Annotated in this window: 56 protein-coding genes and 1 other RNA gene (2 of these 57 cut by a window edge); 46 read left to right on the forward strand and 11 right to left on the reverse strand. The window is 62.0% G+C overall.

The window, feature by feature from the left end:
- A protein-coding gene (ettA, locus tag ASD83_RS00825; RefSeq protein ID WP_056307038.1) for an energy-dependent translational throttle protein EttA crosses the window boundary here: on the forward strand, positions 1-482 show its 3' portion. Its footprint begins 1,174 nt before the window's first position; only the last 482 of its 1,656 coding nucleotides appear in the window; its start codon lies off the left edge, out of view; it ends in the stop codon at positions 480-482.
- Here ettA and ASD83_RS00830 read toward each other — a convergent pair whose 3' ends face one another.
- On the reverse strand, positions 483-1,205 hold the full coding sequence (locus ASD83_RS00830) for a hypothetical protein (RefSeq protein ID WP_056307040.1): 723 nt from the start codon (positions 1,203-1,205) through the stop codon (positions 483-485). It lies immediately after the preceding gene.
- 268 nt (positions 1,206-1,473) lie between these two features.
- Between ASD83_RS00830 and ASD83_RS00835 the strand changes: the two genes are divergently transcribed.
- From ASD83_RS00835 to ASD83_RS00870, 8 genes are all read left to right on the forward strand, one after another.
- Positions 1,474-2,379, forward strand: coding sequence for a sulfurtransferase (locus tag ASD83_RS00835; RefSeq protein ID WP_056307042.1), 906 nt, complete (start codon positions 1,474-1,476; stop codon positions 2,377-2,379).
- A gap of 93 nt (positions 2,380-2,472) precedes the next feature.
- A complete protein-coding gene (locus ASD83_RS00840; protein WP_056307044.1) occupies positions 2,473-3,687 on the forward strand; it encodes a YeeE/YedE family protein in 1,215 nt (404 codons plus the stop codon).
- Positions 3,684-4,061 carry a hypothetical protein gene (locus ASD83_RS00845; RefSeq protein ID WP_056307046.1) on the forward strand — a complete coding sequence of 126 codons (378 nt, stop codon included), beginning with the start codon at positions 3,684-3,686 and terminating at the stop codon, positions 4,059-4,061. Before ASD83_RS00840 ends, ASD83_RS00845 begins: the two co-directional genes overlap by 4 nt.
- Positions 4,058-4,654, forward strand: a complete 597-nt coding sequence (locus ASD83_RS00850) for a DUF6969 family protein (RefSeq protein WP_413813486.1) — start codon at positions 4,058-4,060, stop codon at positions 4,652-4,654. The genes ASD83_RS00845 and ASD83_RS00850 overlap by 4 nt, the downstream gene beginning before the upstream one ends.
- 70 nt (positions 4,655-4,724) lie before the next feature.
- The gene (locus tag ASD83_RS00855) at positions 4,725-5,102 is read left to right on the forward strand and encodes a response regulator (RefSeq protein WP_056309756.1); all 378 of its coding nucleotides are present in this window, start codon (positions 4,725-4,727) and stop codon (positions 5,100-5,102) included.
- Positions 5,103-5,239: 137 nt separating this feature from the next.
- Positions 5,240-5,578: a hypothetical protein gene (locus ASD83_RS00860; RefSeq protein ID WP_056307050.1), complete on the forward strand. Its 339-nt coding sequence runs from the start codon at positions 5,240-5,242 to the stop codon at positions 5,576-5,578.
- Positions 5,575-5,904, forward strand: a complete 330-nt coding sequence (locus tag ASD83_RS00865; protein WP_056307052.1) for a hypothetical protein — start codon at positions 5,575-5,577, stop codon at positions 5,902-5,904. Before ASD83_RS00860 ends, ASD83_RS00865 begins: the two co-directional genes overlap by 4 nt.
- Complete coding sequence (locus ASD83_RS00870; protein WP_056307054.1) at positions 5,904-6,740, forward strand: alpha/beta fold hydrolase; 837 nt, start codon at positions 5,904-5,906, stop codon at positions 6,738-6,740. Before ASD83_RS00865 ends, ASD83_RS00870 begins: the two co-directional genes overlap by 1 nt.
- Before the next feature lie 88 nt (positions 6,741-6,828).
- Here ASD83_RS00870 and ASD83_RS21085 read toward each other — a convergent pair whose 3' ends face one another.
- Positions 6,829-7,278, reverse strand: coding sequence for a host attachment protein (locus ASD83_RS21085; RefSeq protein ID WP_056307056.1), 450 nt, complete (start codon positions 7,276-7,278; stop codon positions 6,829-6,831).
- Positions 7,279-7,468: 190 nt separating this feature from the next.
- Between ASD83_RS21085 and rarD the strand changes: the two genes are divergently transcribed.
- A complete protein-coding gene (gene rarD, locus ASD83_RS00880; RefSeq protein ID WP_056307058.1) occupies positions 7,469-8,413 on the forward strand; it encodes an EamA family transporter RarD in 945 nt (314 codons plus the stop codon).
- On the opposite strand, the gene ASD83_RS00885 is transcribed toward rarD, so the two are convergent.
- Positions 8,385-9,293: a hydrogen peroxide-inducible genes activator gene (locus ASD83_RS00885; RefSeq protein ID WP_156385670.1), complete on the reverse strand. Its 909-nt coding sequence runs from the start codon at positions 9,291-9,293 to the stop codon at positions 8,385-8,387. The two genes, rarD and ASD83_RS00885, sit on opposite strands and share 29 nt — an antisense overlap.
- 95 nt (positions 9,294-9,388) lie before the next feature.
- On the opposite strand from ASD83_RS00885, the gene katG reads away from it, so the two are divergent.
- The 11 genes from katG to ASD83_RS00930 all read left to right on the forward strand — a co-directional run bounded on the left by katG (position 9,389) and on the right by ASD83_RS00930 (position 20,581).
- A complete protein-coding gene (gene katG / locus ASD83_RS00890; protein WP_056307062.1) occupies positions 9,389-11,587 on the forward strand; it encodes a catalase/peroxidase HPI in 2,199 nt (732 codons plus the stop codon).
- A gap of 171 nt (positions 11,588-11,758) precedes the next feature.
- Positions 11,759-12,904 (forward strand): DUF2336 domain-containing protein, encoded by a 1,146-nt coding sequence (locus ASD83_RS00895; RefSeq protein WP_056307064.1) that lies wholly within the window; start codon positions 11,759-11,761, stop codon positions 12,902-12,904.
- 306 nt (positions 12,905-13,210) lie between these two features.
- Positions 13,211-14,161, forward strand: a complete 951-nt coding sequence (locus tag ASD83_RS00900; RefSeq protein WP_156385671.1) for an ArsR/SmtB family transcription factor — start codon at positions 13,211-13,213, stop codon at positions 14,159-14,161.
- Between the two features lie 4 nt (positions 14,162-14,165).
- Positions 14,166-15,062: a methylenetetrahydrofolate reductase [NAD(P)H] gene (gene metF, locus ASD83_RS00905; protein WP_056307066.1), complete on the forward strand. Its 897-nt coding sequence runs from the start codon at positions 14,166-14,168 to the stop codon at positions 15,060-15,062.
- A gap of 127 nt (positions 15,063-15,189) precedes the next feature.
- Positions 15,190-15,960, forward strand: coding sequence for a hypothetical protein (locus ASD83_RS00910; protein ID WP_056307067.1), 771 nt, complete (start codon positions 15,190-15,192; stop codon positions 15,958-15,960).
- A 115-nt stretch (positions 15,961-16,075) separates the two neighbouring features.
- Complete coding sequence (locus ASD83_RS00915; protein ID WP_056309759.1) at positions 16,076-16,822, forward strand: J domain-containing protein; 747 nt, start codon at positions 16,076-16,078, stop codon at positions 16,820-16,822.
- A 45-nt stretch (positions 16,823-16,867) separates the two neighbouring features.
- Positions 16,868-17,255, forward strand: an RNA gene (rnpB, locus tag ASD83_RS08735) — RNase P RNA component class A.
- Between the two features lie 186 nt (positions 17,256-17,441).
- Entirely contained in the window at positions 17,442-17,588 is a 147-nt protein-coding gene (locus tag ASD83_RS20825) for a hypothetical protein (RefSeq protein WP_156385672.1), read from the forward strand.
- 199 nt (positions 17,589-17,787) lie between these two features.
- Positions 17,788-17,967, forward strand: a complete 180-nt coding sequence (locus ASD83_RS00920; protein ID WP_056307069.1) for a hypothetical protein — start codon at positions 17,788-17,790, stop codon at positions 17,965-17,967.
- Positions 17,968-18,154: 187 nt separating this feature from the next.
- Positions 18,155-19,255: a carboxynorspermidine decarboxylase gene (locus ASD83_RS00925; RefSeq protein ID WP_056307071.1), complete on the forward strand. Its 1,101-nt coding sequence runs from the start codon at positions 18,155-18,157 to the stop codon at positions 19,253-19,255.
- A 45-nt stretch (positions 19,256-19,300) separates the two neighbouring features.
- Complete coding sequence (locus ASD83_RS00930) at positions 19,301-20,581, forward strand: saccharopine dehydrogenase family protein (RefSeq protein WP_056307073.1); 1,281 nt, start codon at positions 19,301-19,303, stop codon at positions 20,579-20,581.
- Between the two features lie 90 nt (positions 20,582-20,671).
- On the opposite strand, the gene ASD83_RS00935 is transcribed toward ASD83_RS00930, so the two are convergent.
- The 3 genes from ASD83_RS00935 to ASD83_RS00945 are packed head-to-tail and all read right to left on the reverse strand — an operon-like array spanning position 20,672 to position 23,644.
- Positions 20,672-21,706 carry a histidine kinase dimerization/phosphoacceptor domain -containing protein gene (locus ASD83_RS00935; protein ID WP_056307075.1) on the reverse strand — a complete coding sequence of 345 codons (1,035 nt, stop codon included), beginning with the start codon at positions 21,704-21,706 and terminating at the stop codon, positions 20,672-20,674.
- Positions 21,707-21,710: 4 nt separating this feature from the next.
- Positions 21,711-22,154 carry a response regulator gene (locus tag ASD83_RS00940; protein WP_056307077.1) on the reverse strand — a complete coding sequence of 148 codons (444 nt, stop codon included), beginning with the start codon at positions 22,152-22,154 and terminating at the stop codon, positions 21,711-21,713.
- Positions 22,151-23,644: a sensor histidine kinase gene (locus ASD83_RS00945; RefSeq protein ID WP_056309760.1), complete on the reverse strand. Its 1,494-nt coding sequence runs from the start codon at positions 23,642-23,644 to the stop codon at positions 22,151-22,153. The genes ASD83_RS00940 and ASD83_RS00945 overlap by 4 nt, the downstream gene beginning before the upstream one ends.
- A 194-nt stretch (positions 23,645-23,838) precedes the next feature.
- Between ASD83_RS00945 and rsmH the strand changes: the two genes are divergently transcribed.
- From rsmH to ASD83_RS01020, 15 genes are all read left to right on the forward strand, one after another.
- Positions 23,839-24,840 carry a 16S rRNA (cytosine(1402)-N(4))-methyltransferase RsmH gene (gene rsmH, locus ASD83_RS00950; RefSeq protein WP_056307079.1) on the forward strand — a complete coding sequence of 334 codons (1,002 nt, stop codon included), beginning with the start codon at positions 23,839-23,841 and terminating at the stop codon, positions 24,838-24,840.
- On the forward strand, positions 24,837-25,220 hold the full coding sequence (locus tag ASD83_RS00955) for a hypothetical protein (RefSeq protein WP_056307081.1): 384 nt from the start codon (positions 24,837-24,839) through the stop codon (positions 25,218-25,220). Before rsmH ends, ASD83_RS00955 begins: the two co-directional genes overlap by 4 nt.
- A complete protein-coding gene (locus ASD83_RS00960) occupies positions 25,217-26,953 on the forward strand; it encodes a peptidoglycan D,D-transpeptidase FtsI family protein (RefSeq protein ID WP_056307083.1) in 1,737 nt (578 codons plus the stop codon). Before ASD83_RS00955 ends, ASD83_RS00960 begins: the two co-directional genes overlap by 4 nt.
- A gap of 3 nt (positions 26,954-26,956) precedes the next feature.
- Entirely contained in the window at positions 26,957-28,399 is a 1,443-nt protein-coding gene (locus ASD83_RS00965; RefSeq protein ID WP_056307085.1) for a UDP-N-acetylmuramoyl-L-alanyl-D-glutamate--2,6-diaminopimelate ligase, read from the forward strand.
- Between the two features lie 275 nt (positions 28,400-28,674).
- On the forward strand, positions 28,675-30,066 hold the full coding sequence (locus ASD83_RS00970) for a UDP-N-acetylmuramoyl-tripeptide--D-alanyl-D-alanine ligase (protein ID WP_056309762.1): 1,392 nt from the start codon (positions 28,675-28,677) through the stop codon (positions 30,064-30,066).
- 27 nt (positions 30,067-30,093) lie between these two features.
- Entirely contained in the window at positions 30,094-31,179 is a 1,086-nt protein-coding gene (gene mraY, locus ASD83_RS00975; RefSeq protein ID WP_056307087.1) for a phospho-N-acetylmuramoyl-pentapeptide-transferase, read from the forward strand.
- Positions 31,180-31,342: 163 nt separating this feature from the next.
- Positions 31,343-32,134, forward strand: coding sequence for a DUF4394 domain-containing protein (locus ASD83_RS00980; RefSeq protein ID WP_244489074.1), 792 nt, complete (start codon positions 31,343-31,345; stop codon positions 32,132-32,134).
- Positions 32,135-32,314: 180 nt separating this feature from the next.
- Positions 32,315-33,478, forward strand: a complete 1,164-nt coding sequence (locus ASD83_RS00985) for an FtsW/RodA/SpoVE family cell cycle protein (RefSeq protein WP_056309767.1) — start codon at positions 32,315-32,317, stop codon at positions 33,476-33,478.
- A complete protein-coding gene (gene murG / locus ASD83_RS00990) occupies positions 33,475-34,590 on the forward strand; it encodes an undecaprenyldiphospho-muramoylpentapeptide beta-N-acetylglucosaminyltransferase (RefSeq protein WP_056307089.1) in 1,116 nt (371 codons plus the stop codon). Before ASD83_RS00985 ends, murG begins: the two co-directional genes overlap by 4 nt.
- Positions 34,587-36,005: a UDP-N-acetylmuramate--L-alanine ligase gene (murC, locus tag ASD83_RS00995; RefSeq protein WP_056307091.1), complete on the forward strand. Its 1,419-nt coding sequence runs from the start codon at positions 34,587-34,589 to the stop codon at positions 36,003-36,005. The genes murG and murC overlap by 4 nt, the downstream gene beginning before the upstream one ends.
- Positions 36,002-36,922: a D-alanine--D-alanine ligase gene (locus ASD83_RS01000; protein ID WP_056307092.1), complete on the forward strand. Its 921-nt coding sequence runs from the start codon at positions 36,002-36,004 to the stop codon at positions 36,920-36,922. Before murC ends, ASD83_RS01000 begins: the two co-directional genes overlap by 4 nt.
- On the forward strand, positions 36,910-37,791 hold the full coding sequence (locus ASD83_RS01005; protein ID WP_162249104.1) for a cell division protein FtsQ/DivIB: 882 nt from the start codon (positions 36,910-36,912) through the stop codon (positions 37,789-37,791). The genes ASD83_RS01000 and ASD83_RS01005 overlap by 13 nt, the downstream gene beginning before the upstream one ends.
- Positions 37,788-39,101 (forward strand): cell division protein FtsA, encoded by a 1,314-nt coding sequence (ftsA, locus tag ASD83_RS01010; RefSeq protein ID WP_156385673.1) that lies wholly within the window; start codon positions 37,788-37,790, stop codon positions 39,099-39,101. Before ASD83_RS01005 ends, ftsA begins: the two co-directional genes overlap by 4 nt.
- A gap of 29 nt (positions 39,102-39,130) precedes the next feature.
- On the forward strand, positions 39,131-39,514 hold the full coding sequence (locus ASD83_RS01015) for a winged helix-turn-helix transcriptional regulator (protein ID WP_056307096.1): 384 nt from the start codon (positions 39,131-39,133) through the stop codon (positions 39,512-39,514).
- Between the two features lie 128 nt (positions 39,515-39,642).
- The gene (locus tag ASD83_RS01020; RefSeq protein WP_056309770.1) at positions 39,643-40,221 is read left to right on the forward strand and encodes an NADPH-dependent FMN reductase; all 579 of its coding nucleotides are present in this window, start codon (positions 39,643-39,645) and stop codon (positions 40,219-40,221) included.
- 136 nt (positions 40,222-40,357) lie between these two features.
- Here the strand turns inward: ASD83_RS01020 and ASD83_RS01025 are convergent, their stop codons facing one another.
- Positions 40,358-41,161: an aminoglycoside 6-adenylyltransferase gene (locus tag ASD83_RS01025; RefSeq protein WP_056307098.1), complete on the reverse strand. Its 804-nt coding sequence runs from the start codon at positions 41,159-41,161 to the stop codon at positions 40,358-40,360.
- A gap of 183 nt (positions 41,162-41,344) precedes the next feature.
- Positions 41,345-41,785, reverse strand: coding sequence for a VOC family protein (locus tag ASD83_RS01030; protein WP_056307100.1), 441 nt, complete (start codon positions 41,783-41,785; stop codon positions 41,345-41,347).
- A gap of 240 nt (positions 41,786-42,025) precedes the next feature.
- Between ASD83_RS01030 and ftsZ the strand changes: the two genes are divergently transcribed.
- From ftsZ to ASD83_RS01070, 8 genes are all read left to right on the forward strand, one after another.
- Positions 42,026-43,693, forward strand: coding sequence for a cell division protein FtsZ (gene ftsZ, locus ASD83_RS01035; RefSeq protein WP_056307102.1), 1,668 nt, complete (start codon positions 42,026-42,028; stop codon positions 43,691-43,693).
- Between the two features lie 111 nt (positions 43,694-43,804).
- Complete coding sequence (gene lpxC, locus ASD83_RS01040) at positions 43,805-44,761, forward strand: UDP-3-O-acyl-N-acetylglucosamine deacetylase (RefSeq protein WP_082560890.1); 957 nt, start codon at positions 43,805-43,807, stop codon at positions 44,759-44,761.
- Between the two features lie 88 nt (positions 44,762-44,849).
- Positions 44,850-45,695, forward strand: a complete 846-nt coding sequence (locus tag ASD83_RS01045; RefSeq protein ID WP_156385674.1) for an outer membrane protein assembly factor BamD — start codon at positions 44,850-44,852, stop codon at positions 45,693-45,695.
- Positions 45,696-46,093: 398 nt separating this feature from the next.
- The gene (locus ASD83_RS01050; protein ID WP_056307108.1) at positions 46,094-46,768 is read left to right on the forward strand and encodes a class I SAM-dependent methyltransferase; all 675 of its coding nucleotides are present in this window, start codon (positions 46,094-46,096) and stop codon (positions 46,766-46,768) included.
- A gap of 353 nt (positions 46,769-47,121) precedes the next feature.
- The gene (gene recN, locus ASD83_RS01055; RefSeq protein WP_056307109.1) at positions 47,122-48,792 is read left to right on the forward strand and encodes a DNA repair protein RecN; all 1,671 of its coding nucleotides are present in this window, start codon (positions 47,122-47,124) and stop codon (positions 48,790-48,792) included.
- A gap of 142 nt (positions 48,793-48,934) precedes the next feature.
- The gene (gene ligA, locus ASD83_RS01060) at positions 48,935-51,154 is read left to right on the forward strand and encodes an NAD-dependent DNA ligase LigA (protein WP_413813475.1); all 2,220 of its coding nucleotides are present in this window, start codon (positions 48,935-48,937) and stop codon (positions 51,152-51,154) included.
- Between the two features lie 19 nt (positions 51,155-51,173).
- A complete protein-coding gene (locus tag ASD83_RS01065; RefSeq protein WP_056307110.1) occupies positions 51,174-52,463 on the forward strand; it encodes a hypothetical protein in 1,290 nt (429 codons plus the stop codon).
- Positions 52,464-52,536: 73 nt separating this feature from the next.
- Positions 52,537-53,004 (forward strand): DUF3828 domain-containing protein, encoded by a 468-nt coding sequence (locus ASD83_RS01070; RefSeq protein ID WP_056307113.1) that lies wholly within the window; start codon positions 52,537-52,539, stop codon positions 53,002-53,004.
- Between the two features lie 44 nt (positions 53,005-53,048).
- On the opposite strand, the gene ASD83_RS01075 is transcribed toward ASD83_RS01070, so the two are convergent.
- Positions 53,049-54,866 carry an aminopeptidase P family protein gene (locus ASD83_RS01075; protein ID WP_056307114.1) on the reverse strand — a complete coding sequence of 606 codons (1,818 nt, stop codon included), beginning with the start codon at positions 54,864-54,866 and terminating at the stop codon, positions 53,049-53,051.
- A 111-nt stretch (positions 54,867-54,977) separates the two neighbouring features.
- Between ASD83_RS01075 and ASD83_RS21420 the strand changes: the two genes are divergently transcribed.
- A complete protein-coding gene (locus ASD83_RS21420; RefSeq protein WP_274532554.1) occupies positions 54,978-55,112 on the forward strand; it encodes a hypothetical protein in 135 nt (44 codons plus the stop codon).
- A gap of 118 nt (positions 55,113-55,230) precedes the next feature.
- Positions 55,231-55,362 (forward strand): hypothetical protein, encoded by a 132-nt coding sequence (locus ASD83_RS21425; protein ID WP_274532555.1) that lies wholly within the window; start codon positions 55,231-55,233, stop codon positions 55,360-55,362.
- A gap of 223 nt (positions 55,363-55,585) precedes the next feature.
- Here the strand turns inward: ASD83_RS21425 and ASD83_RS01080 are convergent, their stop codons facing one another.
- On the reverse strand, positions 55,586-56,455 hold the full coding sequence (locus tag ASD83_RS01080; RefSeq protein WP_056307116.1) for a 50S ribosomal protein L11 methyltransferase: 870 nt from the start codon (positions 56,453-56,455) through the stop codon (positions 55,586-55,588).
- Positions 56,456-56,551: 96 nt separating this feature from the next.
- Positions 56,552-56,943, reverse strand: the 3' portion of a protein-coding gene (locus ASD83_RS01085) for a sensor domain-containing diguanylate cyclase (protein WP_156385675.1). It continues 1,354 nt past the right edge of the window; only the last 392 of its 1,746 coding nucleotides appear in the window; its start codon lies off the right edge, out of view; the stop codon is at positions 56,552-56,554.

The following is a 56,943-nucleotide window of genomic DNA, read 5'->3' on the forward strand; positions in this document are numbered from 1 at the left end:
ATAGCCTCAACCCCAACAAGACCGTTTGGGAAGAAATCTCGGAAGGCGATGAAGTCCTGCTGCTCGGCAAGCGCGAAATGAACTCGCGCGCCTATACCTCCACCTTCAACTTCAAGGGTGGCGATCAGCAGCAGAAGGTCGGCAATCTCTCGGGCGGCCAGCGCAACCGCGTGCACCTCGCCAAGATGCTCAAGAGCGGCGCCAACGTGCTGCTCCTTGACGAACCAACCAACGATCTCGACACCGAAACCCTCGCCGCTTTGGAAGAAGCACTCGAGGAATTCGCCGGCTGCGCCGTGATCATCAGCCACGATCGTATGTTCCTCGATCGTCTGGCCACCCACATGCTGGCCTTCGAAGGCGACAGCCACGTGGAATGGTTCGAAGGCAATTTTCAGGACTACGAAGCGGATAAGGTGCGTCGTCTTGGAGCGGATGCGGTCAATCCGAAGCGCGCGACGTATAAGCCGCTGACGCGATAATCATTTTCCGGCGACGAGGCCTACCGAGCCTGCCAAAGTCGACATAGTACTCGCGACACTCCAGTCGCGGGTACTAAACATTACGCCCATGTTTGAGAATAATGTGAGGGCGCCGGCTATTCTATTTGATTGAAGGACGTAGTCCCAAGCGCTTGTGCCTTCCGGTGGGCGCAATGATCTCGCCTCTCGTATGATTTTTCCGCTGGCCAGAGGCAATTTTCCGGCTCTCGCCAATTCAATTTCTTTTTTGTTTTGCCTCAAGTACCGTTCGAGCAAGTCTATTATATGCGGAGAGACACCGATCGCGCTCCAGACCCGCTGTTCCATCCTGACGAAATGCTCGAAGTCGATTGGTCTTAGGTCGGGCAGGTGAGGTCTTTCGAAGACTAGTCGGACCAAAAACTGATGATAGTGATTGCTCGACATTATTCGTGAGGCACCCCGCCTCGCGCGGCCTTCCAAATAGATGTGCCTAGCGGCTTCTCGATTGCCTTGGCTTAGATTTTCTACCAATGCCGCTGCGTTCCAAAACTCCTTGCTCTCAAGTTTGTGGTTTATTGCGACCGTTAGTTCCTGCGCCTCTTCATGGGACAAACCTACCGCGTTCTCGATGTTTCCTTGAACTACCGATGCCTCGTCGAGCAACTTCTCAAGTAGAAGTAGTAAACGTTTGTCGTTTGAGGACAGGTCGATCTTTGGTGCGCTTATTGGCTTTCTGTGCAATCGTATGTCCTCATTTTACTTTACAAGAGCAGAATTTGCACGGGCCGCAAAGGGTGTCGGTAGCTAGATCGTTCTTAGGCCGACCTAGAAGCCAGCGCGCAAAGGTCTGCTTGCCAGCGGGTGGTCGCGGGCATGTGAGTAGTCCTTCCTATTGAAGGGTTCTCCCGTGAAAATCCATTCTTGAGCGTTCGGTTGATTTGGTTCTCCGCGCTTCGATTTCTCTACCCATTCCGTATAGATTTACCCCAATTCGTTTTGGAGGATTGCCATGCGTTTCGCATCGTTTGCCGCCGCCGCTGCTTTTGTTGTTGCGGCTCCCGTTTTTGCCTTTGCGGCTGATGTCACCCCGCTCGTGACCGCCGAATGGCTGAAGGCGCATGCCGGGGACGAGAATGTCGCCATCATCGATATTCGTGACAAGATCGATGAAACGGACCTCGGCGATCTGCCTTTCATCGCCAATGCGGCCGTGGCTCCTTATGCCAGCGCCGGCTGGCGTACCGAGGTTGATGGCGTTCCCGGCCAAATTCCGGCCGTTGAGCAGATCGCGGCGCTGATCGGCAGCCTTGGCGTTGATGCCGACGACCATGTGGTCATTGTTCCCTGGGGCACGGACTCCTCCGAATTCGGTGGCGCGACCCGCGTCTACTGGACCTTCAAATATCTCGGCCACGACGCCGTTTCGATCCTCGATGGCGGTTGGCGCCAGTATGATGCCGTGGGCGGCGAACGCGTTGCCGAAGCGGCCGTTCCGGTTGCGGCAGAATTCCCGGTCAATGTGCGTCCCGAACTCCGCGCCACGACGCCTGATGTCGAAGCCGCGCTCGCTGCCGGCACCAAGCTCGTTGATGGTCGTCCGGAAGAGCAATATCTCGGTCAGTCGAAGAGCCCGGTGGTTCGCATCGAAGGCACAATTCCCGGCGCCGTGAACATTCCGCATTCCAAGCTCTACAGCGCCGAATATGCCAGCTTCGCGCTGCCTGAAACGGTCGCAGCGCTTGCAAAGGGCGTTGGCCTTGCCGAAGGCGAAAAGAACATCGTCTTCTGCAATACCGGCCACTGGGCTTCCATCGCCTGGTTCGCGCTCCACGAAGTGGGCGGCAACGCCAATACCGCCATGTATGACGGCTCGATGGCCGAATGGGCTGCCGATCCGGCTCGTCCGATCCAGTAAGCTCGCGGCCTGTCATTGACGTAAGGGATTTTGGATGTTGCGCCGCAAGGCTGCAGCATCCAAACCTTTTAGAACTTCTGCAATTTGAGAATCATGAGCGATATTTCCGCACCAGCGCCAAAATTCCTGCCGCCTGCAGTGGTCGATAGGGCGCCACTTTTCGTCGCTGCCGCCATGTTGCTGGCCGGCTTTGCTTTCATCACCTGGCAGGTCGACCTGCGGCAAGGCACGCTGTTCCTGATCGGCGGCGGGCTCGGCGTGGCGCTTTATCACGGCTCGTTCGGTTTTACCGGCGGCTGGAAGCGCATGGTGGTCGAAAAACGCGGTCGCGGCATGCGGGCGCAGATGCTGACCATCGGCGTTGCGGCGCTGGCGATGATCCCGCTGGTGGCGGCGGGCAATATTGGCGGGCAGGCCATGGTTGGTGCCATGGCGCCGGTTGGGGTTTCCGTCCTGCTGGGTGCGGCCATCTTTGGCCTTGGTATGCAACTGGGCGGCGGCTGCGGCTCGGGCACGCTGTTCACCGTCGGTGGCGGATCGGCACGCATGCTGGTGACGCTGGTGTTTTTCATCATCGGCGCGGTTGTTGGCACGGCGCATCTGCCGTTTTGGCTGTTGCAGCCCGCTTTGCCCGCGATGAGTCTTGGTGCCGAACTCGGCGTCGGCTTTGCCATTGCGGCGACCGTCGCGGGACTTGCCGCCGTGGCGCTGATCACCGCGATCATCGAGAAGCGCGTGCACGGCAATATCGAGCCTGAACCGGCTCCGGCGCGGCAGGGTTGGACCTGGATACTCTATGGCCCATGGCCGCTGGTCGGGGCAGGGTTGATGCTGGCCCTTCTCAATATCGCCACGCTTCTGCTTGCGGGTCACCCCTGGTCGATCACCTATGGTTTCGGTCTCTGGGGCGCCAAGATCGCCTCGGCGGTCGGTATTCCGGTCGCGAGTTGGGAATTCTGGACCTGGCCGGCTCAGGCTCAGGCGCTGAATTCGAGCGTCCTGGCCGACTCGGTCTCCGTGATGGATTTTGGTCTGGTGCTCGGCGCGGCCGCGGCTGCGGCCATCGCCGGCAAGTTTGCGCCGAAGGCTGCTTTGCCGCTCGGCTCGCTGCTGGCGGCCGTCATTGGCGGCCTCCTGATGGGATATGGCGCGCGTCTTTCGTTTGGCTGCAATATCGGGGCGCTGTTTTCTGGCATTGCGACCGGCAGCCTTCATGGCTGGCTTTGGTTTGCCGCAGCCTTTGTCGGTTCTTTCGCGGGCGTCTGGCTGCGTCCCTTCTTCGGTCTTGATGGGTTCGCCAAGAAATGAGCGCGCGCAACACTCTGCTTTTTGGTGCCGCGCTCGCTGTCACCACCGCCGCCATCGCTTATGATCATGTGACCAATCCGGTGCCGCCGCGTCCGACCGCGCAGGCTGCCGCTGCCTCGGGTTCGGCGCCTTGCGCTGCCGGCGCGGTTCCATGTGCCGCGGGGGCGCCGGTTGCGCCATGCGCCGCGGGTGCTCCGGCGAAGGCCGCGCCCCCGCCACCACCCGCCAAGCTGCCGGAACAGAAGGCGCCGCCACCTCCACCTCCAGCACAGCGTCCGGCTGAAGCGGCTCCAGCAAAGGCCGCTCCGCCTGTGCCGCCACTTTCGAAGCCCGCCGGGCAGGAAGCGCCCGATCTGGTGGTGGACAGCGTCTGATGTCCACGGCCCGAGAACACGCTCTCAATGAAATCGCCTTTTGCGAGACTATTCTCGCCAAGGGCGGTCTCAACGTTCTGAGCGATACGTTTCGCGGCGTTGCCGATATCGAGGCCTGGGAACACTATCCCCCGGGCGATGTCTTTGATCCCGCCAGCAATGCGCAGTGGTTTTATCATTGCCATCCGGCGAGCGAAGGCTCGGCCGAGCACGGTCATTTCCACTGCTTCCTGCGCCCCGATGGTCCCGATGGCGCCATTCACCACCTTGTTGCCATCGGCGTCGATGCGCATGGGCGGCTACTGCGGCTTTTTACGGTCAATCAGTGGGTGGTGGGCGACGACTGGGCCGATGCGGACAAGACGATAGGCCTCATCAACCGCTTCGATATGCAGATGCCGTCGCCGTCCTATTTGGTCAATCGTTGGCTTACCGCTATCTTTGTGGCTTATGAGAGCGAAATCGCCGCGTTGATCCGTGCCCGCGACGCTGCGCTCGCCGCCCATATCCCGCCCGCCGGCATTCTGGCACGGGAGGATCGGGGGCTTGAAATTACGTCGGAATTCGCGATCACATTGCTTTCGGGGAGTTGAGCAGGACGGCATCTGCTGATTAATTTCAGCTTGGCAGGAGTCGGTTGGCGATAGTGTGGAGGAGCGGCCTTTGACCAAGTTTACCGGAAGCCGCGTCTTCGTGGTCGAGGACGAAACACTCGTTCTGTTCGGGCTTGAGGACGTGCTTTCCGACCTCGGCTGCGAAGTGGTGGGCCAGGCAATGCGCCTTGAACAGGCCATCACCATGGCGGAAGCGCTTGGCGCCGTGGATGTCGCGATCCTTGACGTCAATATCGGTGGCACCACGGTTTTCCCCGTGGCGCAGATATTGAAAGAGCGCGGCGTGCCGCTGATTTTTGCGACCGGCTATGGCCGCGCGGGGCTGCCGCCCGAGTGGCAAAGTTATGCCGTGATCGTCAAACCCTATTCCGTGCAGGATATCGAGCGTGCATTGACCCCGCTTCTCGCGGATTACACGAGCAAATAGGCCGCTGCCCCAAGAGATCGGCCTTTACCATCACCTTCAAAGCGCAATAATACACATTGGGTTTGCTACGATTTCTGCCATAAGCTTGGTGTCCGGGGCCCTCGGGCCTTTGGTTATCTGGCGTTCTGGGGGAATGCATGAAGATTCTGATCACGGGGGCGATGCTGGCAGTCAGCCTTGCCCTCGCGGCTCCGGCATTGGCGGCTTCGGGCCAATGCTCGTTGACGGGTTACGACGCGTTTGCGTGCGACGTGGAGACCGATGGCGGCGGACTGACCTTCGCCTTGCCCGACGGCCGGACCTTCGCCTTTGCTCTTATCGGAGAAAATGAAGGCCTCGGCTATTTGATTGGCGCCGATGTCGCGCCCGGCCAGATTCCTGACGAGCTTGGCGCCTTTGCGCCGCTCCCGGATGAGCCGGGTTGCTGGCAGGCGGAGCAGGGTGACATCAGGTTCTGCGCCCTGGTCTTCGAATGAACGCGGCCCGCGCCACTTTCGCCCTATTGCTGGCCATGCTGATGGTGGTGCCGGCGGTGGCGAAGGAAGCGCGGTGCTTCACTTCTGACGACGGCGAATATTCGTGCGATTTTCAGCGGCTCGACGAGGCCGGCAGCTTCCGCATTTCGGCGGCGGGCAAGCCGACCTTCGAGCTGTGGATCGAGGCAGACGGGCAGGGCTTTGTCAGCGCCATCTACGAAGAGGGCGGACGGGGTGTGGCGTTGCCGGGAACCTATTTCAGGGCCAAGAAAGACCGGGCCTGCTGGAAGAGTGACGCGACTGAAACGGAAATTTGCGCGTGGTAATGGACGAATTCACGATTGATATCGACGGCGCCAGCCTGACCGGCGTCGAAATGGGCGATGGCCTGCCGGTCGTCTTCCTGCATGCTGGCGTCTGCGACCACCGCATGTGGCACGACCAGATGCGGCTTGCTGCCGATAATGGCTGGCATGCTATCGCCTATGATCGGCGCGGCTATGGCGATGCGGAAAGCCCCGATGAGCCCTTCAGCCATCTCGACGATCTGGAAGCCATTCTCGACGCCTTCGATATTCACGCGGCAATCTTTGTCGGCTGCTCGATGGGCGGTGGGCTGGCGATCGACTTCGCCTTGAGCCATCCCGGCCGCGTCATTGGCCTCGTCTTGATCGGCACTTCTGTTACCGGCGCGCCGTGGAGCGCGACGGCCGAGGAGAGCGCCATCGAAATGGCCGAAGAAGACGCCTGGGAGCGTGGCGATCTGGACCTTCTCAACAAGGTGCAGGCGCATGAATGGCTCGATGGTCCGCGGGCTCAGAGCGGCCGCGTCAGTGGTTCAGTGCGCGAACTGTTTCTCGATATGAATGCCAAGGCGCTGGCAAAGCCCGAACTCACGCAGGAAGAGCCGCGCTCCGACGCCTGGAGCCGCGTGGACGCCGTTACTGCGCCAACCATGCTGATCGTGGGCGAAGAGGATTTTTCCGCGCTCATCGAGCGGCATGAGCATCTGTCGGAAACCATGCCCAATTCCTTCGCCGCCGTCGTTGAAGGCGTGGCGCATATTCCCAGCATCGAGCGGCCCGATCTCATCAACCGGATGCTGGAGGAATTCCTCGATGCGCTGGCGGGTGAGGATTTAGAGCCGGATGACGACGAATAGCCGGAGGCTGCGAAACTGATTCCGGGTTTCGATTTAAGCCATTGAAAATAAAGATCGGCCGGAGCGTATGCCGCTCCGGCCGATTTGCTTAAACGGCGATGATGCCGTCGAGGTGCTTGTCGATGCTGGGGGTCGGCAAATTGGTCAGATCCTTGTCGAGCTCGGCGACAACGGCTTTCTTCACATGGTCGGACAGCGCCTTGCGCAGATTGCCCAGGGCGATCGGCGCGGCGGCGATAACCAGCCTGTCGAAGGCGCCTTCCAGGACCTTCTTGTCGAGGACTGCGGCGACCGAACGCACGAATTCAGCTTCGCGGTGTTGTGCCGGGTCGGTCTTGGGCTCCATGGCAGAGCGGGCAGAGCCTCCCGAAGAGTGGCCGCGCCCAGGGCGGTCGGTATCGATGTCCTTGCTCTGGAGCGGCTCGATGGACCAATCCAGTCCTTTCACGGTCGCGAGCCCTTTTCCGGGCCCGGTGTTTTCCAGCACTCGCGCCTGAGTGCCGTCCGCGATCAAGATCCAGGTGACGGTCTTTTTCATCTGCTGCTCCTGCAAGTTTGGTCTGGCTGGAACCCGGTGTTGCGTGGCTCCGTGAGGCCAAACGTCCAACATCCTGAAAGGTTGGCCTTTTCGATCAGCATTGCAAGACAAAGCGATCACAAACTCTGATTGGCCGGTTAGGGCCCCGGCTGATAGTGCTGGCCAGCACCCCGTGGTGCGGAGCTCTTCCATGACCTTGCCCGAACAGGCGCCCAGCGCTGTCGCGCCTGCACCATCCTCGTTGTCAGCCGACCCCACCCATACCCGCAATGGCGTCATTGCCGCGCTCGTAGCCTATCTCCTCTGGGGCTTTTTGCCGATCCTGTTCCACCTGCTCGAATCCGCGGGCTCGGTGCTGATCGTCGCCGAGCGGACACTGTTCTCGCTGGTTTTTCTCACCGGTATCCTGGCGTTCGGCGCAGGCTTCAAGGAGGCGCGCGCCCTTCTCAGCGACTGGAGGAAGCTGCGTGTCGTGGCGCTCTCGACGGCACTGCTGGTCGTCAACTGGCTGATCTATGTCTGGGCCGTGGAATCGGGGCAGGTGCTAGAGGCCAGCTTTGGCTATTTCATCAATCCGCTGATCAACGTCGCCATCGGCATGATCTTCCTGGGCGAGCGCCAGAACCGGCTGCAGACCATCTCCATTGCCATTGCTGTGGTTGCCATTGCGATTCAGGCGGTCGGTCTTGGTAGCGTCCCCTATGTCGCGCTGAGCCTCGCGCTCTCTTTCGGCTTTTACGGCTTCTTCCGCAAGACCGCTCCATCGGGGCCGGCCACGGGCCTTTTTGCCGAAACTGTCATCGCCTCGCCTTTCGCCCTTGCCTATGTAGCCTTCGACCTTGCGACGCGCGGCATTGGCCCGCATGCCGATCCGCAGACCATGCTCCTGCTTGTCCTGACGGGACCAGCGACTGCCGTGCCGCTGCTGCTCTTTGCCTATGCCGTCCGCCGCTTGCGGCTGACCACTATCGGCATGTTCCAATATCTGGCGCCGTCCATCCAGTTTCTCCTCGCCGTCTTCCTCTTCGGGGAAGAACTCAACGGCATGCGCCTCTTCAGTTTCGTGCTGATCTGGCTATCGCTGGTGGTTTTTTCGTACGACAGCTTTAGGCAACGCAGCCTGGCGCGGGCCTAGTCGCGCGGATCACGCGCGCGATCTCCTCAAAAGTCTGGCCGAGCGGCGTCGCCTCGCGCCAGACGAGTGCAAGATGGCGGCCGGCGCGCGGATCGTCCAGTTGATGTACGGCGATGCGGGGATCGCTGGCTTCCTTGCGCAGCGCGATTTGCGGTAGCAGCGTCACGCCCTGCCCATTGGCGACGAATTCCACAATGGTTGAAAGCGACGTTGCGGCAAAGGTGCGGGATGACCGTTCGCCCTCTAGCCGGCAGGCGGAAATGGTCTGATCGCGAAAGCAATGCCCCTCGTCGAGCAACAGGATGCGTTCCGGTTCGAGCGCCGCCAGCGACACGGGTTCCGCCGTCAGTTCGTCGCGTGGCGTCGCCAGCACGAACGGGTCTTCGAAAAGCGGCGATACCACCAGTTTCGGTCCGCCTGCAGGCGGTTCCGAGGCGATGAGCGCTATGTCGAGGCTTCCGTCGGCGAGGCTTTCGAGCATGGCCTCGGTCCGGCTTTCGCTGATGGCGAATTTGAGCGCCGGCAATTGCCGGGTCAAAGCGGGGAAAATATCGGGCAACAGATAAGGCGCGACGGTGGGGATCAGGCCGAAACGGATGGGCCGGTTCGGCTTGCCGGCATTTCGCATGGCAAAATCATCTAGCGCTTCCGATGCTGCCACGGCTGGCCGGGCCAGCTCCATGAAATCCCGGCCGAATGGAGTCAGTCGCACTCCGGTTTTCAGCCGATCAAAGATTGTCGCGCCGCACAGCGTTTCGAGCACCTGGATTTGCTGGGACAAGGCCGGCTGCGATACGGCGCACTCGTCGGCCGCCTGGCCGAAGTGTCCGGTCCGGGCGACGGCGAGGGCGTAGCGCATTTGTCTGAGCGTGATTGTCACGATAATTTCTTCCTATCGGTGGAGAAAGAATTATCGATTGGCCTAATGGTTGTCACCTCAATATAACGCGCGTCAGCAGCAAAGGAGCCCCACATATGACTGATACGACGAATGCCCCTCAGGGCGAGGCTCCGGCCGGCAAGTGCCCGGTAGACCATGGCAGCAGCACCAAGGTACGTGGCAATAGCGACTGGTGGCCCAAGCAGCTGCGCGTCGATCTGCTGAACCGGCATTCGGCCAAATCGAACCCGCTCGATTCCGGCTTCAACTATCGGGAAGCGTTCAAGAAGCTGGATTACGCGGCGCTCAAGAACGACCTGCGCAAGCTGATGACCGATTCGCAGGACTGGTGGCCGGCCGATTTCGGTCACTATGGCCCGCAATTCGTCCGCATGGCCTGGCACAGCGCCGGCACCTATCGCCTGAGCGATGGCCGTGGTGGCGGCGGTCGCGGGCAGCAGCGCTTTGCCCCGCTCAACAGCTGGCCCGACAACGTCAATATCGATAAATCGCGCCGCCTCCTGTGGCCGATCAAGCAGAAATACGGCCAGAGCATTTCCTGGGCCGACCTGATGATTCTCGCCGGCAATGTCGCGCTCGAGACCATGGGCTTCCGCACCTTTGGCTTTGCCGGTGGCCGCGAAGACACGTGGGAGCCGGATGAAGACGTCAACTGGGGCACCGAGACCGAGTGGCTGACCCACCGTCCGCTCGAGAAATTCGACCGCGGCCTGGGCGCTACCGAAATGGGCCTCATCTACGTCAATCCCGAGGGACCGGGCGCCAATGGCGATCCGCTTTCGGCGGCAAAATTCATCCGCGAAACTTTCAAGCGCATGGCGATGAATGACGAGGAAACCGTTGCCCTGATCGGCGGCGGCCACACCTTCGGCAAGACCCATGGCGCTTCGGCCGAATCGCACAAGGGCGACAATCCGGAGGCCGCAGACCTCTCTGAGCAGGGCTTTGGCTGGACCAGCTCTTATGGCAAGGGCCACGGCGCCGACACCATCGGCAGCGGCCTCGAAGTCACCTGGACCCAGACCCCGGCGCAGTGGAGCAACCTCTTCTTCGAGAACCTCTTCAAGTTCGAATGGGTGCAGACGCGCAGCCCGGCCGGTGCGATCCAGTGGGAAGCCAAGGATGCCGACGCGGTCATCCCGGATGCTCACGATGCCAGCAAGAAGCACCGCCCGACGATGCTGACCACGGATCTGTCGCTGCGCTTCGACCCGATCTACGAACAGATTTCGCGCCGTTTCCTCGAAGACCCGCAGGCTTTTGCCGAGGCCTTCGCCCGTGCATGGTTCAAGCTGACCCATCGCGATGTTGGCCCACGTGCGCGCTATCTCGGCCCCGAAGTGCCGAAGGAAGAGCTGATCTGGCAGGATCCCGTGCCGGCTGTCACCGGTACTCTCGTCGATGCTGCTGACATTGCCGAGCTCAAGCAGAAGGTTCTGGCTTCGGGCCTGACGGTTTCCGATCTCGTTGGTACCGCCTGGGCCTCGGCCTCGACCTTCCGCGGTGGCGACAAGCGGGGCGGCGCCAATGGTGCCCGCATTCGTCTTGCGCCGCAGAAGGATTGGGCGGTCAACCAGCCGCTCGAACTTGGCCGGGTGCTCGAAGCGCTCGAAATCGTCCGCACCGAGTTCAACCAGAACGCTCGTGGCGGCAAGCAGATTTCGCTCGCCGACCTGATCGTGCTGGCCGGCAATGCCGGTATCGAACAGGCCGCGCGCGTTGCGGGACACGATGTGACCGTGCCCTTCACCCCGGGCCGTACCGATGCGAGTGCCGAGCAGACCGACGCAGCCAGCTTCGATTATCTCGAACCGCCCGCCGATGGTTTCCGCAACTACGAGAACCCGGCTTTGGCCGTTCCCGCCGAGGTCGTGCTGCTCGATCGTGCGCAGCTTCTGACGCTGACGGCGCCCGAACTGACCGTGCTGCTGGGTGGCCTCCGCGCCATCAACATCAATGTCGGTGGCTCCGAGCATGGCGTCTTCACCAAGCGTCCGGGGGTGTTGTCGAACGACTTCTTCGTCAACCTCCTCGACATGAGCACGCAGTGGAAGGCGACTTCGGAGGCCAAGACGCTCTATGAAGGCACCGACCGCCGGACTGGCGAGGTCAAGTGGACCGCAACGCGCGTCGATCTGGTCTTCGGCTCCAATTCGGTGCTGCGTGCGCTTGCCGAAGTCTATGCCGGTGCCGATGCCCAGACCAAGTTCGTCACTGATTTCGTTGACGCCTGGACCAAGGTCATGAACGCAGACAGGTTCGATCTGCTCTAGTTTTCGACAGCGAGAAAATATCGTGGGCCTCGGGGGAAATCTCCGGGGCCTTTTTGTTGGCGCTATGGATCAGGCAATTTGAATCAATTACCCCCCATTGCCTTCAGCACTCCCAAGCGACTCTGCGGGCACCTTCACTCCATCTATGCGGCATCCCGCCCGGAGAATATTATGAGTGAATTCGATGAAGGCCGCCGAGCATTCGCGAGCTTTCGTGTGCTGAATGGCGAAGATAGCCATTCGGAGCGGGATCAACTGTTCCGCAACATGGCCAAACTGTTCAGCTTCGTGTCCGACCGGTGCGACGATGAGCAGGTCGTCCAGTATGACGAGGCGCTTTGCCTCCTCGCCGAACTGGTCGAGGTCGAAGCCCGCGCCCATGTCGCCAAAATTCTCGCGCCGCTGCAACGGGCGCCCGGCACGGTGGTGGTCAAGCTTGCCAATGACGACATCGAGGTCGCCCGGCCGCTGCTGGAATTCTCCAATGTGCTCAGCGATGACGACCTGATCGACATCATCGAAAAGCAGTCCGAAGCGCATCGCGTCGCCATCGCCGGCCGCGCCACGGTTACTGAGCGCGTAGGCGAGGCCATCGTCGAGCACGGCGATTCCTCGTCGGTCATCAAATTCGTCCGCAATGCCAATGCCGAGATCGGCCGCACCACGCTCGAAAAGCTCGTGGCCCGCGCCAGCCAGGACGCGGCTATTGCCGAGGACTTGCGCAATCGCGCTGAAATCGACTGGAAATCGCTGCGTGGCGAAATCGACTCTGTTGCCGACAGGGTGATGGAGACGCTTGGCGAGGTCGATGGCCGCTTCGATCCAGTCACCGCCGGCAAGGTCAATGCTGTCGTCTACAAGCGCATGCGCAACCGCGCCGGTTTCAACGCGCAGGAGTGGAAGGTCGCCTATAATCAGGTCCGCGCCTTGACCGACCGCAAGCAGCTCGACGATCGTGCGCTCGCCCGCTTTGCCCGCTTCGGCTATGGCCACCATGCGGCAGCCGCCATCGCGGTCATGCTACGCGTCGCCCCCGAAATCGTGGTGAAGTGGCTCGCCAGCCAGGATTATGCAGCCGTTACCGTTGCGTTACGCGCCTCAGGGCTGCAATCCGATCTCTTCGGCGCCATTGCCTCGACCTTGCCTTGGCGCGACCTGCCCACGCAGGGCCACCAAGACATGATGGTCAACCGCTTCGAAGCGCTCGATGAAGAAGAAGCGCGCAATATCTTCGAGCTATGGCGGGCTCATTCCTTCCGCCGCCGCAGTGCAGCCGCGAGTGCTCACATGCACGAGCCGCAGGCGATGACCGCGTAACTTTCGAGCGCCGCGGCAATCCCTCCCATCCTCCCCCATCAAGGGGGAGGTGTCGTATTGAGTTTTGAGGCAGTATTTTGCCAAATCCACAGTCTTCAACCGAATTCGCATAGCAAATTCGGTGACACCTCCCCCTTGATGGGCTCCGACCTGTCCCGAAGGTCAAATCGCTCTAGCGGAGCGATTTGACGTGAGGAGGCCGGGAGGGGGTGTTCGGCAAGCACATGTTCCCAACCCTCAAAAACCACTGGACCTCGCCCTTCGTCTAGATATAAAGATATCTTTATATCTTTCGCGAGGCAGAGCGTGTCGGAACTGGTCGGTGTATTGAAGGCAGCAGGGGAGAGCACGCGTTTGCGGCTCCTGGCGCTGCTCGCCGATGGCGATCATTCGGTCAAGGATCTTACCGAGATCCTCGATCAGAGCCAACCCCGCGTTTCCCGCCACCTCAAGCTCTTGGCCGATGCCGGCCTGATCCAGCGCCACGCCGAGGGCGCCTGGGCGTATTATGGTCTGGCACCACACGGCCACGGCGCAGAATTGGCCCGCTGGCTCGTCGCCCGTATCGATCATAACAATCCCGAACGCCAGCGCGATCGTGACCGGCAGGCCGCCGCGCTTGCGGCGCAGCAGGCTATGGCCACCGCCTATTTCGCCAAGGTCGCCGAAAGCTGGGACCTGCTCAAAACCCTCCATGTGCCTGAAGAGGCCGTCGAAGCCGCGCTGCTCGAAACCCTCAATAATCGCGTCGTCGATCTCCTCGTCGACCTCGGCACCGGCACCGGCCGCATGCTTGAACTGCTGGCGCCCACCTATAAGCGGGCCATCGGCGTCGATTCGAGCCGCGAAATGCTTGCCGTCGCGCGCTCGCGCCTCGCGGCCGCCGGTCTCAACCAGGCCCAGGTGCGCCTCGGCGATATCGCCGCGCTCGACAATGCCATTGGCCTTGCCGATGTCGTGGTGATCCACCAGGTGCTGCATTATTTCGACGATCCCGGCCGAATGCTGGGGCAGGCGCGACGCCTGCTCAAAAGCGGTGGCGAAATCCTGATCGTGGATTTTGCGCCGCACGCGCTCGAATTCCTGCGCACCGAGCATGCCCATCGCCGGCTTGGTCTATCGCAGGAGCAGATGACGGGCTGGGCGGAAGCGGCCGGACTGCATGTGCAGTCCATGCGCGAATTCCCCAGCAAGAACAAGGATGGCGGGCTGACGGTATGCCTCTGGCGCCTCAGCGACCGCACAAAGACGGAATAGACCCATGATCGACGACGACCTCCGCGCCAGTCGCCTGACCGCCGACAAGCGCCCCGAGCTGCAGATTTCTTTCGAATTCTTCCCGCCCAAGACCGATGCGATGGAAGAAAAATTCTGGGAATCGATCGGCAAGCTCGCTCCATTGAAGCCGCGCTTCGTTTCCGTGACCTATGGGGCAGGGGGCTCGACCCGCGAACGCACCCTGCGCATGGTGCGCCACATCACGTCGGACACTGGCGTGCCGGCCGCCGCGCATCTCACCTGCGTCGGCGCTTCGAAGGGTGAAATCGACGAGGTCGTTCGCGGCTTTGCCGAGGTCGGCGTGAAGAGCATCGTTGCGCTGCGTGGCGATCCGCCGGAAGGCATCGGCCAGCCCTTTTCGCCGCATCCACAGGGTTATCAGAACGCCGCCGATCTTGTGGCCGGCATCCGCAAGCTCGGCGATTTCGACATTTCAGTCGCCGCCTATCCCGAAAAGCATCCGCAAAGCGCGAGCTGGGATGAGGATATCGACAACCTCAAGCGCAAGATCGACGCCGGTGCCGACCGCGCTATTACGCAGATGTTCTTCCGCAATTCGGACTATCTGCGGTTCGTCGAGCGTGCCCGCAAGGCCGGCGTTTCCGCGCCGATCGTGCCGGGTATCCAGCCGATCCACTCGTTCAAGCAGATTTCTGGGTTTGCGGCCCGCTGTGGCGCCTCGATTCCCGATTGGCTGGCCGAGCGCTTTTCCGGTTTGGAAAACGACCCGGATACGCATGCACTGGTCGCTGCGGCGGTCGCTGCCGAGCAGGTGACCGAACTCCTCGACGAAGGCGTCACAGAATTCCATTTCTATACGCTCAACCGCTCGAATCTGGTGCTCGCACTGGCGCGTTTGCTGGGCCGCCGGCCGGACTAGAACGGCGTTCAGGTCACGTTCAGCTTGGTGGCTGCAAGACTATTTGAACTTATGGTTCATAAAATGGCCACCAAGTTCGCCTTGAAGGGCGGATCATTTGCGACGCAAAGCGGAGCCGACTAGACCTATGAAGATGGATCGTCGCCTGACCAATGGCCTTGCCTGGGCCGGGGCGCTACTCGTCATTGGCATTCCTGCTGCCGATTATCTCACTGGCGCCTTTGCCGGCACGCCCAGCGTGGCGGTCATCGACGCGGCACCCGTTGCCGCGGAGGCCGCCCCCGTTGCGCCGCCGACCGCGCCCAAGCCCGCAGCGGCCGAAGCGCCAAAACCCGCCGGCAAGCCGCAGGCTGTCGCCAGCACGTCGGACGCCGTTTCCGCATTCGAGCAATCGGGAAAGCCCTTGCCGAGCTACATTACCGGCGGCGATAGCCCGGCGATTGCTACGCCGGCCAAGCCCGTACCCGAGCGCCCTGCGCAACAGCCGGCTCCGGCTGTGGCGACGCCGGTCCCTGCGGTCGCAATCCCGGCTCCGGCCGAGCAGGTTGCCGCCCTTCCGGCTAAAACGGCCCCAATGCCGATGCCGCTTTCCATGCGCCCGCAGCCCGTCAGCGTTCCCCTGGCCACGAACCAGCCGCTGATCATCAATCAGCCGGCAACCGCGCCGGTCGTGCCGATGCAGCAGCCCAACGATATCGTCACCTCCGAAGATCTCGACGATTGGGAATCGGGTCCGCTCAACGAGTTCCTTGCTCGCCGCGGCCAGCAGAGCAGCGCCACCTACCGGGTGCAGCAGAATACCCCGGCTTACGACAGCAATGGCTTCTGGCTCGACGAAGGCCCACGCAACCAGCGCTATCCGCAGAGCGACGACGACGTCTACTACACGCCATTCTGATCAGCGAAGGGCGGGCGGCTCCCATGCGCGGGAGGGCATGGACCCAGGCGCAATGCCCGGATAATCTCTGCGCCCTACCATTTATGCTCATTCGATCGGCATGAGGGCCAAGCAGATGTTGTGCTGCGTACGCAAAGCGGAAGAAAATCGCGATGTCTGGCAGAAGCTCTCGAGCTTCCTCGGCTCGTTCTCGCGCCGCACCGGCGTCGCGGGCCATATAGCCAATATCCTCGACCCCGACACCTGGCTGCCCGGCGGCCGCGAGGCTGCCTTTACGCTCGCCCTGATCGCCCTGTCGGCCAAAATGGCCATGGCCGATGGCGCCGTGACGGCCTCTGAGGTCCGCGCGTTCAACGCGACCGTGGAAATCACCAAGGGCCAGGAGCCCCAGGTGGAACGCCTGTTCAATCTCGCCAAGCAGGACGTCGCCGGTTACGAGGCCTATGCCCGCAAAGTGGCCCGATTCTTCGCCGATACGCCTGAGACGCTCGAACATGTGCTCGATGGCCTGTTCTTCATCGCCACAGCCGATGGGCTCGTGCACGAGGCCGAACTCGACTACCTGCGCTCCGTCAGCACCATCTTCGGCTTCGACGAAGTGCGCTTCGAGCAGATCGCATCGCAGCATGTCATGCTCGAAGAAGGCGTCGACCCCTATGTGGTTCTCGGCCTGTCGCACGAAGCGCCGCCTGAGGAAGTGCGCCGCGTCTATCGCCTGCTCGTTGCCGAGCACCATCCCGACCGCCTGATCGCCAAGGGCGTGCCCGAGGAACTGATCGATGTGGCCACCGCCCGTATGGCGGCGATCAACCTCGCCTACCAGGCCATCACCAAGCCGCGCCCCCAGCCGCTCCTTACCTGATCTTCGCGCTTGACGCGGGGCAGGGTGCGCCCCTACATCGGCGCGCCAGTTGACCGGGTGACCGCGGGCAGTAGGGTAACCTGCTGCCGGAGGAAAGTCCGGGCTCCTTCGAAACACGGTGACGGCTAACGGCCGCCGGGGGCGACCCCAGGGAAAGTGCCACAGAAAGCAAACCGCCCCGGCTTGCCGGGGTAAGGGTGAAAGGGTGCGGTAAGAGCGCACCGGGTGCCTGGCAACAGGGACCGCACGGCAAACCCCACCGGGAGCAAGACCAAATAGGGATGACGCGGGGTTTCGGCCCCAGCCTGTTTTGAGGCCAGATCATCCGGGTTGGTTGCACGAGCGTCCTGGTAACAGGCGCCTCAGATGAATGGTCACCACGTCGCGCTTCGGCGCGGCCCTACAGAACCCGGCTTATAGGTCAACTGGCGTTAACCTCTTCATGGAGTTGACACAATTCCGCCTGCGCAGCGCCGCAAGCCTGACGGCTGGTTAATGTACATTGCGGCTACATTACGATAAGTTCATGATTTCATTGAGAGATTTTACAGCAACGCAATGTTGCGGCAATCCTGGGGTGGTTATGTTGTCTCGTCAACAACACACGGAGACACTCCAAATGAAGAAGATCGTTGCTCTCGCTATCGCCTCGCTCATGGTTGCCGGCGTTGCCACCCCGTCCTTCGCCGCTTCGGCAGACCACTGCGCGTTCAAGGACAAGTCCCTCTGCGTCACCGAATCGCTGGTTAGCGTCAACAACAGCTAAGCGGCTCGGCCTCCGGGCCTCGTCATGAGACCCTCGGGCTCTCGCCTGAGTGTCTGGCACCATCCGCCGACGGCTCAATCAGTGGTCAAACATGACTGCGTGATCTGAGCCGTCGCGGCTTATTTGGCCTTTTGCGGGAACGCTCAGGCAAGGTGGCACTACTAGAAGCCACGGTATTTCGTATCTAGGAGATTTCTTGATGAAAGCCATTTTTGCCAGCGTTGTCGCTGCCCTGCTCATTTCCGTGACCGCAGCGCCCAGCTTTGCCGCATCCACGACCGATCCCAACGATTGCGTGTTCAAGGATGTTTCGCTCTGCACGAACGAGAGCATCTCTCCGCTCGCCAATGACGCGCCTCCGGCGATAATCTGGTCCTGATGCTGCCCATTAGTGCGACTTTGCACTGAAGTTTGAGCCCTTGGACCGTCCGTCCTGGGGCTTTTCCTTTTTCTGGCATAGGTGATGCGCGACGCCACGCTCTTGCGCGCTCCCCCTCATGGCTTTAAGGCGAACCCTTCACTTTCCGCCGTAGACCGGCGGCACACGCTGTAGGAGTTCGAGCGCGATGCCTCTGGCCACACCGTATTACCTGATCGACGAAACTGCGCTCGATCGGAATCTGGCTCGTATCGACCAGCTTCGGGCGCAGTCGGGCGCCAAATGCCTGCTAGCGCTAAAATGCTTTGCCACGTGGTCGGCCTTCGCGCAGATGGCCCCGCATATGGATGGCACCACCTCCTCGTCACTTAACGAGGTCAAACTCGGCCGCGAAAAATTCGGCGGCGAGACGCATGCCTATTCCGTCGCGTGGTCGGATGGCGAGATCGACGAAGCGATCGCCAATGCCGACAAGATCATCTTCAACTCCGTTGGCCAGCTTGAGCGCTATGCGGCCAAGGCTACGCATCTGCCCATCGGGTTGCGGGTCAATCCCGGCGTTAGCCATTCCCATTTCGATCTGGCCGATCCCGCCCGCCCCTTCAGCCGCCTCGGCGAATGGGATCTGGCGCGCGTCGAAGCCGTCATGGATCGCGTCTCGGGCTTCATGCTGCATTGCAATTGCGAGAACGACTCGCTCGAAGCCCTTTCGGCATTGCTCGATCAGTTCGAAACCAAGCTTGGCCATCTGCTGGAGCGCCTCGATTGGGTCAGCCTCGGCGGCGGCATCCACTTCACCAAGCCGGGCTATCCCATCGATGGTCTTGCCGCGCGCCTAAAAGCCTTTGCTGAGCGCTTTGGCGTGCAGGTTTATCTTGAACCTGGCGATACCGCGGTTACCGACACGACCACGCTCGAAGTCAGCGTTCTCGACATCGTTGAAAACGGCAAAGCCGTTGCCATCGTGGACAGCGCCGTCGAAGCGCATATGCTCGATCTTCTGGTCTACCGCCAAAGCGCGGCCGTAGCGCCGAACGCCGGCCCGCATCGCTATTTCATCGCCGGCAAATCGTGCCTCGCGGGCGATGTGTTCGGGGAATTCGACTTTCCAGCGCCTTTGGGCGTTGGAAGTCGCATATCGCTGCTCAATGCGGGCGGCTATACGATGGTGAAGAAGAACTGGTTCAACGGCGTCGCCATGCCCGGTATCGCCATCCGTCGAAAAAGCGGTGAAATCGAACTCGTGCGCGCGTTCGATTACGCCGATTACGTCTCCAGCCTCTCCTGATCCCGGCTGGGCAATGTCCACCACCAAGAAGGTGTTTCGTGCCAATTGAAAAAGAACATTCTGATCATCGGTGCCGGAGGTGTCGCGCAGGTCGCAGCTGCTAAGGCTGCCATGCACAATGATGTCCTCGGTGACATCAACATCGCTTCCCGCACCGTCGAAAAATGCGAATCCATCATCGCCGGCATTCTTGAGCGCAAAGTGCTCAAGCGGCCTGGGCTCATCGCCGCTCATCGGCTCGACGCCATGGATGTCGAAGCCACAAAAACCCTGATCCGGCGCACCAAGAGCCAGATCGTCCTCAATGCCGGTTCGGCCTTTCTCAACATGTCGGTGCTGCGCGCCTGCATCGAGACCGGCGCTGCCTATATCGACACCGCCATCCACGAAGACCCGTCCAAGGTCTGCGAGCAGCCGCCTTGGTATGGCAATTACGAGTGGAAGCATCGCGAGGAATGCGAGCGCAAGGGCATCACGGCCGTTCTCGGTGCCGGCTTCGATCCGGGCGTCGTCAATGCCTATGCGGCTCTGGCATCCCAGCATTATTTCGACCGGATCGATTCCATCGACATCATCGATGTGAACGCGGGCAGCCATGGCCGCTATTTCGCGACCAATTTCGATCCCGAGATCAATTTCCGCGAATTCACCGGCACGGTCTGGAGCTGGCAGAACAGCCAGTGGACCGCCAACGAAATGTTCGAGGTCAGCCGCACCGACGATCTGCCGGTCGTTGGTTCGCACAAGACCTATCTCACCGGCCATGACGAGGTGCATTCGCTCTCGGCCAATCTCGGCGTGCCCGATATCCGCTTCTGGATGGGCTTTGGCGAGCACTACATCAATGTGTTCACCGTGCTCAAAAATCTCGGCCTCCTCTCCGAAAAGCCGGTTCTCACTGCCGAAGGGCAGGAGGTCGTGCCGCTAAAAGTCGTGAAGGCCGTGCTGCCGGACCCGGCATCGTTGGCACCTGACTATGCGGGAAAAACCTTCATCGGTAATCTGATCAAGGGCATGCGCAACGGCGCCGAGGCCGAGATGTTGATCTACAACATCTGCGACCACGAAGAGACCTTTGCCGAAACCGGCAGCCAGGCGATTTCCTATACGGCGGGCGTGCCTGCCGTGGCGGCGGCCATGCTGATCGCTAGGGGTGAGTGGGATTGCCACCACATGGCCAATATCGAGGAACTGCCGCCGGTGCCGTTCCTCGGGCTTCTCGAAGGCATGGGCCTGCCGACGCGCCTCCGCGACGCCCAGGGCGATCGCAGTTTTGCGGGCGAGAAGCTGCCGGAACAGAAGAAAGCACGCCTCGGGGCATCCTGAGGCAACGACGGCGTCTGCCGTCGCCCCCTCCCATCCTCCCCCATCAAGGGGGAGGATGGGAGGGGGTGGGGCCACGAACACAGCTGCCATCTAAGCGCTGAACGTCACCCGCACGCGCGTTCCTGCACCCTCGGCCTCGTAGCTCACATTTGCCCCGAGCGAGTGCGCCATTGCCTTGACGATGCGACTGCCAAGGCCGGTGCCCTGTGGCTTGCCTGTGCCGCCCCAGCCGATGCCATCGTCCTCGACCCGCAGCTCCAGCTGATCATCGCGCCGGGCAAGGAAGATGCGGACCTCGCCGGCTTCGCGGCCGGTGTAGGCATATTTGAGGGCGTTGGTCACAAGCTCGATCAGCATGACGCCGAGCGAAGCCACTTTTTCGGTCGCGAGCTGCAGGGGCTCAACGCTCACCTTGAGGCTCGCCGTCTGACCTTCGAGTTGCACCGATGTTTCGAGTTCGCCCACTAGCGAACTGATATAGTCGGCGACCTGAACCGAGCGGACATCTTCCGACGTGTAGAGGTGGCGATGGACGCCGGCGATGGCGTGAATGCGCGCCTGCGTTTCCGCCAGCGCACTTTTGGCTTCGGCGTCGGTCACGGCATTGGCCTGCAAGCCGACCAGTGCCGCCACCATGGCCAGCGAATTGGCGACACGGTGATTGACTTCGCCCAGCAGCATTTCGGCGCGTTCTCGCGCCTCCAGCGTTTCGCGCTCGGCCTTGGTCTTGGCGCGGTTGAGGCGCACTCGCTCGATGGCATGCTCGATTGCGGTCAGGAGCAGTTCCATGAACTCCTCGGACAGCGTCTTGGGCACATAGTCGGTGGCGCCGGCCTTCAGCGCCGACACGGCCACGGCCGTTTCGGCCGAGCCTGTCACATAGACGACTGTCGGCTTTTCCTCGAATTCGCTGAGAGCTTCGAGCACATCGAGACCCGTGCCGGTCGGCAGATAGTGGTCGAGCACCACCACATCGATGCCGCCCTTGCGGATCAGCTCAAGCCCTTCTTCGCCGCTATTGACGTGATCATAGAGATAGCCACGGCGCAGCATGGCTTTCTCGACCAGGCGCGCAAGGCCCGGGTCATCGTCAATGTAGAGCACATGCGGCGTGCGATTGGGCATGGTTTTAGTCGGCCTCAGGGATCTGCATGACGGAGAAGAACAGGCCTAACTGCTTAATGGCGTTGGCGAATCCCTCATAATCAACGGGTTTGGTGATATAGACGTTCGCGCCCAGATCATAGCAGCGCTGGATTTCGCGCTGATCGTCCGTGGTCGTCAGCACGACAACCGGCGAGCGCTTGGTGTGGTCGTTGCCCTTGACCTTTTCGAGGATGTCGATGCCCGTCATGTCGGGCAGGTTGAGGTCGAGCAGCACCAGCAATTGCCGGCCCTTGTTGACCGCACCCGTTCCGTCTGGTCCCAATAGATAGGCGAGGGCCTCCGTGCCATTGGTAAAGGGCACGATCTGGTTGGCGACGCCGGCGCGCCGGATATTCTTTTCGATGAGGCGGGCATGGCCCTCATCGTCCTCGATCATGATGATGGTTACAGGCCGCGCGTCGTTCATTGGCTGGAAGTCCCCAGATGGCTGCGCAGGTCGCGCGGCAGATTGATGATGAAAGTGGTGCCTTGGCCGAACGTCGAACGCAGTGTCACGTCGCCGCCAAGGCTTCTGATCATGGTGCGCACATGGGCAAGGCCAATGCCCTCGCCGGGCTGGCTTTGCTTGCCCGAGCGGCGGAAGAGTTCGAAGACGCGCTCGTGATCGGTGTCGGCAATGCCGCGGCCATTGTCCTCGACCTCGATCTCGACCCGATTGCCCGGCGCGTGCTTGGCGCGGATGGCCACCTTGAGCGCGCGGTCGGGCTCCTGATACTTGATTGCATTGTCGAGGAGGTTGCCAAGGACCTGCTCGATCGACAGCCGGTCCGTCACCAGCTTGCCGACGCGCACATCGGTCTCGATCAGCCCGCCATTGTCGGCCAATTGGTGATGCACCGCCGCGGACGATGTCTCGGCCACTTCGCGTATATCAACAAGCTCTGGCTTGAGTTGCCGCCGGCCTTCGCGTGAAATCTTCAGGATGGCGTTGATAAGGCCATCCATTTTGCGGGTCGCAGCGCGGATAAAGGAAATGGCCTCCGGCAGATCTTCAGTCGCCGCCTCGCGTGCCTCGACGAAAAAGGGATCCTCTTCAGCCGGCTTGCTCTCCATATAGCTGCGCAACACCGAGATGCTGGTTTCGAGTTCGCTGGTAAAACCCATGATATTGACGAGCGGCGCGCGCAGGTCATGCGTCACGATATAGGCGAAACGCTGGATTTCCTCATTGGCCTTGCCGAGGTCGGCCGTGCGTTCGCGCACCCGCTCTTCCAGCCCGGAATTGGCCTCCTCGACCTCGCGGCGGGCAAGGCCAAGTTCCCTCGTGTAGGAGAACACGGCCCACATCGCGCCTGAAACCACCGCCAGAATCACAAGCCCACCGATGATCGAAATCCAGCGCAGCGCGTTCAGAGTGCCGCGCTGATTGGCAACGCCATCGGTGAGACGAAGATCGACCGCTTCGACCAGGCCATCGATAAAGGCCCGGACACGATCCATGGCCTGTTTGCCCTCATTGGTATTGATAAGGGAAATGGCGGCCTCGCGATTGCCCGAGCGCACCTCGCTGATCGTCCGGTTCATCTCGTCGATCTTGAAGGCAATGTCCGCCTTGAGGGTTTTGAGCGGCTCCTGCGCTTCAGGGTAGGGGCCAAGAATTTCGCCCAGGCGAACGATCTGCTCGTCCACGAGGGGCAGGGCGCTGGTGTAGGGCTCGAGATAGGCCGGATCGAGGGTGATGATGAAGCCGCGCTGTCCGGTCTCGAGGTCCTGAAGCTGCGAGCGCAGATCAACGGCCACGCGCCGGGCGATACGGGCCTCGATAACCTCGTCGAAATAGCCCTGCGAGCGCTCCACCAGCCAGATATTGGCCCCGATAATCCCCAGCAGTGCGAGCAGTCCGACCAGCAGGAGCAAGGCTGTCGAGCGGACGAATGACTTACTGGTTATCGGCATGAAGGGTTCCGTTGGAAAGTCCCCTTTCATGGCCTGAATGAGTCGTGGCCGCAATAATATAGATTAATTCTGCTGCGGATTTGATCCGGGGCAACGGGGCGGCGAATGGGAAACAGAATCTTAAGCGTCCACATGCAAATGTCGGAAATGGTCTGTGCTCGATTGCTGCGGCCCGAATTGGAGTTTTGGTCAGTATGGGCAAGCGGCACCTGCCCGAATCCCCGGTGGTGAATGCACCCCACGTCCCCGTCCTTCTGGATGAGGTTGTGGCTGCATTTGCACCGCTTGCTGGCAGGCGTGTCGTCGATGGCACTTTTGGCGCGGGCGGTTATTCGCGCGCCTTGCTCGAAGCCGGCGCCGACGTTGTCGCCATCGATCGCGATCCCAATGTGAAGCCCCATGCCGATCGACTCGCTACCGATTTTCCGGGGCGCTTCCATTTCGTTCCCGGCACCTTTTCCGAACTCGACGTGCTCGCTGCGCCCTTTGCGCCCATTCATGGCGTGGTGCTCGACATTGGTGTCAGTTCCATGCAGCTCGATGAGAGCGAGCGCGGCTTTTCCTTTATGCGCGAGGGGCCGCTCGATATGCGCATGAGTCAGTCCGGTGAAAGCGCTGCCGATCTCGTCAACAATCTCGAACAGGATGCGCTGGCCAATCTGCTCTTTGCCTTTGGTGAAGAGCGCAAGTCGCGCCGCATCGCCCAGTTCATCGTCGCTGCCCGCGAAACCGCGGACATTACCACCACGCTCGAATTGGCGCGGATCATCGAAAAGGCCATCGGCCGCAAGCCGGGCGATGCCCATCCCGCCACGCGCTCCTTTCAGGCGCTGCGCATTGCGGTGAACGGCGAATTCGACCAGCTCGTCGAAGGACTTTTTGCAGCCGAGCGTCTCCTCGCCGAGGGCGGTGTTCTCGCCGTTGTCAGCTTCCATTCGCTTGAAGACCGCATCGTCAAACGCTTCTTTGATCCCGATAAGGGCGGCCCCGCCCAGTCGCGCCACCTGCCGCAGGTCAAGCTCGATCCGCGGCGTTGGGATCCCGTCGCCAAGGCAACCAAGCCCGGCAAGGCCGAGTTGGACCGCAATCCGCGCTCGCGTTCGTCCGTACTGCGCAGTGCCATTCGGACCGATATTGATGCGCGCGCCGTCTCGCATGATCAACTCGGCGTGCCCGTCGTCAGAGGTACTGCATGATCCGGCAGCTCAATATATTCCTGATCTGCACCAGCATCGTCATGCTGGTCGGCGTCTATATGCTGAAATTTTCCATCGAAGGCACTGCTGCCGAGCGCACCCAGTTGCAGATCCATATTTCCGAGCAGGAAGACGATCTGACCACGCTCAAGGCCGATTGGGCTGTGCTCAATCAGCCCGCCTATGTCGAGCCGATCGTGCGCCGTCATGAAGCGGAACTCGGCGTCAGCCAGGTGCAGCAGAAGCAGTTCGGTTCTTTTGCCGACCTGCCGATGCGCCCGGCCAAGCCCGATTCGGCGGCTATGGATGCGCTTTTCCTCGCTATTGATGCGGGCATCGACCCCATCGATGCCATTCTCGAACTGGAGGGGATCGAATGACCTTAACTGCAGACGGTCATGTTCCCACCATTTCGCTCGACGGCGTGCGCAAGGCGCGTGGCAATCTCACCCAGGCGCGTATCCGCTGGATGATCCTGGCGCTGGTGCTCGGTTTTGGCGCCGTTGGTGGGCGTCTGGTTCAGCTCGGCATGGTCGAAACCGATACGACCATCGAAGGCCAGACGCGCGACGCCATCACCGCGACCCGCCCGCCGATCCTTGATCGCAACGGTCTCGAAATGGCGGTCGATATTCGCGTGCCCTCGCTCTACGCCGAGCCGCGCCGCATCATCGATATCGAAGAGGCTGTGACCAAGCTGCGCACCGTGCTGCCGGATCTCAGCGAGGAGTGGTTACGCAATCGCCTGACCGGCGACAAGGGCTTTGTCTGGCTCAGGCGCGAACTGACCCCGGCGATCGAAGAGCAGGTCATGCGCCTCGGCATTCCCGGCATCGACTTCATCACCGAATCCAAGCGCTTCTACCCGGCCATGAACGAGGCCAGCCATGTGCTCGGCTCGACCAATGTCGACAATCAGGGCATTGCGGGCATCGAGCGCCACATGGACACCGAATCCATCGCGCTGCTGCAAGAACTCGGCCTCGCGCGCGGCAATGCGCTGACCCCGGTCGAACTCAGCATCGACATGCGCGTGCAGCATGTGATGCACGATCAGCTCGTCGATGCCATGACGCGCTACCAGGCCATCGCCGCCGCCGGCGCCATGATCGATATCTATACCGGCGAAATCATCGCCCTGGCCTCGCTGCCGGATTTCAATCCGAACGATCCGGCTTCGGCGCTCGTCAAAGACACGTTCAACCGCGTCACATCGGGTATTTTCGAGCCCGGCTCGATCTTCAAGACCGTGACGCTGGCCGGCGCCCTCGATAGCGGTCTGGTCCGCATCACCGACGATTTCGACGCTCGTTACGGTGTGCGTTTCGGCCGCTACACCATCGACGATTTCCACGGCAAGCACCGCATCCTGAGCTTGCCCGAGGTCTATAAATACTCGTCCAATATCGGCACGATCCGCATCATGCAGGCGATGGGCAAGGACAATTATCGCGCCTTCCTCAGCCGCCTGAAATTCGACCAGCGCGTGCAGTTCGAACTGCCCGAAATGCGCGTCCCGAGCGTCCCCAAGGAATTTTCGGAAGTCGGCGCCGCCACCGCGTCCTTCGGGCACGGCCTGTCGGTTTCGCCCCTCCATATGCTCACGGCCTATGCCGCTTTGGTCAATGGCGGCAATTATATCGCGCCGACCCTCTACAAGCGCAGCGTTGCCGCCGCCGAACCGCTTTACGAGCGGGTGATCCAGCCCCAGACCAGCGCCTATATGCGCTATCTCATGCGCCTCAACGCCATTTCGACTGGCGGCTCGGGTTCGCAGATGAACAAGGCGGCGCAGGGCTATCGCGTCGGCGGCAAGACTGGTACGGCCGAAAAGGTGGTCGATGGCCGCTATTCGTCCAACAAGGTCACAAACTTCTTTGCCTCTGCCTTCCCACTCGATAATCCGCGCTATGCCATGGTCATCATGGTGGACGAGCCGAAGGCGGAAAACCCACAGTCCGGCACCACGGCCGGCTGGAACGCCGGGACGCTGACGGGCAGGGTTGTGCAGCGTGTGGCGCCCATGCTTGGCATTGCCCCGGATTTCGAGGGATTGCTTGATCAGCAGATCGTTCCGCCCGAAGTCCGGCGGATCTTTCCAGAAGGATATTGATTCGTGTCTCTTAGCGTTTCGCAACTGCTCGAAGGTTCTGGCGCCCGCCCCAAGAAGGGGTTGGGCACGGTCTTTGGCCTCAATTCGGACAGCCGGCGCATCGAGCCGGGCGATATCTTCTTTGCTCTGCCGGGCCAGAAGGTCCATGGCAATGAATTCATCAGCGATGCCGTGCACCGCGGGGCGCTCGCCGTCGTCACCGACATTCATCCTGTCGGCGATCCGGGCGTGCCGGTTATCGTCGTCAAGGATGTGCGCGCTTCCTATGCCCGCGCTGCCTCGCGCGTGTTCGAGCCGCAGCCGGAAATCTCGGTTGCCGTCACCGGCACCAATGGCAAGACTTCCGTCGCTTCCTTCGTCCGCCAGATCTGGGATCATGCCGGCGTGCCCGGCGCCAGCGTCGGTACGCTCGGCGTACAGACCGCTACGCGCACCATCGAAGGCGCGCTGACGACGCCGGATTCGCGCACGCTGCATCAGGCGCTGCGTGCCCTTCGCGCCCAGGGCGTCGATCATGTCGCCGTCGAAGCATCAAGCCATGGCCTCGATCAGCGCCGGCTCGATGGCATTCACTTCGAGGCCGTCGCCTTCACCAATCTCAGCCGCGACCATCTCGATTATCACAAGGATATGGACGAGTACCGCAACGCCAAGCTGAGGCTCTTCTCCGATCTTCTGGTCGATGGCGGCGCTGCCATCGTCAATGTCGATGATCCAGAATACGAACCCTTCATGTTCGCCGCGCTCTCGGCCAATGCGACCCTTCTCACCGTCGGTCGGGAAGGGGCATATATCGAGATCATCTCGATCCAGCCCGAAGGCTACGGCCAGCGCGTTCAGATCCGCCACATCGGCGAACTGGTGGATTTCCACCTGCAGATCCCCGGCGAATTCCAGGTGTCGAACGCCTTGATTGCTGCGGCCCTCGCCATGTCATCCGGCGTCGACAAGAACGACGCCTTTGCCGCTCTCCCCGAGCTCGTGGGCGCCGTTGGCCGCCTCGAACTCGTCGGCGAATATAAGGGCGCCGCAATCTTCGTCGACTATTCGCACAAGCCCGAAGCCTTGCGCACCGCGCTCCACACCCTGCGCCCCTACGTCAAGGGCAAGCTCCGCGTCGTCTTCGGCTGTGGCGGCGACCGCGACAAGGGCAAGCGCCCCCAAATGGGCGCAATTGCCAGCGAGCTTGCCGATGACGTTATCGTGACGGACGACAATCCGCGCACCGAGGACGCCGCTGCCATTCGCGCCCAGATCTTGGCCGAGGCAAAGGGGGCCAAGGAAATTGCCGACCGCAAGAAGGCCATCGAAACGGCCATCAAATCCCTGCAAAAAGGCGACGTCCTGCTCGTCGCCGGCAAGGGCCACGAGACCTACCAGATCATCGGCACCACCAAACACCACTTCTCCGACCACGAAGTCGTGGCCGAAGCGATCAAGGGCTGAGGCAAGGTTAGGTCGCCCCGGCCGCCGCGTCATTCCCGCGAAAGCGGGAATCTCCCTTACGGTCCCTAAGATTCCCGCTTTCGCGGGAATGACGCCGTGAATAGAGAGGCGGTCGTGGTGTTTGACGCAAAATGCATCCCTCACCTACCGGCTGTCACCCCGGCGCAGGCCGGGGCCCATCCTGAGATCTGGAGATGGACCCCGGCCTGCGCCGGGGTGACAATTGAGCGCGAGACGGCCTCCGCAAAATGGACCGCTCCAACGCGGAATATCTCATGACCCAACCCCTCTTCACCCTCGACGCCATCCTAGCCGCCACCGGCGGCCACGCGACCGGCGTCACGACAGACGCCATTCGCTCCATCTCCATCGATTCCCGCGAAATCGGCCCCGAGGCGCTTTTCGTCGCCATCAAGGGCGACCGCTTCGATGGCCACGATTTCGTCGATACCGCCCTCGCCAATGGCGCTGCGGCAGCTCTCGTCAGCCGCGGCACCGGGCCGGGGCGGGTCACCGTCCCCGATGCCCTCGGCGGTCTTGTCGATCTCGCCCGCGCCGCCCGCGCCCGCAGCCGCGCCCTCATCGTCGGCGTCACCGGCAGCGTCGGCAAGACCACCACCAAGGAGGCCCTGCGCGTCGTCTTCGAGGCGGCCGGGGAAACCCACGCCTCCATCAAGAGCTTCAACAATCACTGGGGCGTGCCGCTGATGCTCGCCCGCATGCCCGAGACGGCCCAGTTCGGCGTCTTCGAAATGGGCATGAACGCCCCCGATGAAATCCGCCCTCTCAGCCAATTGGTGCGGCCCCATATCGCCGTCATCACCACCGTGGCCCCCGCGCATCTCGAAAAGCTCGGCAGTATCGAAGCCATTGCCCGCGCCAAAGCTGAAATTTTCGATGGTCTCGAAGCCGGCGGCACCGCCGTCATCAATGCCGACCATCCCCAGATCGGCCTCCTCCTCGAAGCCGCGCAGGCGGCTGGCGTCGGTCGCGTCGTCACCTTCGGCTTCGCCCGCGGCGTGGATTGGCAGATTGTCGATGCCGAAACGGCCGGTGACCGCAGCTTTGCCACCGTCTTCAACGGCGACACCCGCTACGCCCTCACCATCGGCGTCGCCGGCCGCCACATGTTGAGCAATGCCACTGCGGCACTGGCCGTCGCCACCATCGCCGGCATCGCCCCCGAGACCGCCCTGCGAGCGCTCGCCGGCTTCGGTCCGCAGCCGGGCCGCGGTCAGCGTATCCATCTGGGCCCGAAAGAAAAACCGCTGCTGCTCATCGATGAAAGCTACAACGCCAATACCGCCTCGATGGCCGCGGCGCTGGATGTCTTCGGCTCGGTCTTCGCGCCCGATGGCAAGAAGATAGTGGTGCTCGGCGATATGCTCGAATTGGGCGACGCTGGCCCGGCGCTCCATGCCGGCCTTGCCGATACCGTACGAGCCAGCGGCGCGGACAAGGTTTATCTCGTGGGCGCGTCAATGGCGCATCTGGCACAATCGCTGCCGTCCACGCTCTTTTCCCAGCATTTCACAACCGTGGACCAAGCCTTGCCCGAGCTACTTGCGGCGCTTGCCTATGGTGATGCAGTTATGGTCAAAGGATCGAACGGCGTCGGGCTTTCCCGCCTTGTTGCCGCGATCAAAGACAAGTTTGAACAGCGTTAAAGCGCCCAATCAGGACTTTAAGAGAGCATGCTCTATTTTCTCGGCCAGTTGGGTGACTCCCTCGCCGCGTTCAACGTCTTCCGCTACATCACCTTCCGCACCGCGGGCGCGATGATCACGGCGCTGTTCTTTGTTTTCATGTTCGGTCCGGGCATGATCGCGCTTTTGCGCCTCAAGCAGGGCAGGGGCCAGCCGATCCGCGAAGACGGTCCGGCAACGCACCTGCTGACCAAAAAGGGCACGCCGACCATGGGCGGGCTCATGATCCTCTCGGGGGCCGTCATTTCGACCCTACTGTGGTCGAACCTGAGCAATGGCTATGTCTGGGTCGTGCTCTTCGTCACCATCGGCTTCGGCGCCATCGGCTTTTACGACGACTATCTCAAGGTCAAACGTATGAGCCACAAGGGCTTTGGCTCGCGCCAGCGCCTGCTGCTCGAAGCCATTATCGGCTGTATCGCGGCCTTCGCCATCTCCCAGCTCGCCGCCGGGTCCTATGGCACCTCGCTGCTCTTCCCGTTCGTCAAAGACCTCGCGGTCAATCTCGGCTACTTTTACATTCTCTTTGGCGGCTTCGTCGTCGTCGCCGCAGGTAATTCGGTCAACCTCACCGACGGGCTCGATGGCCTCGCCATCGTCCCGGTCATGGTCGCTGCCGGTTGTTTTGGTTTCATCGCCTACCTCGTCGGCAGCCAGAATTATGCCGATTATCTGCTGCTCAACGCCGTTCCCGGCACGGCCGAACTCGCCGTCGTCTGCGGCGCTTTGATCGGCGCCGGCCTCGGTTTCCTGTGGTTCAACGCCCCGCCCGCCCAGATTTTCATGGGCGATACCGGCTCCCTGGCCCTTGGCGGCGCTCTCGGCACCATCGCCGTCGCCACCAAGCACGAAATCGTCCTCGGCATTATCGGTGGCCTGTTCGTACTCGAAACCGTCTCGGTGATCGTGCAGGTGGCGTCCTTCCGCCTGACCGGCAAACGCGTCTTCCGAATGGCACCCATCCACCACCATTTCGAGCATCTCGGCTGGACCGAAAGCCAGGTGGTCATCCGGTTCTGGATCATTTCCTTCGTGCTCGCCCTGATCGGCCTTTCGAGCCTGAAGCTGCGCTAAGCTCGTGCGGTCACGTCCCCGTGACCGCAATTCTCAGGTTTTCTGAAACTCTCCTCGTTTCGATCCGTAGCTACGGCTGACGATAGCAATCGTCCCCCCAATCGCTCACGGGGCCCGATGCGTCTTTTGCGCATCCCGGTCGTGTCCAACGAGGAGACCTCAATTGCCTGCTACCGCCCGCATTTCCCTTATTGCCGCCCTTGCTCTTGCCACCTCGGGCCTCGCCATCGGCGCTGCAAACGCCGCGACCGCCATTGCGCTTGTCGATGGCAATAAGCTCGTAACTTTCGACACCGAAACCCGCGCCGCCAGCGCCACCGTCGAAGTAACCGGCGTCGATGGCCTGGCCGGCATCGATCAGCGTCCCGCCGACAATCTTCTCTACGGCGTTACCCTCTCGGGCGAAGTCGTCACCATCGACACCGCCACCGGCGCCGCCACGGTCAAGTCTACCCTCTCCGAAAAGCTCCCGAGCTACGAAGGCGCCATCGTCGATTTCAACCCGATGGCCGACCGTCTCCGCCTGATGGGCACAGATGGCACCAATCACCGCGTCAATGTCGATGATGGCGCCGTAACCGTCGATGGCTCGCTTGCCTTCGAAGCTACCGACATGCATGCCGGCGAAACGCCCGCCATCGTCGCAGCCGCCTATATCAACTCCTTCGGCAAGCCCGAAGCGACCGCGATGTATGACATCGACGCCATCATCGTCGGGCTGATCCAGCAGGTTTCGCCCAATGACGGCACGCTCGCCGCGATCGGCAAGCTCGGCATCGATGGCGGGTCCTCCTACGCCTTCGATATCCATTCGACTGAAGACCTGACCAACACGGCCTATCTCGTCGTCGACAACACGCTCTACACTGTCGATCTCGAAACCGGCGTCGCGGAGGAATGGGGCGCGATCGAGGGTGTCGACGGTACTATTTCGGACATCGCCGTCTGGAACTAACCTTTCGCCAATCGTCCACTTCGTCTCCCGGGGCGATTGGTGCAAGGGGCGGCCTCAGGGCCGCCTCTTCGTTTATGTCCACAGGCTGACTCGCAAAACGCGAAATCCCTTACCAAATCGGTAACTACCACTCGGTACAATTGTCTGCAGTTTGTATCGAGTAGCCGGCTCAGCCCCATGATGTTCTCCCGCGCCGAAAAAACGCCCCTCGCCGAATGGTGGTGGTCGATTGACCGCGAATTGCTCAGCGGCCTGATTCTGCTCCTCATTTGCGGCATGGTGCTGAGCCTCGCGGCCAGCCCCCCGGTCGCCGAGCGCATCGGCCTCAACGAATGGCACTTTGTCATTCGCCACGCCCTGTTCTGCGTGCTCGCCGTGCCGGTCATGCTGGCAACCTCGATGATGAGTCACCGTCAGGCCCGCTTCGCTGCGCTCGGCACGCTGATCGTCATGACGATCCTCCTTTGGGCCACGCTGCGCTTCGGCACGGAAGTGAAGGGTGCCCGCCGCTGGATGTCCTTTGCGGGCCAGTCCGTGCAGCCGTCCGAATTCGTAAAGCCCGCCTTTGCCGTCATCGGCGCGTGGCTGTTTTCCGAATTCATGATCCATCGCAACGTGCCCGGCCGCCTTATCGCGACCGCGCTCATGCTGATCATCGTCTCCGGCCTCCTGCTCCAACCCGACATCGGCCAGACCGCGCTGATCCTTGCCACCTGGGCCGTGCTGCTGTTTCTCTCCGGCATTTCCTGGTGGATCATCATTGGCCTTGCCGGTGCTGCCGGCGGCCTGCTGGTCGGCGCCTACGCCTTCTTCCCGCACTTCGCGCGCCGCATCGATACCTTCCTTAACCCCGAGGGCGGCGGCAATACCTACCAGATCGACCGCGCGCTGCAGTCGCTGGCCGAAGGCGGCTGGTTCGGCCGTGGTCCCGGCGAGTCGATGGCCAAAAAGCTGATCCCCGACGCCCACGCCGACTATGTCTTCTCCGCCGCCGCCGGCGAATACGGCATTTTGTTCTGCATGGCGCTGGTCGGCCTCATCGCCTTCATCGTCCTCCGCGCCATGATGGGTGCACAGCGCCAGCAAAGCCTTTTTGCCCGCCTTGCCGCCTCCACAATCGCCATCCAGTTTGCCATGCAGTCGGGCATCAACCTGGCGGTGAATCTCAATCTGATTCCCCCCAAGGGCATGACGCTGCCATTCGTGTCCTACGGTGGCACGTCGATGATCGCCGTCGCCTTCGGCATGGGGCTGATGCTGGCCATGACAAGAACGAAACCCGAGGAGCGCATGACGACTGGCATTCCATCCTATCGCAGCGCCGTGGTCGCTCCCGCCGAATGAAAACCTTCGTCCTTATGGCCGGCGGTACCGGCGGCCATCTCTTTCCCGCCATGGCCCTCGCGCAGGAACTGATCCGCCGCGGCCATGCCGTCGAGCTGATGACCGACCATCGCGTCGAAGGTTATGGCCAGGATTTTCCGGCCCGCCGCATTCACATGGTCCCGTCGGCCACGCCGAGCCTTTCCAATCCGTTCAAGTTCGCGACCGCCAGTTTCACCATTGCCCGCGGCGTTGCGAAATCCTTCGGCATCCTGCGCGCCCTCCGGCCCGACGCCGTGATCGGTTTTGGCGGTTATCCAACCTTTCCGCCCTTCATCGCGGCGAGCCTTCTGAGCATTCCCGGCATCCTCCACGAGCAAAACGCCGTCATGGGCCGCGCCAACCGCGCCCTCAGCCGCTTTGCCGATGTGCTGGCCCTGAGCTTTGCCAAGACGCGCTTTGCCGACGATCAGGGCCTCGAAAAGGTCCTCACCGGCAATCCCGTCCGCGACCGCGTTCGCGCCATCGCCGCCAGCCCCTTTCCGGAATTTTCCGCCGCCAGCCCCATCAACCTCGTCGTCTTCGGCGGCAGCCAGGGCGCTCGCGCCATCTCCGACATTGTGCCCGAGGCTATTTCGCTCTTGCCCGATGCCCTCCGCTCGCGTCTCCGCATCGTGCAGCAGGTGCGCCAGGAAGACCTTGATCGAGTCACCAAAGTCTATCGCGTCTCGCGTACGAGCGTCGAACTCGCGCCTTTCTTCACCGATCTGCCCGAGCGCATCGCCCAGGGCCACCTCGTCATCGGCCGCTCCGGCGCCTCGACCATTGCCGAACTGACGGTCATCGGCCGGCCCTCGATCCTCATCCCGTTGCCCGGCGCGCTCGATGCCGATCAGAAGAACAATGCTCTTGTGGTTGAAGCGGGCGGCGGTGGCTGGGTGATGGAACAGGCCGCGCTTTCGCCGCAATCGCTTGCCACTCGCCTCGAAGAATTGTTTACCGACCCATCAAGCCTTGCCAAGGCTGCCCGCGCCGCTCAGGCCCTGGGCCAGCCTCGCGCCGTTGAAAAGCTCGCCGACCTCGCTGAAAGCCTGGCCGGCCAGGGCACAAACACACTGGAATCCGCCTCATGAAAATGCCCCGCAATATCGGCCCGGTCCACTTCATCGGCATCGGCGGCATCGGCATGAGCGGCATTGCCGAAATCCTGCACAATCAGGGCTATACGGTCCAGGGCTCCGACGCCTCGCTCAATCCCAATGTCCAGCGCCTGCTAGACATGGGCATCAAGGTCGAAATCGGCCAGAGCGGCGATAATCTCGGCAAGGCCGAAGTGGTCGTCGTCTCTTCGGCCATCAAGAAAGACAATCCCGAGCTGGTCGCTGCCCGCGCCCGCGCGCTGCCCATCGTGCGCCGCGCCGAAATGCTGGCCGAACTCATGCGTTTCAAGACTGCCATCGCCATCGGCGGAACCCATGGCAAGACCACGACGACGACCCTCGTCGCGACGCTTCTCGACGCCGGCAATCTCGATCCCACTGTCATCAACGGCGGCATCATCAATGCCTACGGCACCAATGCGCGCCTTGGGGCAGGGGAATGGATGGTGGTCGAGGCCGACGAGTCCGACGGCACTTTTACAAAGCTCCCCGCCGACGTTGCCGTCGTCACCAATATCGACCCCGAGCACCTCGACCATTACGGCGACTTCGAAGGCGTGAAGAACGCCTTCCATCAGTTCGTCGAGAACGTGCCCTTTTATGGCTTCGCGGTCATGTGCCTCGACCACCCCGAAGTGCAGGCGCTGGTCGGCGAAATCCGCGATCGTCGCGTCATCACCTATGGCCAGAACCCGCAGGCCGATGTGCGCCTGCTCGATATCGAGAACCGCGACGGGGTGCAGCATTTCTCCGTCGAAATTCGCGACCGCATCCGCCAGACCCAGCTCCGCATCGATGGTCTCGAATTGCCCATGCCCGGCATTCACAATGCGCTCAACGCCACGGCCGCCATCGCCGTCGCCGATCAGCTCCACGTTCCCGCCGAAGCGATCCGCCGCGGCCTCAAAGGTTTCACCGGCGTAAAACGTCGCTTCACCAAAACCGGCGAAGTCGGTGGCGTCACCATCATCGATGACTACGGCCACCACCCCGTCGAAATCTCCGCGGTCCTCAAAGCCGCGCGCCAGTCCGCCCGCCGCGATGTCGTCGCCGTCGTCCAGCCGCACCGCTATTCGCGCGTCAAAGATCTCTTCGATGATTTCGCCGCCTGCTTCAACGACGCAGATACGGTCATCGTCGCCCCCATCTACGCCGCGGGCGAACAGCCGCTGCCGGGCGTGACCCACGAGGAACTGGTCAACCGCATCCGCGCCCGCGGCCATCGCGACGCGCGCGTTCTCGACAAGCCCGAAGACCTCGCGGCCCTGATCGCCTCGCGCGTCGAAGACGGCGACTATGTCGTCTGCCTCGGCGCCGGCAACATCACCCAATGGGCCGCGGCTTTGCCGGGCGAACTTGGCGCACTCATAGGCGAGGAAACGAAATGACCAAGCACGTCGCCGTTCTCATGGGTGGCTGGTCCAATGAGCGCCCCGTTTCCCTCATGACCGGTGCAGGTTGCGCTGCTGCCCTTCGCCAAGCCGGTTACGAAGTGACCGAGGTCGATGTCGGCCGCGATGTCGCCGACGTGCTGGCCCGCCTCAAGCCCGACGTTGCCTTCAACGCCCTACACGGTCCCTTCGGGGAAAGCGGCATGATTCAGGGCGTGCTCGAACTTCTCGAAATCCCCTATACCCATTCGGGCGTCCTGGCCTCGTCCCTCGCCATGAACAAGCATCAGGCGAAAATCCTCTTCAAGGCCGCCGGTATTCCGGTCACCGATCACGTCATCGTCCCCCGCGCCGAGGCCGCCCGCGCCCATGTCATGGCGCCGCCCTATGTCATCAAGCCGATCGCCGATGGCTCCAGTTTCGGCGTTTTCATCGTCAAGGCCGAAACCAGCCATCCGCCGCAGGAGCTGCTGCGCGAGGACTGGACCTCGGGCGAAGAAATGATGGTGGAGCGCTTCATTCCCGGCCGCGAACTCACCTGCGCGGTCATGGGCGACGTGGCCCTCGGCGTCACCGAAATCATCACCGACCGCACCTTTTTCAACTACGAAGCCAAGTACAGCAATGGTGGCGCCGTCCACGTTCTGCCCGCGCAGTTGAAACCGAAAATTTACGACAAAGTGCAACAATTCAGTTTAGCCGCTCATGCGGCGCTCGGCTGTCGCGGACTGACGCGGTGCGATTTCCGCTACAACGATGCGGCAGGCGAGGATGGTGAACTGGTACTCCTCGAAATCAACACCCAGCCGGGTATGACCGAGGTGTCTCTGGCGCCCGAACAAGCTGCTCATGCGGGCCACTCCTATTCGGAGCTATGCGCCTGGCTGGTGGAGGATGCGAGTTGCAACAGGTAAAGAGCGAGGCATTTTTCGCCGGGGCTCGTCCCGTCGATCCCCGCAAATTGCCTGTCCCGGCGCGTCGCTCCCCGTTGCAGCGTGTCAACAATCGTTTCAATCGCGCCTTCGTTCTTCACGGCGCCGCCATCCGCCGCACCTTCATGGTGGCGGGCCTGCTGGCTGGCGCCACGGCCGTCTATGCCGCCCATGAGCCCATCGGCACGGGCGTCGTTGCGCTCTCGACCCTGGCGCAGGGCGGCTTTGCCGATGCTGGCCTCTCGGTCGGCGAAATCTCCATTTCCGGCCAGACCCTGACGTCCGAGCAGGCGATTTTCGACGCCCTCGCCATTCAGCCCGATACGTCCACCCTGGCCTTCGATGTCGAAGCTGCCCGCGAGCGCATTTCCGAACTTCCCGCCATCGATACCGTTACGGTCCGCAAGACCTATCCGGCCGATGTCTCGGTTTCGGTAACCGAACACGTTCCCGTCGCGCGCTGGCGCGTCGATGGCATCACCTTCGTGATCGATTCGACCGGCGCGCAGATCGGGGAAGATGGCGGCGCCTATTCCGACCTGCCGCTCGTCATCGGCGATGGTGCTGCGGACGACGCTCTCGTCATGATCCGCGCCCTCAGCCATGTGCCGCAATTGCAGGAGGGCCTCGTGGCCTTGTCTCGCATTGCCGACCGGCGCTGGGACATGATCTATGACACCGGCCTCCGCATTCAGCTTCCCGAGCAGGGCGTTGCTCAGGCGCTGGTGAAACTTGCCGGTTACCAATCCCAGTTCCAATTGCTCGATCGCGACATTTCCGTCATCGACCTACGGGTTGATAGCGTCGTCGCCGTTCGTCCGACCAAACGTGAAGACACCGAAAAATCATGATGACCGATGCGATGACATCTCGGTTGCGGCCCGTTCAACTCGGCAAGGCTACCCTTGTCGCGGTGCTCGATATTGGCTCCACCAAGATCTGCTGCGTCATCGCCCGCCTCGTGCCGCGCGCCGAGGGCAAGGCCCTGCGCGCTCGCTCGCATCAGGCTGAAGTGATCGGCTTTGGCTATGGCCCATCTTCGGGCGTCAAGAGCGGCGTCGTCACCGATATCGAAAAGGCCGAACAGGCCATCCGCAATGTCGTCGGCATGGCCGAGCGCGCCGCGGGCCTGACGCTGGAATCCGTTCTCGTCAATGTCACGGCCGGTCGCCTCGGTTCGGAAACCTTCTCCGCCGCTGTCTCGCTCGATGGCCAGGAAGTCGAAAAGACCGACATCGTTCGCGTCTTGAAAGCGGTCAATTCGCGCTCCGTCCGCCCCGAACGCTCGATCATCCATGCGCTACCGATCGGTTACGCCTTGGATGGCCAGAAGGGCATTCGAGATCCCAAGGGCATGGTGGGTGAAAAGCTTGGCGTTGATGTCGCCGTGATCTCCGCCGAAACCCTCGCCATGCGCAATCTCGAACTGGTGCTGCACCGCTGCCACCTGCAGATCGAAGCGCTCGTCGCGACACCCTATGCCTCGGGTCTTGCCAGCCTCGTCGATGACGAAGCCCAGCTTGGCGTCGCCTGCCTCGATTTCGGTGGTGCCACCACGACGGTTTCCGTCTTCAACGATGGGCACCTGGTCTATGCCGACGCCATCGCCATCGGCGGCCATCACCTGACCCTCGACATTGCCCGCCAGTTGTCGGTCAGTGTGGCCGATGCCGAGCGCCTCAAAACTCTCTACGGCTCCGTGTTGCCCGGCCAGGCCGACGAGCGCGACATGATCGCCATCCAGCCCGTCGGCGCCGCGCTCGATGAAGCGCCGGGGCAGGTGGCCCGCTCGGTCCTCACCCGAATCATGCGCCCGCGCATCGAGGAAATCCTCACCGCCATCCGCGACCGCATGCAGGCCACCGGCATGATGGACATCTGCGGCCGCCGCTTCGTCCTCACGGGCGGCGGCAGCGAACTCACCGGCCTCCCCGAAGTTGCTCGCCGTACGCTTGCCCGCAACGTCCGCAACGGCCGTCCCATGGGCATTGCCGGCCTCCCCGAAATCGCCAAGAGCGCCGCCTTTTCCACCGTCGCCGGCATGCTGGTCTATCCCCAGGTCTGCGCCCAGGAATATGTCGAGCCGCGCACCTCCCGCCGCCTCACCGGCACCGACGGCTACATCGCCCGCGTCGGCAACTGGCTCCGGTCGAGCTTCTAAAACCGGATCATTCGCCTTACATTGGTGGCATGAGCAAGCAGATCTATAAGCGCAGTGGCGCCCATCTGCCGGATAATTGCCGGCCGGGCTGGGACATTCTGTTCACCCTGGGCGACAAGTGGACCGGCCCCGTGCTGGGCACCCTCTCGCGCGATGGGCGGCAGCGCTTCAGCGACATCGAGAAGGCCTTGCCTGCTTTGTCGCAGCGCATGCTGACCCTGACCTTGCGCCGGCTGGAGCGGGATGGGCTGGTGCTGCGGGAAGTCTTTCCCGCCGTGCCGCCGCGTGTCGAATATGAATTGACCGAGCGCGGGCGCAGCCTCCTGCTGGCGGTGAAGGATTTCGCCAGCTGGGGCTTCGAGAACCACGAAGATATCGAACGCTCGCGCCAGCGCTTCGACGCCCCCGAATAGGCCACTTGGCGAACAAATTTGTTCGCTTGGCTACAAAATGTGCCGTCTTGTCCGTGGGTTAGGCGCTTTCCTATCTTTCGTTCACCTGTCCCGGGCGCTGCCCAGGTCGTGAATGAAAGTGAATGGATATGACTGACAAACCTCGGATCGGAATCATTATCGGCACGACGCGTCCGGCCCGTTTCGGCCACAGACCGGCCGAATGGTTCTATGATATCGCCCGCCAGCGCGACGATGCCGAATTCGAAATCGTGGACCTGCGCGACTATGATTTGCCGCTCTTTGCCGAAGATCGTTCGCCCATCTACGCACCCTCCGAGAACCCGGAAGTGCGGCGCTGGTCCGACAAGATCGCCAGCCTCGACGGCTATATCTTCGTGACCGCCGAATATAATCACAGCATCTCGGCCGCGCTCAAGAATGCCCTCGACTCCATCTATCCCGAATTCGGCCGGAAGCCGGCGAGCTTTGTCGGCTATGGCTCGGCGGGCGGCTCCCGGGCCGTCGAACACCTGCGCGGCATCCTGGCCGAATTGCACGTGGCGACGCTCAAGCAGGCTGTCCATATCGGCATGACCGAGATGCTGGGCTTTCTCAGGGATGGCAAGACCTTCGCCGATTTCCCCTATCTTGATGAGACGACAGGCCCGGTGCTAAACGATATCGTCTGGTGGTCGAGGGCCCTAAGGACGGCGCGGGCCGCTTAGGTTGGCATACCCCCTCCTAACCTCCCCTGATAGGGGGAGGGACCGCCTTGTGGTTAGAACTCAATCTGACCCCAAACGCGGAGAGATTCCTCCCCCTATCAGGGGGAGGCTAGGAGGGGGTGCTCCGATATCAGCCTCACCACGACCGCCCCGCCTCGCCCCCCAATGTCGCCGCCAACCGCTTCCGCGTCGCCGCTTCAAACGCGTCCGGCCATACAATACCCAGCCGCTCTGCCATTGCCTTTGCACGCGGCATGAACTCCCGCGCGATCGCAAAATTGGCCTCGATCAATGCCTCCCGCTTCGGACCGGGATAGGGCAGGGACTTGAGCAAATCCATCTGCTCGGGCGGCAGCAGCTTGGACTGATGCAAAATCCCACCCGGGTCGGGATTGCTCACGTCCTGCATCAGCAAGGCCTCGAGATGCCCGCGCATCATGCCGACGCCGAGCACCATGGTCACATATTCCCTGCGCCCCAGCCCCACCGGCATCAGCCCCAGCATGCGAATGAATTCGTGGATGAGATAGCTGACCGTGCCCTTGTCCGGCTGCCTGGGCGGCAGGCTATCGGGCAGCCAATCATAAACCCCGTCGCGATCGACCAGCGGCCTTACCGTATTCTTCGCGCGGCGGCCGAAATTTTCAGGCGTGACGATGTTGAGGTCGCAGCGTAACCAGTCTTCGGTCACTGCATTGATCAGAAACCCGCCGCGCTCCAGCTCATTCCAATAGACCACAGGCGCCAGCGCGCTTAGCGCCTTCCGCCAGCGATCTGCAACGCCACGCTGATCGTCCTTGCCAACGACGGCGAGCAAATCCACATCGCTCCACTCATCCGCCGTACCGCGTCCAAAGCTGCCGGAAAGAAAGAGGCCGCGTACGGCCTCGTCACCTGCGAACGCGGTTTTTGCGGCGGCGATAATGTCTTGCTGGTTCATAATGGCCCCTCCGGGGAGGAGCCTATCATTGGTGTGGGGGTTGGCTAGTCTTGGGTTGGATCTAACCCCCACCTAGCCTCCCCCTGGTAGGGGGAGGGACCCATCGAGTTTGCGCCACTGTTGGTGTGCCACCGGCAGATCCCTCCCCCTACCAGCGGGAGGCTAGGTGGGGGTAACGGCGCCCTAGCCGCCCGCATAAGCCTTCTCCAACTCCGCAACCACCGGCTTCCTCATCCCCATCATCGCCTGCATGGCACGGCTCGCGCCTTCCTTGTCCGGCCCGAGCACGGTGTCGTAGATCTGCCTCGGCACCACCTGCCAAGAGAAGCCGCACATGCTCTCTTCGCCGCCATTATCGACGAAGGCGTTCCAATATTGGTCGACCTCCGCCTGACCGTCACACTCGATCATTATGCTGACCGCCTCAGTGAAGGGGAACCGCGGCCCCCCGTTGAGCAGGAAGATTTGCTGCCCCGCCAGCTCGATCACCGCCGTGAAGGTGGGAGAATCGGGAGCATTGCGTACGCGGTTGACCACCTTCGAATCCTTGAAAGTGGTCGTATAGAACTCGATTGCCTCGTCGATACGGTCGTCGAACCACAGGCACGGCATCAGCTTGGTCATCACATTCTCCTCTCTTAATAAATAACCAGAAGGATATATTCATATTTGGTTATGAAATAAAAGTCCGGCTGTCAAGCGGGTTTGCGGGCGTGCTGGCGGTTAACGGGTCATGAATGGGTAACCGTACTGTCTCGCAATTTGCGTAGAAGTTAACGCGGTTGGGACAATTGTTAGGCTCTGGTTAACGAATTGGCGGGTAAATCTTTACCTAACCACGCCACCTATGGGGCCAAGCCATAAATGACCATCAATCTCACGATCCCCGATATCCAGGAACTCAAGCCCCGCATTACTGTTTTCGGTGCCGGCGGCGCCGGGGGTAACGCCGTCAACAACATGATCGAATCCGGTCTTAGCGGCGTCGATTTCGTGGTGGCGAATACGGACGCCCAGGCCCTGGCCCTCTCGAAGGCCCAGCGCATCATCCAGCTCGGCGTCGGTGTAACCGAAGGCCTCGGCGCCGGTTCGCACCCCGAAGTTGGTCGCGCGGCCGCAGAAGAAAGCTGGGACGAGATCAACGACCATCTCTCCGGCTCGCACATGGTGTTCATCACCGCCGGCATGGGTGGCGGCACCGGCACCGGTTCCGCACCGGTCATCGCCCGCGCTGCCCGCGAGCAGGGCATTCTGACGGTTGGCGTGGTCACCAAGCCGTTCAATTTCGAAGGCAATCGCCGCATGCGTCTTGCCGAGGATGGCATCGACGAGCTGCATCGCCATGTCGATACGCTGATCGTCATTCCGAACCAGAATCTCTTCCGCGTCGCCAACGAGAAGACCACCTTCGCCGACGCCTTTGCGATGGCCGACCAGGTGCTGTTCTCCGGCGTTGCCTGTATCACTGACCTGATGGTCAAAGAGGGCCTGATCAACCTCGACTTCGCCGACGTTCGCGCCGTGATGCGCGGCATGGGCAAGGCGATGATGGGTACCGGCGAAGCATCGGGCGAAGATCGTGCCCGCCACGCTGCCGAAGCAGCCATTGCCAACCCGCTCCTCGATGATGTCTCGATGCAGGGCGCCCGTGGCCTCCTCATCTCCATCACCGGCGGTCCCGACCTCACCCTTTACGAAGTCGATGAAGCCGCCAGCCGCATCCGCGAGGAAGTCGACTCCGACGCCAATATCATCCTCGGCGCCACCTACGATCCGGACCTCACCGGCACCATCCGCGTGTCCGTCGTCGCCACCGGCACCGACGCTACCATGGTCCAGGCTCTCGAGCCGGCCAAGCCGCATGCCTCGCGCACGCCGCTCGCCGTTCGCCGCCACGTGCCGGTCGAAACCGCCCGCGCTGCGGCTCCAGCGCCCGAGCCGACTGCTGAACTGATCGAAGATATCGGCTTCGAAGTCGAATCGGCCGTTGCCCAGGCTTTTGCCGCCGAACGTCCCGCCGCTTCCCAGCAGCATTACATGGAAGACGACGGTATCGTCGTTGAGCCCTATATGCCCGCGGCCGAACTGCATTCGGAGCCGGAAGAGGCTCCAATGGTTGAAGAAAAGCCGGTTCCGAGCGTTTATGTGCCGTCGCGCGCAGCCCGGCCCGATGGCCAGCGCCGCATGCCGCGCACCGAGGAGCTTCCGGTTGTTGCACGCCAGTCACAGCAGGCGCAGGATCGTCATGCCGAAGAGCCGCGCAATGCCCGCGCTCTCTTCAAGCGCCTGGCCTCCAATGTGGGTCTGAACCTGGGGCAGCCGCAGGTCGAGCCGCGTCGCGAACCAGCCTCCAGCATGGCCGATGACGCTGCCGCCCGCAGTGCAATTGAAGCAGGCGGCGCAAGGACTTCCCGCGTTCCGCCCGCTTCTGAAGGCGCTCGCGGCAGCCTCGACAATCAGGGTCGTGCCCAGACCGCTGCGCCCCAGAAGGACAGCCTCGAAATTCCCGCTTTCCTCCGCAAGCACGGTTAAAGTCTCTTAAAGAGAACTCTGTAAACGTTACTCGGCGCGGCTTCCGCGCCGAGTTTTTTTTGGCTAACAGTTGCGCGAGCGTGAGACCCTTGGGGGTGGAGTAAGTAAAGTATGAAAAAAATGTCCACACGCCAGCGCACGCTATCCGGTGAAGTTACCTTTTCTGGATACGGCGTGCACTCCGCTGCGCCTGTCAATCTCACGATCAGCCCGGCACCTGCCGATAGCGGCTTCCTCATTCGCCGCGATTTGGGCGAGGGCCGCATCACCCAGCCCGTTTCCGTGCATTTCTCGCGCGTCAGCCGCACGACCCTGTGCACCACGCTCGATCTCGGCGACAGCGTCAGCGTCGCGACCGTCGAGCACGTCACCTCGGCGCTGTCCGGCATGGGCGTCGATAACGCGCTCATCACCGTCGATGGCCCGGAATGCCCCATTCTCGATGGCAGCGCGCATCCCTTCGCCACCGCCATCATGGAAATCGGGCTGGAATCGCAGCCGGCTCCGCGCAAGTTTCTGAAAATCATCCGCGCCGTCACCGTGCGCAACAACGACGCCTTCGCCGCCCTTGAGCCTTACAATGGAAGGGCGCTCGACCTCGAGATCGACTTCGACTCCAAGGTCATCGGCCGTCAGCGCATGATCTTCGACTGGACGCCGCGCCGTTATCTCGATGACGTTTCCCGCGCCCGCACCTTCGGCTTTGCCCGCGACGCCAAGGCGCTGCGCCAGGCCGGCTATGCGCTCGGCTCCAGCCTCGACAATTCGATCACGGTCGACGAAGACCGGGTGCTCAACCCCAATGGCCTGCGCTACGAAGACGAATTCGTGCGCCACAAGCTGCTCGACGCCATTGGCGATCTGTCGCTTGGTGGCCTGCCCATCTGGGGCCGCTTCCGTTCCTACAAGGGCGGACACGCGCTCAATGCCCATGTCCTCGCCAGTCTCTTTGCGAGCGAAGCCAATTATGAGATAGTCAACGCCGAGGATCTGCCGCTGGAAGTCGAGGCTTTCGACGACCATCCGGAAGGATTGGGCGTTCGCCACTATCTCCGGTCCGTGCGCTGACCGGCTCCGCCGGTCGCCATGCCACAGTTTTGATCCAATTACTAATTACGCCGCAATCGCTTGTGGAAGTTTGAGAACGGGGCACTTCGTGACTGTTAAAGTTGTAAGCCAGATGGCGAATTGGGCAGTCCGATTTGCCGCCGTGGGTCTGTTCGCTACCGTTCTCACCGCTTGCGCCGGCATGAATCTGTTTGGCCCTCCCAAGCTCAAGGAAGAGCCTATCGTTCCGGCTGCCGCTCTTTATCAGGGCGCGCTGGACGACATGGATCGCCAGTATTACCAGACCGCCATCAAGAAGCTTGAACAGCTCGATCGCCAGCATCCGCGCGATGCGCTGACCGAGAAGAGCAAGCTGATGCAGGTCTATGCCAATTATCGCATCGGCAAGTTCAACGAAGCGATCCTCGCCGCTGACCGCTTCATGGCGCTCTATCCCAACGGCAAGGACGTTCCTTATGTCCTCTGGCTCAAGGGCACGTCCTATTACGGTCAGATCAAGGACATCACCAGGGACCAGCAGCTGTCGCGCGATTCCATCGACACCTATAACCTGCTGATTTCGAACTACCCGAATTCCGAATATGCCAAGGACGCCAAGGAAAAGCTCCTCGTCGCCTATGACCAGCTCGCCGGCAAGGAAATGTCGGTCGGCCGCTATTATCTCGGCAATGGCGAATACACCGCCGCCATCAACCGCTTCCGCGAAGTGGTCGAAAAGTGGCAGACGTCCACGCATATCGAAGAAGCTCTCTACCGCCTGACCGAAGGCTACCTGCTGCTCGGCCTCACCAACGAAGCCATGTCCGCCGCTGCCGTCCTCGGCCACAACTACCCGTCCAGCGACTGGTACAAGCGCGCCTTCGAACTTCTCGGCAAACAGGGCCTCGCCCCCCAGCTCAATTCCGGCAGCTGGCTAGCCGCCCACAAGAGCTGATTTTTCGGCATTTGAATGTGAAAGGGCCCTCCGGGGCCCTTTTTGTTTTTGGAAGTTCGCCCGATCCACCGGCTCCAACCGAATTCGCATTCGCGAATTCGGTGATCCCTCGCCCCTTGCGGGAGAGGGACAGGGTTTTTGCGTTCAGCAAAAATCCAGGGTGAGGGGTTTCGAGCCGGCCCGGAGGGCAAATTTGCTCCAGTGGAGCAAATTTAGGTGAGAAAGCCGTTTGAGCTATGCTCAAATGGCCGGGCCTCCGCAGAGGAGCTTGTGGTCCACGGCATATTCTTCATCCGCCTTGGGAAAAGGCAAAGTCGCGGTGTCCCGGCATTCCGCAAATACCCCTTGAGATCGCGTGTTCCGACCCTATTTCTGCCCAACCCCACCGCGAGAGCTCCATGACATCCCACTTCAACGCCCAAGCCGCCCGCAACTATGCCGACGGGCCGCCCCGTCAGGTGCCCGGCTTCGCTGGCATTCACCGCATGATGAACCTGCTCCTCGCCGAAACCCTTCCCAACGACGCCCAAATTCTCGTCCTCGGCGCCGGCGGCGGCCTTGAAATCAAGGCTATGGCCGATTTCCGCCCCGGCTGGCGCTTTTCCGGTGTCGATCCCTCCGCCGACATGCTGAACCTCGCCCGCGAGATCACCGCCGATCACGCACCCCGTGTCGATCTGGCGGAGGGCTATATCGACGCCGCGCCAGAAGGTCCCTTCGACGCTGCCACCTCCGTGCTGGTTTTCCATTTCATCCCCCGCGAGCAGCGCCTCGAAACGCTGCGCCAAATCCGTCGGCGCCTCAAACCCGGCGCCCCCTTCATCCTTGCCCATATCAGCTTCCCGCAGACCGAACCCGAGCGCTCCACCTGGATCGCCCGCCACGTCGCCTATGGCCAGGCCGACGACGTTGACCTCGCCGTCGCCGCGAAAGCCCGCGAAGCCATCGGCACCCGCCTGACCATCCTCGCCCCCGAAGAGGAAGAAGCCATGCTCCGCGAAGCAGGCTTTGCCAATATCAGTCTCTTTTATTCGGCCTTCAGTTTCCGCGGCTGGGTGGCCTATGCGGGGTAGGGCCTTACCGCCCGGGTCACCCCCTCCCATCCGCCCCCATCAAGGGGGAGGTGTCACCGAATTCGCTATAGCGAATTCGGTTGGGGCCGGTGGTCGCGAACTGACCGCGCCTTCAAACTGGATACAACACCTCCCCCTTGATGGGGGAGGATGGGAGGGGGTGTCACCGGCCCACCCCCAAGCCGAGAACCCAAACCAAAGCGCAGGCATAGCAACAACCCCAGTTGCCATTTTGTTCTTTTCATCTATCATGACTCCCCATTCGCATTGCTGTGCGAAAGTTAATCGCCGCTGACGCTGGGCCGGCCCTCGAATGCTATGAGGAAGGCCCGACAGGCCCTGGATAGATCCGCATGCTGAACGCGCTTTCGGTTCGCAACATTGTCCTTATCGACCAGCTCGATCTGGCGCTCGATACGGGCATGACCGTCCTCACCGGCGAGACCGGTGCCGGCAAATCCATCCTGCTCGACGCGCTGACCCTCGCTCTCGGCGGCCGTGGCGACGCTTCGCTCGTCCGGCAGGGACAGGAGAGCGGGCAGGTGGTTGCCATGGTGCAACTGCCGCAAAACCATCCCGCCCGCGCCCAGCTGCGCGACAATGCGATCGCCGACGACGAAGAGGTGATCCTCCGCCGCGTGCAATTCGCCGATGGCCGTACCCGCGCCTTCATCAACGATCAGCCTGTATCGGCGGCCTTGCTGCAAAAAATCGGCAGCCAGATTATCGAAATCCACGGCCAGCACGACGACCGGGCCCTTGTCGATGTCGCCACCCATCGCGCCGCGCTCGATTCCTTTGGCGAACTCGCCACGCCGGCCGCCGCCGTGCGCGAAGCCTGGGCCGACCTCGTTGAAATCCAGCAATCGGTAAGGGAACAACAGGCCCGCGTTGCCGAAGCCGTCGCTGCCGAGGATTATGCCCGTCATACCGTCGAGGAACTCGGAAAGCTCAAGCCCGTCGAAGGGGAAGAGGCCGAACTCGCCGAACGCCGCCAGCAATTGCAGCAGGCCGAAAAGTCCGCCTCCGATCTCATCGAGATCGACGACATCCTCAACGGTTCGAGCGCTCCCGGCCCGGTTCTGTCCGGCCTGATGCGGCGGCTCCTCCGAAAAGTCGATGGCGGCGCAGAGCTCTTCCAGCCCATCGTCGATGCGCTCGATGCCTCGCTTGTGACGCTGGATCGCGCCGGAGAAGCGCTTGAAGACCTGCGGCGGCAGATGGCCTATGACCCCGCCGAGCTCGAAAGCGTCGAAGAGCGCCTCTTTGCCCTTCGCGCCGCTGCCCGCAAGCATCAGGCAAGCTGCGACGAGCTGCCCGCCATCCTCGAAAAGTATCAGGGCGACCTCGATACCCTCCAAAGCGGGGAAAGCCGCCTCAAGGCGCTGGAGGCCGATGAAGCCCGCGCCCGCTCTCGCTATCGCGAAGTCGCTGAAACCCTCGCCGCTGGCCGTGCCAAAGCCGCCAAGGCGTTGAGCAAAGCCGTCGAAGCCGAATTGCCGGATTTGAAACTCGGCGCCGCCAAATTCATCGTCGACCACCAGATCGAAACCGATCGCGTCGCGGCCGCCGGTTTCGACCAGATCGCCTTTCACGTCCAGACCAATCCCGGCACCGCCGCCGGCCCCTTGCTGAAGGTCGCATCGGGCGGCGAATTGAGCCGTTTCCTCCTCGCCCTAAAAGTCGTCCTCGCTGATCGTGGCTCCGCGCCGGTCCTGATCTTCGACGAAATCGACACCGGCGTCGGTGGTGCCGTGGCCGATGCCATCGGCCGTCGCCTCGCGCGGCTCGCCAAGACTGTGCAGGTGCTCACCGTCACCCATGCCCCGCAGGTTGCCGCCCGCGCCAATCGGCATCTGCTCATCGAAAAGCAGATGGTGGAGGAGGGCGCCTTCATGCGCACCCATGTCCGCCCGCTCGAGCCCGATTCCCGGCAGGAAGAAGTCGCGCGCATGCTGGCCGGCGCCGAAATCACCACCGAAGCCCGCGCTGCTGCCAAGAAATTGCTCGCTGCGGTGAAATAACTGGCTTCGTCGCCGGGGCGTCCACCATCACCGCGTCATTCCCGCGAAAGCGGGAATCTCATGGTGCAGGGAAGGGATTCCCGCTTTCGCGGGAGTGCCGGCGTGGCTAAATATCCTTTCTTCGTTTTGCGCCGAGTGAGCCATGTCCGATCTGTCCCAAAAGCCCGCCGCCGATCTCACCGAAGACGAAGCCCGGCTTGAGCTGGAACGGCTCGCTGCCGCCATTGCCGCGGCCGACATCGCCTATCACCAGAACGACGCGCCGGAGATTACCGACGCGGCCTATGACTCCCTGCGCATCCGTAATGCCGAGCTCGAAGAAGCCTTCCCCGAACTCGTCCGGCCCGACAGCCCTACCGGCCGGGTCGGCGCGGCCCCTGCCGACGGCTTTGCCAAGGTGCGCCACGCCGTGCCCATGCTCAGCCTTGCCAAGGCCTATACCGACGAGGATGTGGTCGATTTTCTGGAGCGCGGCCGCCGCTTTTTCAAGCAGGACGAAGGCCTCGAAATCGCCTTCACCGCCGAGCCCAAGATCGACGGCCTCTCCGCCTCGCTTCTTTACGTGGACGGCAAATTCGTCCGTGGCGCCACCCGCGGCGACGGCACGGTGGGCGAGGACATCACCGCCAACCTGCGCACCATCAAGGACATCCCCGAGCGCTTACCCCCCGGAGGGGGCTGGCCCAAAAGCATCGAGATTCGCGGCGAGGTCTATATGACCTATGCCGAATTCAAGGCCCTCAAGGAGCGCTCGGCCGCCGCCGGCGGGCAGGATTACGTCAATCCGCGCAACACCGCTGCCGGCTCGCTCCGCCAAAAAGACCCCAGCGTCACCGCCAGCCGCAACCTCAAATTCTTCGCCTATGCCTGGGGCGCCACCAGCGAAGACCCGGCCCCCACTCAATACGAGGCGGTCCAAAAATTCGCCGAATGGGGTTTTGCCGTCAGCCCCTTGATGAGCCGAGCCAAATCGGTCGAAGAGCTGATCGCACAATATCACCATATCGAAGAACTGCGCTCCTCGCTCGGCTACGACATCGACGGCGTTGTCTACAAGGTCGATCAGCTCGAACTCCAGCGCCGCTGGGGTTTTGTGACCGGCGAGCCGCGCTGGGCCGTCGCCCACAAATTCCCGGCCGAACAGGCGATGACCGTCGTCAAAAAAATCGACATTCAGGTCGGCCGCACCGGCACCCTGGCCCCCGTCGCCCGTCTCGAGCCGGTCACCGTCGGTGGCGTCGTCGTCGAAAACGTCACGCTCCACAACGAAGACTATATCAAGGGCATAGACAGCAACGGCCTGCCCATCCGCGGCGACGAACCCATCGATATCCGCATTGGCGACACCGTCGTCATCCAGCGTGCAGGGGACGTCATCCCCCAAATCGTCCGCGTCGTCCTCGAAAAACGCCCCGCCGATGCAGCGCCCTATCAGTTTCCCGATACCTGTCCGGTCTGCGGTTCGCCCGCCGTGCGCGAAATCAACGAGAAGACCGGCAAGGAAGACTCCCGCCGCCGTTGCACCGGCGAGCTGATTTGCCCCGCCCAGGCCGTCGAAGGCCTCCGCCATTTCGTCTCCCGCGGCGCCCTCGATATCGAAGGCCTTGGCGCTGAAAACATCGACACCTTCTTCAATGCCGGCCTCATCCGCACCGCCGCCGATATTTTTACCCTCAGGGATCGTCGCCCCGAAGTGCAGCGGGCCCTTGCCGAACGTCGCGAAGAACAGGCCAAGGCCCGCGAGGCGGCCTCGGGCAAGACGCGCAAAAATGTCCGCGGCGTCGAGGATCGCAATTACGAAGGCCTCGACAAGCTCTTCGCGGCGATAGACGCCCGCCGCAATCCCGAACTCGACCGTTTCATCTTCGCCCTCGGCATTCGCCATATCGGCGAAACCACCGGCGCCGTCCTCGCCCGCACTTTTGGCTCGATCCAAAAACTCGAAGAAGCCGGCAAGGAAATGGTCGCCGCCGAAGACCCGATGACCGTCTTCCCCTCCACTGACGGCATCGGCGGCACGGTGGTCGAAGCGCTCGTCACCTTCTTCGGCAATCAGCGCAATGTCGATGCGCTCGATGCGCTGCTCAAGCAAGTGACGCCCCAGGACTACGTGGTGACCATCTCCGCCGATAGCCAAATTGCTGGCAAGACGGTGGTTTTTACCGGCACGCTCGAAAAAATGTCACGATCCGAAGCCAAGGCTATGGCCGAACGGCTCGGCGCCAAGGTGGCGGGCTCGGTTTCGGCCAAGACCGATATTCTGGTCGCCGGCCCCGGCGCCGGCTCGAAACTGAAGACGGCGCAGGAGCATGGCGTCGAAGTCATCAGCGAAGACGAGTGGTTCGCCCGCGTCGGCAGATAGTTTTGAGGGAGAGCGTCGCATGAGGATTTTCTGGGCCGCCGCGGGTTTCGCACTCGCCCTGAGTGCAGGCGCCGCACACGCCGGCGAGGCCGGCGACCAATTGGCCCAGAGCCTTTACGATGGCACGATCGGCGATCTCGCCACCCGCTCGACTGCCGCCTGCGAGGCGGGCGAAGGCGATGCCTGTTTCGCCCTTGGCCTCGATGGCCTCATCTCCGCCTACGAAATTTTGGCCGAGGGCCTCTATCGCCACGGCGTCGTCACCCCCAATTCGCCCGCTCTGGCCATGGTGCTCGGCGTCAGTCTTGATGAGATCATGGCGCCGCTAAATCCGAACCCGGAACCGCTGACCTACGAGCAGTTCCGCGATCTCCTAGATAGCTTTTCCAAATCGCTCGATATCGCCGCCGGCCACATGCAGCAGGCCGGCGAGGGCACGCCCTTCGTCATCCATATCGATCCGCTAAAAGTCCGCATCGACCTCGATGGCAACGGCGAGGCCGGCGCTGGCGAAACGCTCGGCGCGCTCCTCGGCGATCTCGGTGGCCTCATCGATATCCCCGCGCCCGACGCCCCGCCCCCCGGCAAAAACAAGTCCAAGGGCACCGAACCGGCACAAAATACCATCATCGGCTTCGACAATTCCGATGCCATCTGGTTCGCCGGCTACGCCAATATCACCGCCACGCCGATCGAAATCACGCTGGCGCATGATTTTTCCGCCTTCTTCAGTGCCTATTTCCACCGCATCTTCCCCAAGGCGGATCTGCCCATGCAGGATTTTTCGCGCGGCCAGGGCACGGTGATGATGGACGCCGACAGCGATACCTTCATCGCCGATATCGTCGCGGCCATCCACACGGCCGATTTCCCGGTGGTCGATCGGCCCCGGCTCGCCGCGGTGCTCGCGCGCCTCAGCGCCATCACTGCCCTCAGCCGTCAGAACTGGGAAATGATCCTGGCTGAAACCGACGACGACAGAGAATTACTGCCATCCCCGACCCAAACCTCGCTGGTGCCCGATCAGCCGATCACCGAGGATACAGTCAAAGCCTGGTTCGCCACCCTCGATCAGCTTGATCGCATCATCGATGGCGAGCTGCTCTTGCCGCATTGGCGCTTCAGCAAAGGCTTCAATTTGAAGACCTATTTCGAAACGGCCACCGAAACCGATCTGGTCATGCTGTTCACCGGCCACGCCGCCTTGCCCTATCTCAGCGATGGTCCGATCGCCGATGCCGCTGCCTTTGCCGAGCTCAATCGCGTCATGGGCGATGAATGGCCCATGTTCGCCCTGTGGTTCAATTGAGGCGGCGTCACGTTTGCCCGCTTGTCTTCCCGGAATGCCGGTCCAGCGCGCTGGGCCAATAGGAGTGTTTCAAATGCGTCGCCTTGCTCTCGTTCCCGCGCTGCTGCTGGCTTTTGCCGCCCCGGCGTTCGCCCAGCCCTATGAAACGCCCCAGGACCTGCTGGAAGCGTTTTACGAGCCCTATTTCTCGGGCGATTTCCCCGAATTCGAGGCCGACTTCCGCTCGGCCAACCTGAACGCGCTCTACGAGGCCGACGCCGAGAATACGCCCGAGGGCGAAATGGGCGCGCTCGATTTCGATCCCTATATCGACGGTCAGGATTTCGATCTGGCCGATCTGGTCATCGGCGAGCCGGAAGAGAGCGAAGGCTTTGCGACGGTGGACGTCACCTTCACCAATTTCGGCGAGCCGCGGCACATCGTCTATGATCTGGTCTTCGAAGACGGCGGCTGGCGCATCGACGACCTGGCGAGCGACAACGCCGATTTCACCTATCGCCTCAGCGAAATCTTCGCCGAAGCCGCCGCACGCTGGGAGTGATACGGCGGGTGGGGCGAAGCTGGTGCGGGACTACACACCTAGCCCTAAATCCCCGCCGTCGCCTTTTCCAGCCAGGCTTTCACGTCACCCGAAACCTTCGGCCCGATCTCTGCCAGCACCTGCGCGTGGAATGCATTGAGCCAGCCGCGTTCCGCCTCGGTCAGCAGGGCCCTGTCGATCAGCCGGACATCGATCGGCGCCAGCGTCAGCGTTTCGAATTCGAGATAGCCCGGAAAACCCTCGGCTTCCTTGACCACCACCAGGTTCTCGATGCGAATGCCATATTCGCCCGCCTTGTAATAACCCGGCTCGTTGGAAATCACGTTGCCAACCTCGAGCGGCAGCGGATAGCGCGGCGCAATGCCGATCGGGCCTTCATGCACGCCGAGATAGGCACCGACGCCGTGGCCGGTGCCGTGGTTGTAGGTGATGCCGTCGGCCCAGAGGAATTGCCGCGCCAGCACGTCGATCTGTGCGCCGCTGGTGCCCTTGGGAAAGCGCGCCATGGAAATGGCGATCATGCCTTTCAGTACGCGCGTATAGCGGTCCCTTTGTTCCGCCGTCGCTTCGCCGGTCGCGAGCGTGCGGGTAATGTCCGTCGTCCCCGACAGATATTGCGCGCCGCTATCGACCAGCATCAGTTCTCCGGGATTGAGCCGGCGGTCCGTCTTGGTCGACACCCGATAGTGCACGATGGCGCCATTTGGTCCGGCGCCCGAAATCGTGTCGAAGCTGGCATCCACGCAGCTCTCTTCTTCGCGCCGGAAGGCTTCGAGCGCGGTGACAATGCCGATTTCGGTCAATTCGCCCTTGGGCGCCTCGCTGTCGAACCAGCTGAGGAATTTTGCCAGCGCCACGCCATCGAGCCGGTGCGCCTCGCGCATGCCGGAAAGTTCCGCCTCGTTCTTGCGCGATTTCGGCAGCAGTACGGGATCGCGCTTTTCGATCAGTTTTGCGCCCGCCGATGTCAGCGTTTCGGCAATGGCGATGGGCGCGCTGGCCGGATCGACCAGCACGGTCTTGCCGTTCTTGCCCAGCTTTTCCAGGGTCTTGGTCAGCTTTTTCGCCGCCTCGATCCCGGCGATTCCCTCAAGCGCCGTTTCCAGTTCCGGGGTCACCTTGGCCGGATCGAGGAACAGCTTGGCTTCGCCCTTTTGCGGCACCACGGCAAAGCCGAGCACGAAGGGCGTGTTCGGCACGTCGCGGCCGCGAATGTTGAACAGCCAGCAGATGGATTCGGGCAGGGTAAAAACCACGGCATCGGCGCCGTCCTCGGCCAGCGTCCGCTGCAACTGCGCGATCTTGTCTTCGGCCTTTTGCCCGGCCCGGTTGTGGCCGAGAATTTCCACGGCGCCGGCCGGCGGGGCAGGGCGATCGCTCCAGACCGCATCGATCAGGTTGTCATGGGCCACGACCTTGGCATGCCCCTTGAGCTTGTCGGTCAGGTCGCGCACTTCGCCCGGCGTATGCAGCCAGGGATCGTAGGCGACGACGGCACCCTTTTTCACATAGGGTTTTGCGTCCACGGCAAGGCTTGCCACTTCGTGCACCGCGACCAGCGAGGTGTCGGTCTGCGCAGGCGCCTGCAGCGTATAGCGGCTATCGACGAAAAGTTGCGCGTCCTTCAAGCCGATGAGGGCAAGCCCGGCCGAACCGGTAAAGCCCGTCACATAGGCGAGGCGCGCTTCGCTCGCCGGCACGGATTCGCCGCGATGCGCATCGGCGCGCGGCACGAGGAAATAATCGACGCCCGCCGTCTTCATCGCCTTGCGCAGTGATGCGAGCCGCGGAGCGACCTGACTCGGGTCGGATTTTTCCTCAAAGCTCTGGAATTTCGCGGGAGGGAAGGGGGCGGTGGTCATCGATATTATCCCGGGGCCGGACTGCGTGGCCGTCATGGCTGGCTTGTGGTTCCTGCGCTGGTGAAAGCGCGCGGCGAGCCTATCTTATTGTTCAGCACCAGGAGATGAAAAATGAGCAAGCAGAATAATTTCTTCCAGCGCGCCCTCAACGCTCTGGTCGAGGGCCGCACCCGTCAGGCCGAGCGCTACATCGCCCAGTTCGAGCGCGATCACGCGCATTCTGAAGCGAAGGTGAACAAGCGTTAACCGCGCCCTGCGCAATTGGCATGGCTGGTCTGTTTCCAACCCTCTAACGCAGTGCTGATAAAATAGGTAAAACCAAACAGACGCTCGGCAATAGACCGCGCGTCGCATGGAGTAAGAGATGACTGAGAGCAAGAATGGTTTCCGCGTAGCACTGGGTGGTCTGATTGACGCTCGTGGCCGCGAAGCGTCTCGCCAGGTCAGCTACCGCATGCAGCACCAGCTGATCGGCGCTGTAACCAAGCGCCCATAAACGGCAGCTAGTTACCTGTTGACGATTTTACGATCCCCGAAGCCTGCTTCGGGGATTTGCTTTTGGAGCGCACATAGCCGCTCGATACCCCCAAACCGCTCCGCCGTCGTCCCCGCTGGGCGCGTGTCCTATCCGTTTGCGTGGCGCTGCGCCCAAAAGGTACCCATTTGCTACCCAAAGGGGCGCCTCGGCGCCCCTCGATGGTAACGGTCTGCTGCCGCATTCAGCGTTTTTCCAGCACCAGGGTAGTCCAGTCCTTGCGCTTGAGGTGGTCCACCAGAGCGAAGCCGGCAAGCTCATAGGCGGCGATGACGCCATCGGCCTGGGTGTTCAAAATTCCCGACAGAATCGCCGTTCCCCCGGTCTGCGCAATCCCGCCCATGCCCGGCGCCAGTTCGGTCAGCGGGCCGGCCAGAATATTGGCGACGATCAGGTCATAAGGTGCGCGCGCGGCGATTTCGCCATGGTCCAAACCTGTCGCCTCGATGGCGTCGATATTCTCGCCAACGCCATTTTCTTGAGCGTTTTCAATGGTCGTCGTCACCGCGATGGGGTCGATATCGGTCGCGAGAATCTTGCCGCCGAGACGCTTGGCAACGGCGATCGCCAGAACGCCGGTTCCAGTCCCGATATCGACGACCGCCTTCGGCGTTGTCCGCGTCAGCAGCATTTCGATCGCCTCGAGGCAGCCGGTCGTCGTTTCGTGGTGCCCAGTGCCAAAGGCCTGAGCCGCATCGATTTTCATCGGCGTCAGGCCCTCGGGAACGGGCCCGGTTTCGTGGCTGCCATAGACATAGAAACCGCCCGCGATCACCGGCGCCAGACCTTCCAGCGATTTGGCGACCCAGTTGATCCCCATGTCGATTTCCTCGACGGAGAAATCCACAGCGCCGCCAAGCACTTGGGTCGCCAATTCATTGAAGGCGTCAATATTGGGCGGGCTGTCGCAGCTCGCTTCGAACACCCATTCGCCGGTCTCTTCGATTTCATGCGCCGAAGCCGTCAGCGCCAGATCGTCGCGCTCCATCACGGCGTCGACCAGGGCATAGGCCTGTTCCTTGGTGAGGGTTGCGGAAAGCTGATCGACGGCCATGGCAGATAATCCCGGTTATTTCCCGCCCTAGTTGCGGCAGGTGGCGCGTTGAGTCAATGCCGCGCCATATCACGTTGATTTATAAGGGAAATGGTTTCAGGCGCGCTGGCGGGTCTGGGGCGAAAAGCCCTCGGTCACGATGCAATTGCGCCCGGCGCCCTTGGCCATATAGAGCCGCTGATCGGCCAGCGAGAACATCTCATCCCAATCCTGGGCCGAACCGGCTGGCCGCATGGCGGCGCCGAAGCTGGCCGTGACTTTCAGGCCGAGCTTGCCCTGTACTGCGGTCTCGCTCAGCAAAATACGAAGGCGCTCCAAAAGGTTATGAGCGGTGATGTCATCGGCGCGGCGCAGAATGAGCACAAACTCCTCGCCACCAATCCGCGCCAGCGTATCGCCGGTCCGCAAGGCGCCGTCGATCAACCGGGCGACGCCCGACAGCACTTCGTCGCCGACGGCATGGCCATGGGTATCGTTGACCACCTTGA

This window comes from Devosia sp. Root685, assembly GCF_001427875.1.
In the GTDB taxonomy this organism is placed as follows: Bacteria; Pseudomonadota; Alphaproteobacteria; order Rhizobiales; family Devosiaceae; genus Devosia.

Bases quoted from the DNA above. Each gene is read 5' to 3' on its own strand.
- ASD83_RS00835 (WP_056307042.1), top strand. From the start codon at position 1,474: ATGCGTTTCGCATCGTTTGCCGCCGCCGCTGCTTTTGTTGTTGCGGCT.
- ASD83_RS00840 (WP_056307044.1), top strand. From the start codon at position 2,473: ATGAGCGATATTTCCGCACCAGCGCCAAAATTCCTGCCGCCTGCAGTG.
- ASD83_RS00845 (WP_056307046.1), top strand. From the start codon at position 3,684: ATGAGCGCGCGCAACACTCTGCTTTTTGGTGCCGCGCTCGCTGTCACC.
- ASD83_RS00860 (WP_056307050.1), top strand. From the start codon at position 5,240: ATGAAGATTCTGATCACGGGGGCGATGCTGGCAGTCAGCCTTGCCCTC.
- ASD83_RS00865 (WP_056307052.1), top strand. From the start codon at position 5,575: ATGAACGCGGCCCGCGCCACTTTCGCCCTATTGCTGGCCATGCTGATG.
- ASD83_RS00870 (WP_056307054.1), top strand. From the start codon at position 5,904: ATGGACGAATTCACGATTGATATCGACGGCGCCAGCCTGACCGGCGTC.
- ASD83_RS21085 (WP_056307056.1), bottom strand. From the start codon at position 7,278: ATGAAAAAGACCGTCACCTGGATCTTGATCGCGGACGGCACTCAGGCG.
- rarD (WP_056307058.1), top strand. From the start codon at position 7,469: ATGACCTTGCCCGAACAGGCGCCCAGCGCTGTCGCGCCTGCACCATCC.
- katG (WP_056307062.1), top strand. From the start codon at position 9,389: ATGACTGATACGACGAATGCCCCTCAGGGCGAGGCTCCGGCCGGCAAG.
- ASD83_RS00895 (WP_056307064.1), top strand. From the start codon at position 11,759: ATGAGTGAATTCGATGAAGGCCGCCGAGCATTCGCGAGCTTTCGTGTG.
- metF (WP_056307066.1), top strand. From the start codon at position 14,166: ATGATCGACGACGACCTCCGCGCCAGTCGCCTGACCGCCGACAAGCGC.
- ASD83_RS00910 (WP_056307067.1), top strand. From the start codon at position 15,190: ATGAAGATGGATCGTCGCCTGACCAATGGCCTTGCCTGGGCCGGGGCG.
- ASD83_RS00915 (WP_056309759.1), top strand. From the start codon at position 16,076: ATGTTGTGCTGCGTACGCAAAGCGGAAGAAAATCGCGATGTCTGGCAG.
- ASD83_RS20825 (WP_156385672.1), top strand. From the start codon at position 17,442: ATGAAGAAGATCGTTGCTCTCGCTATCGCCTCGCTCATGGTTGCCGGC.
- ASD83_RS00920 (WP_056307069.1), top strand. From the start codon at position 17,788: ATGAAAGCCATTTTTGCCAGCGTTGTCGCTGCCCTGCTCATTTCCGTG.
- ASD83_RS00925 (WP_056307071.1), top strand. From the start codon at position 18,155: ATGCCTCTGGCCACACCGTATTACCTGATCGACGAAACTGCGCTCGAT.
- ASD83_RS00935 (WP_056307075.1), bottom strand. From the start codon at position 21,706: ATGCCCAATCGCACGCCGCATGTGCTCTACATTGACGATGACCCGGGC.
- ASD83_RS00940 (WP_056307077.1), bottom strand. From the start codon at position 22,154: ATGAACGACGCGCGGCCTGTAACCATCATCATGATCGAGGACGATGAG.
- ASD83_RS00945 (WP_056309760.1), bottom strand. From the start codon at position 23,644: ATGCCGATAACCAGTAAGTCATTCGTCCGCTCGACAGCCTTGCTCCTG.
- rsmH (WP_056307079.1), top strand. From the start codon at position 23,839: ATGGGCAAGCGGCACCTGCCCGAATCCCCGGTGGTGAATGCACCCCAC.
- ASD83_RS00955 (WP_056307081.1), top strand. From the start codon at position 24,837: ATGATCCGGCAGCTCAATATATTCCTGATCTGCACCAGCATCGTCATG.
- ASD83_RS00960 (WP_056307083.1), top strand. From the start codon at position 25,217: ATGACCTTAACTGCAGACGGTCATGTTCCCACCATTTCGCTCGACGGC.
- ASD83_RS00970 (WP_056309762.1), top strand. From the start codon at position 28,675: ATGACCCAACCCCTCTTCACCCTCGACGCCATCCTAGCCGCCACCGGC.
- mraY (WP_056307087.1), top strand. From the start codon at position 30,094: ATGCTCTATTTTCTCGGCCAGTTGGGTGACTCCCTCGCCGCGTTCAAC.
- ASD83_RS00985 (WP_056309767.1), top strand. From the start codon at position 32,315: ATGTTCTCCCGCGCCGAAAAAACGCCCCTCGCCGAATGGTGGTGGTCG.
- murG (WP_056307089.1), top strand. From the start codon at position 33,475: ATGAAAACCTTCGTCCTTATGGCCGGCGGTACCGGCGGCCATCTCTTT.
- murC (WP_056307091.1), top strand. From the start codon at position 34,587: ATGAAAATGCCCCGCAATATCGGCCCGGTCCACTTCATCGGCATCGGC.
- ASD83_RS01000 (WP_056307092.1), top strand. From the start codon at position 36,002: ATGACCAAGCACGTCGCCGTTCTCATGGGTGGCTGGTCCAATGAGCGC.
- ftsA (WP_156385673.1), top strand. From the start codon at position 37,788: ATGATGACCGATGCGATGACATCTCGGTTGCGGCCCGTTCAACTCGGC.
- ASD83_RS01015 (WP_056307096.1), top strand. From the start codon at position 39,131: ATGAGCAAGCAGATCTATAAGCGCAGTGGCGCCCATCTGCCGGATAAT.
- ASD83_RS01020 (WP_056309770.1), top strand. From the start codon at position 39,643: ATGACTGACAAACCTCGGATCGGAATCATTATCGGCACGACGCGTCCG.
- ASD83_RS01025 (WP_056307098.1), bottom strand. From the start codon at position 41,161: ATGAACCAGCAAGACATTATCGCCGCCGCAAAAACCGCGTTCGCAGGT.
- ASD83_RS01030 (WP_056307100.1), bottom strand. From the start codon at position 41,785: ATGACCAAGCTGATGCCGTGCCTGTGGTTCGACGACCGTATCGACGAG.
- ftsZ (WP_056307102.1), top strand. From the start codon at position 42,026: ATGACCATCAATCTCACGATCCCCGATATCCAGGAACTCAAGCCCCGC.
- lpxC (WP_082560890.1), top strand. From the start codon at position 43,805: ATGAAAAAAATGTCCACACGCCAGCGCACGCTATCCGGTGAAGTTACC.
- ASD83_RS01050 (WP_056307108.1), top strand. From the start codon at position 46,094: ATGACATCCCACTTCAACGCCCAAGCCGCCCGCAACTATGCCGACGGG.
- recN (WP_056307109.1), top strand. From the start codon at position 47,122: ATGCTGAACGCGCTTTCGGTTCGCAACATTGTCCTTATCGACCAGCTC.
- ligA (WP_413813475.1), top strand. From the start codon at position 48,935: ATGTCCGATCTGTCCCAAAAGCCCGCCGCCGATCTCACCGAAGACGAA.
- ASD83_RS01065 (WP_056307110.1), top strand. From the start codon at position 51,174: ATGAGGATTTTCTGGGCCGCCGCGGGTTTCGCACTCGCCCTGAGTGCA.
- ASD83_RS01070 (WP_056307113.1), top strand. From the start codon at position 52,537: ATGCGTCGCCTTGCTCTCGTTCCCGCGCTGCTGCTGGCTTTTGCCGCC.
- ASD83_RS01075 (WP_056307114.1), bottom strand. From the start codon at position 54,866: ATGACCACCGCCCCCTTCCCTCCCGCGAAATTCCAGAGCTTTGAGGAA.
- ASD83_RS21420 (WP_274532554.1), top strand. From the start codon at position 54,978: ATGAGCAAGCAGAATAATTTCTTCCAGCGCGCCCTCAACGCTCTGGTC.
- ASD83_RS21425 (WP_274532555.1), top strand. From the start codon at position 55,231: ATGACTGAGAGCAAGAATGGTTTCCGCGTAGCACTGGGTGGTCTGATT.
- ASD83_RS01080 (WP_056307116.1), bottom strand. From the start codon at position 56,455: ATGGCCGTCGATCAGCTTTCCGCAACCCTCACCAAGGAACAGGCCTAT.